Raw genomic sequence first — 56563 nt, forward strand, 5'->3', positions numbered from 1 at the left:
CGGCGCGTGAGTCGTGCTGAGCGCGTGCCGGGCGGCACGATCGGTCGCTGTACGTTGCTGTCCGGGGTTTGACGGGGCTGGTCTGGCCACGGTCGGCGGGGACTCGTTCGCCTTGGAAACGGGGTGGTGCGCGGTCGCTACGCGGACCGCGCTCGCCGCCGCGGGGTTGTGGCGGAGCGCCACGGTCGCTGCTAACACGCGGGCGATCAGCGGCGTCGCGCTCAGGGCGTGCCGGACGCTCGCCACGCGCGCCACCTTCCGATGCACGGCCGGCGCCGGCGCGCGGACCGCTGAACGGGCGACGTTCACCGTCATCGCGGCGTGGGGGGCGGTCGCCGAAGCTGCGCGGGGCGCGTTCGCCGCGATCCGCGCTACCTTCGAAACGGCGGGGGGCACGTTCGGCACGCTCGCCACCGGTCTCGCGACGCGGCGCGCGGTCACCGCGATCGGCTCCGCCTTCGAACTTGCGCGGCGCTCGTTCGCTTCGATCGGAACTGCCTTCAAACCGGCGCGGGGCGCGCTCGGTGCGGTCACCACTGCCTTCGAATTTGCGCGGGGCGCGCTCGGTGCGGTCGCCGCTGCCTTCGAATCTGCGCGGGGCACGCTCGGTGCGGTCACCGCTGCCTTCGAATTTGCGCGGGGCGCGCTCGGTGCGGTCACCGCTGCCTTCAAACCGGCGCGGGGCGCGTTCGGTGCGATCGCCGCTGCCTTCGAATTTGCGCGGGGCGCGCTCAGTGCGGTCGCCGCTGCCCTCAAACCGGCGCGGAGCACGCTCGGTGCGGTCGCCACCGCCCTCAAACCTGCGCGGCGCATCACCGGCACCCTCACGGCGCGGCGGCCGATCCGAAGGCGCGCGACGCGCACCACCCGCATCGCGCTCACGGGAAAACGACCCTTCGGCGCGTGGTGCGCGCGCGCCAGCGCCCGCCGGCTTGCCGCCGGCCGGCCGCTTGCTGCTGCCAGCCGCGGTGCCGGCACCTTCGCCCCGCGTTCCCGGGGAACCCGCCGTTGCCGGCTTGGGTCCTACCGGGCGCGTCGGCTTACGCGCCGACGGGCTGCCGGTACGGACAGGGGCGCGTTCGGACGAAGCCGGTCGCGGGTGCTTGGCAGTTAATTTGACTCGCATGAAATCTCACACTGCGATCGCGCGCAGCAGCTCGGTCTCGACCTGAATTTGCAGGCGGTTGTCCGACAGGCCGTGTCCATCCAGCAGGAACACGTCTTCGACGCGTTCGCCGAGCGTATTGATCCGCGCCGAAGCGACGCCGACCCGATGCTCGGCCAGCACGCGCGCGATCGAATAAAGAAGGCCTGGCCGGTCGTTGGCCGACACGGACAGGATGTAATATTGGCCGCGCTCGTCGGCCCGAAGATCGACGCGCGGCGTAACAGGGAAGGTTCGCGACAGCCGCGACAACCGGCCTTTCGACGGTCCCGGGAGCAAGGTGCCGTCGCCGGTGAGGCGGGCGGTCAGTTCCTGCTCGACGAGATTGGCAATATCGCGATAATGCACGTCTTCTTCGGTATGCGCGACGAGGAAATTGTCGAGCGCGTACCCATGACGGGTCGTGCTGACCCGCGCATCGAGCACCGACAGGCCGTTGCGGTCGAAATACGCACAAATGCCGGCAAACAGATCGGGTTGGTCCTTCACATACACCAGCACCTGGAGCGCCTCGCCGATCGGCGACGGACGGGCCCGCACGATCGGCACCGGCGTCTGGACATGGCGATACAGCACTCGCGTTTGCCACGCGATATCCGCCGCGTCATGACGCAGGAAATAGCCGATGTCGAGCTTCTCCCACAGCGCTTTCTGCGCGCCTTCCGGCACGGTTTCGAGGCGCAGCAGCGCGAGCGCTTCTTCCTGGCGCGACTTCAGCTCGGAATGCGCATCCGGCCGCGCGCCGCCGAGCACGGCCAGCGTGGCGCGGTACAGGTCCTCGAGCAGCTTGCCCTTCCAGGTGTTCCAGACTTTCGGGCTGGTGCCGCGAATGTCGGCCACGGTCAGCAGGTAGAGGGCGGTGAGGCGGCGCTCGGTGCCGACCAGTTCGGCGAAGCGTTTGATGACTTCCGGGTCGCTCGTGTCCTGTTTCTGGGCCACCTGGCTCATTGTCAGATGCTGCTGAACCAGCCAGACGACCAGTTGCGCGTCCTCGCCCTCGATGCCGTGCTGGCGGCAGAAGCGTCGCGCGTCGGCCATGCCGAGCGTGGAGTGGTCGCCGCCGCGGCCTTTGGCGATATCGTGAAACAGTGCCGCCACGTAAAGCATCCACGGCCGGTCGAAGTTGGCGATCAACTGGCTGCAGAACGGATATTCATGCGAGTGCTCAGCCACCGCGAAGCGGCGCAGATTGCGCAACACCATCAGGATGTGCTGGTCGACCGTGTAGACGTGATACAGATCGTGCTGCATCTGGCCGACGATGCGCCGGAAATTCAGCAGATAGCGCCCGAGCACGCTGGTCTGGTTCATCAGACGCAGCGCATGGGTGATGCCGGCCGGCTGCTTCAGGATCTCCATGAAGAGGCGGCGGTTTTCCGGATCGCGGCGCCAGTGCTGGTCCATCGCGTCGCGAGCGTTGTAAATCGCGCGCAGCGTGCGCGCCGACAGGCCCTTCACGCCGGGCGTCTGCTCATATAGCAGGAAGGCCTCGAGAATCGCGTTCGGCTCGCGCAGGAACACGTCGTCGGCGGCGATTTCCAGCATGCCCTGTTTTTCGACGAAGCGCTCCGACAGCACGCGCGTAATGCCGCTGGTGCTGGGAAAGAGTTGCGCTTCGACGTTCTGGATCAGGATCGTGGCGAGCTGCGTGACGGCCTTCGCGGACCAGTAGTAGCGGCGCATCAGCTGTTCGCTCGCGCGCTTGGTCGCGGTAGGTTTGTAGCCGAAGCTCTCGGCCACCGGCGTTTGCAGGTCGAACACCAGGATGTCCTGACGACGGCCGGCAATGACGTGCTGCCGCGCGCGCAGCGCTTCCAGGAAACCTTCGTTACGGCGCAGTTCGCGCGCTTCACGCTCGGTGATCAGGCCCCGTGCTTCGAGTTCGCGCCAGCTGCTGCCAAATCCCGCCGCCTGAGCGATCCAGAGAATGAGTTGCAGATCGCGCAGGCCGCCCGGGCTTTCCTTGATATTGGGTTCGAGCGCGTAGGGCGTGTCCTGAAACTTGGCGTGGCGTTGGCGCATTTCCAGCACTTTCGCCGTGAAGAACGCCTTCGGGTCGAGCACCTCGCGGTAGCGTTTGGCGAAGTCGTCGAACAGCGCCGCGCTGCCCGTGATGCGCCGCGCTTCGAGAAGCGAGGTGCGCACGGTCACGTCGTTGGCGGCTTCTTCGAGACATTGCGAGACGCTGCGCACGCTGCTGCCGAGTTCCAGGCCCAGATCCCACGCGAGGCTGATAAAGCGTTCGATGCGCGCTTCCAGATGCTCGACCGGCGTATCCGGCAGCAGGACCAGAATGTCGATGTCCGAGTGGGGCGCCAGTTCGCCACGCCCGTAGCCGCCGACCGCCACGAGAGCCAGCTCGGCAGGCAGTTCGCAGGTGTTCCAGGCGGCGCGCAGGGACTCGTCGGTCGCGCGCGCCAGCGAGGCCATCAGCGCGTCGACGTTGGTGGCCGTCCTGAAGCGTTCCAGCAGTTGGGTTTTGGCCACTTTGTAGTCTGCCTTGAGCGACGTGGCGTGGAATTGGGCGACGGCGGGAACACTACTCATTGGCAGGCATGCGCAAAGGTCGGAAGTCGGTCAGGCCGTGGCCGCGACCGCGGGCGGACGAGCGGGCGTGCCGGCGGAAACGGTCAGCACGTCATAGCCGGTTTCCGTGACCAGGATGGTGTGTTCCCACTGCGCCGACAGGCTGCGGTCCTTGGTCTTGACGGTCCACTGGTCCGGCATGGTGCGGATGTCGCGGCGGCCGGCGTTGATCATCGGCTCGATGGTGAAAATCATGCCGGTCTGCAGTTCGAGCCCGGTGCCGGGGCGGCCGTAGTGCAGAATCTGCGGGTCTTCGTGGAACACGGTGCCGATGCCGTGGCCGCAATATTCACGCACCACGCTGTAGCCCTGGCCTTCGGCGTGCTTCTGGATCGCATAGCCGATGTCGCCGAGATGCGCACCCGGGCGCACCTGGTCGATGCCGAGCCACATGCACTCGAAGGTGGTCTGGACGAGCCGCTTGGCCATGATCGAGCCTTCGCCGACGATGAACATGCGGCTGGTGTCGCCGAAATAACCTTCCTTGATGACCGTGACGTCGATATTCAGCGCGTCGCCGTTCTTCAGCGTCTTGTCGCCCGGAATGCCGTGGCAGATCACGTCGTTCACGGAAATGCAGGTGGCTTTCGGGTAGGGCGGATAGCCAGGCGGCTGATAATTCAGCGGCGCCGGAATCGTGCCCTGTTCCTTCAGCATGTATTCGTGGCACAGGCGGTCGAGTTCGCCGGTTGTGATGCCGGCCGTGACGAACGGCGTGATGTAGTCGAGCACTTCGCTCGCCAGCCTGCAGGCGACGCGCATCTGCGCGATATCGTGTTCGTTTTTGAGTGTAATAGCCATGAGTCGGGCCTGAAATACGATTATCACAAGATTATCGCACCATATTCCCCCCACCGCAGGCTTTTGCGACCGGGCTGGGCAGGCGCCGGACGCCCGGTGCAACCCGGCCCGCAAATGGGAGCTACCGGGCAGGTTGAGTCGCGCAATCGTCGCGTGCTATAATCATTGGCTAAGTCGGTATCTGTCTTGTTTTATTGCCACCTTATTATCCTACGGCGCACGAAAGTCGCTGCGGAGAGAGAGGGGGGCGGGGCGTAGCGGAAACGGCTTCTCATCGCACTGGTTGCCTGCGCGATGAGGATTGAGCGGTACCAGGCAGCAGACTCGCAAGCCGGCGCACCTAGGGTGTCCGTCGCGTTCCAGCCAAAGAGAAGGGCGGGCGCGGCCGATACGGCAGCCGGCTTAAGACCCAACCCTCGCGGAGATTTTCATGGCAGTTACCATGCGTCAAATGCTGGAAGCCGGTGTCCACTTCGGTCACCAAACGCGCTTCTGGAACCCGAAGATGGCCCCCTTCATTTTCGGTCATCGCAACAAGATTCACATCATCAACCTCGAAAAGACGCTGCCGATGTACAACGACGCGCTGAAGTACGCGCGTCAACTGGCAGCGAACCGCGGCACGATCCTGTTCGTCGGCACGAAGCGTCAATCGCGCGACACGATCGCTGAAGAGGCACAACGCGCTGGCATGCCGTTCGTCAACGCACGCTGGCTCGGCGGCATGCTGACCAACTTCAAGACGCTGAAGGTTTCGATCAAGCGCCTGAAGGACATGGAAGCGGCGCTGGAAGCAGGCGAAACCGAGCGCATGAGCAAGAAGGAAGCGCTGCTGTTCGAACGCGAAATGGCCAAGCTGCAGAAGTCGATCGGCGGCGTGAAGGACATGGGCGGCATTCCGGACGCGATTTTCGTGATCGACGTCGGCTACCACAAGATTGCCGTCACGGAAGCGAACAAGCTGGGCATTCCGGTCATCGCAGTGGTCGATACGAACCACTCGCCGGAAGGCATCGACTATGTGATCCCGGGTAACGACGACGCCAGCAAGGCTGTCGCTCTGTACACGGCTGGCGTGGCTGACGCGATCCTCGAAGGTCGTGCGAACGCGGTCAACGAAGTGGTGCAGGCTGCACGTGGCGACGACGGCGACGAGTTCGTCGAGGTCAACTCGGAAGCGTAAAGCTGCCCCGTGTCCGGCAAAAAAGGGGGCTTTCTACAGGCCCCCTTTTTTTAAGCCGTGACGTTGTAGTGGGGCGCTGCCGGCAGTGTCCAAGGCGGTGCCCGAAGCGTTGTTTGTAAAAATTGCGCGCAACGCTGAAACGAATTCTTGCCGCTGGTATCGAAATCCGGGCGGCGTGTGACAGACGGAACTCAAGGAGCAAATGATGGCGGCAATTACCGCAGGCATGGTTGCAGAACTGCGTGGCAAGACTGACGCGCCGATGATGGAATGCAAGAAGGCGCTGACGGAAGCCGACGGCGACATGGCACGCGCTGAAGAACTGCTGCGCGTCAAGCTGGGCAACAAGGCCAGCAAGGCAGCGTCGCGCGTGACGGCTGAAGGCGTGGTCGCATCGTTCATCGGCGGCAACGCGGGTTCGCTGGTCGAGCTGAACTGCGAAACCGACTTCGTTTCGAAGAACGACGACTTCCTGGCTTTCTCGAAGCAGATCGCTGAACTCGTCGCCACGCAAAACCCGGCTGACGTCGCTGCGCTGTCGGCACTGCCGCTGGAAGGCTCGACGGTCGACGCAGTGCGTCTGGCGCTGGTCGGCAAGATCGGTGAAAACCTGTCGATCCGCCGTTTCGAGCGTTTCGAGACCGCCAACAAGCTGGCAGCGTACCTGCACGGCACGCGCATTGGCGTGCTGGTCGAGTACACCGGCGCGGACGGGCAGGTCGGCAAGGACGTGGCAATGCACATCGCTGCCATGAAGCCGGTCTCGCTGTCGTCGGACGACGTGCCGGCGGACCTGATCGCCAAGGAGCGCAGCATCGCTGAACAGAAGGCGGCCGAATCGGGCAAGCCGGCTGAAATCGTCGCCAAGATGGTCGACGGCAGCGTGCAGAAGTACCTGAAGGAAGTGTCGCTGCTGAACCAGACGTTCGTTAAGAACGACAAGCAGACGATCGAACAGATGCTGAAGGCGGGCAACTCGAGCGTGCAGAAGTTCGCGCTGTTCGTGGTCGGCGAAGGCATCGAGAAGAAGCAGGACGACTTCGCAGCTGAAGTGGCCGCTCAAGTCGCTGCTGCAAAGCAACAATAAGCTTCACCTAAGTATTACGTAGTACCGTTGGACCCGCGGCGGGGCAAGACTTCGCCGCGGTCGGCAGCGCCGCAAGGACGCGCCCGGGTTGACCCTCGCCGCGCAGCCGCCGCGGGCGTTCCTCAGGGTTCGTCAAATTTGGCGGCGCTTGCCCGAATCAGCATTTCACCCCTACATTAGTCCCTTGTTGTTGCCCTGTTCTGCGCGATCTGGATACCCCTATGCCCACTGCCTATAAACGCGTCCTGCTCAAACTCTCCGGTGAAGCTCTGATGGGCGACGATGCCTTCGGCATCAATCGTGCGACCATCGAACGAATGGTGGCGGACATGGCCGAAGTGGTCCGTCTCGGAACGCAGCTGGCCGTGGTGATCGGCGGTGGCAATATTTTCCGCGGCGTGGCAGGCGGCGCAGCCGGTATGGACCGCGCCACGGCTGACTACATGGGCATGCTGGCCACCATGATGAACGCGCTGGCGTTGCAGGACGCCATGCGTCACGCCGGCATCGAAGCGCGTGTGCAATCGGCGCTGCGCATGGACCAGGTGGTCGAGCCGTACATCCGGCCCCGCGCGATTCGCCAGCTCGAAGAGGGCAGAGTCGTGATTTTCGCGGCCGGTACCGGCAACCCGTTCTTCACGACCGACACGGCCGCTGCGCTGCGCGGCTCGGAAGTCGGCGCGGAAGTCGTGCTGAAGGCCACCAAGGTGGACGGCGTCTATTCCGCCGACCCCAAGAAAGACCCGAGCGCGACCCGCTACGCCACGATCAGCTTCGACGAAGCGATCGGCCGCAATCTGCAGGTGATGGACGCCACCGCGTTCGCATTGTGCCGCGACCAGAAGCTGCCGATCCGGGTGTTTTCGATCGTCAAGCCGGGCGCGCTCAAACGCATCGTACTGGGCGAGGACGAGGGCACGCTCGTCCACGTGTAAACTCTCGTTCACATGACGTGGGCTTTAGCGCGAGCCCGGGCCGCCGCATATCGCGCGCATTGGCCGGCTCGCACCGTTTTGAAGGTTCGGAGGTTTAAAAATGTCTGTGGCTGATATCAGGAAGGGCGCTGAACAAAAGATGCAGCGTTCCATCGACGCGTTCAAGAACGACCTGTCGAAGATCCGCACGGGCCGTGCTCACACGGGCCTGCTCGATCACATCCAGTGCGACTACTACGGCTCGCCGGTGCCGATTTCGCAGGTCGCGAACCTCACGCTGATCGACGCGCGCACGATCGGCGTGCAGCCGTGGGAAAAGAAGATGGTGCAGGTCGTCGAAAAGGCGATCCGCGAGTCGGACCTCGGCCTGAACCCGGCCACGCAAGGCGACGTGATCCGCGTGCCGATGCCCGCGCTGACCGAAGAGCGCCGCCGCGAACTGACCAAAGTGGTCAAGAGCGAAGCGGAAACGGCCAAGGTCGCCGTGCGCAACCTGCGCCGCGACGCCAACGAGCAACTCAAGAAGCTCGTTAAAGACAAGGAAATTTCGGAAGACGACGAGCGCCGTGCCGGTGACGACGTTCAGAAGCTGACGGACAAGTTCGTCGCCGAAATCGACAAGCTCGTCGTGACGAAAGAAGCCGAGATCATGACGGTCTGAGGCCGGTTGGCTCAGCCCGTACACGATTTCCACTTCTTTACTTGTAGTCACTGTCCCGACGGCCATGACCTATACCAGCTCAACCGTGCGCGTGCCTGATGTCGCCGCGGTGCCGCGACATATCGCGATCATCATGGACGGCAACGGCCGTTGGGCCACCCAGCGGCGTCTGCCACGCGTGGCGGGGCATACGCGCGGCGTCGACGCGGTGCGTGCGGCGGTCGAGGCGTGCGCTCGCCAGGGCGTCGAATATCTGACGCTGTTCGCCTTCAGCTCGGAAAACTGGCGCCGTCCGAACGACGAAGTGTCGTTCCTGATGCGTCTGTTCGTGACCGCGCTGGAGCGCGAAATCGGCAAGCTGCACGCGAACGGCATCCGCCTGCGGGTGGTGGGCGATCTGTCCCGTTTCGACGCGAAGATTCGCGACCTGATCAAGCGCGCGGAAACCAAGACCGCGCGCAATACCCGTCTTACGCTCACGATCGCCGCGAATTACGGCGGGCGCTGGGACATCATGCAGGCCACCCGCAAGCTCGCCGAGCAGTCGGCGCTGGCCGGCAAGGCGGTCGAGGTGAACGAGGATTCGTTCGCCGAGCACCTGTCCATGGCTTATGCGCCGGAGCCGGACCTCTTCATCCGCACCGGCGGCGAGCGCCGCGTCAGCAACTTCCTGCTGTGGCAGCTCGCGTACACCGAGTTCTACTTCACCGACACGTTCTGGCCGGATTTCGACGCCGACGCGCTCGGGCACGCCATTGCTTCCTACGCGGAGCGTGAACGCCGCTTCGGCCGCACCAGTGCTCAACTCGAGCCGCAATCGCAAAACGTCGATTCGCTTCCATGCTAAAAACCCGTGTCATCACGGCGATCGTCCTGCTGGCAGTGCTTCTGCCGGTCACGCTGTTCGCGCCGGTGGGCGCGTTCGGCGCGCTGATCGCGTTCGTCGTCGTGTTCGCCGCATGGGAGTGGGCACGCCTGCTCAAGCTGGGCGGCGCGGGTCCGGTGATCTACGCGCTGGTGGCCGCCGTGGCGCTGGTCGCCAGCACGCGCCTTGGCACCGGCATCGAGCAGGCGCGGCCGCTCTTTCAGGCGGCTGCTATCTTCTGGGTGATCGCCGGGCCGTTCGTGCTGTTGCGTAAGCCGACGCTCGCGCAGGGCGCCTGGCGTTCCTTTCTGTTTCTTGCCGGCATTGTGGGATTCGTTGCGTGCTGGCATGCTCTCGTCGCCGCGCGCATGCAAGGTGTGCCGTTCGTCCTGTCGCTGCTGCTGTTGGTCTGGCTGGCCGATATCGGCGCATACTTCTCGGGAAAGGCATTCGGAAAGCATAAGCTGGCGCCTGCCATCAGTCCGGGCAAGACCTGGGAGGGCGCGATCGGCGGCTGGCTGGTGGTGATGATCGCCGCGGCGGCGGCGGTCTTTTTGCATGCGTTCGAGCCGACCCTGTATTCTGCGCTGCTGGCGCATTGGGGGGCTGTGCGCACGCTGCTCGCGCTGACCTTGCTGGTCGCATTCAGCGTGGTGGGCGACCTGTTCGAATCCATGATGAAACGCCAGGCCGGTGTGAAAGACTCAAGCGGTCTGTTGCCGGGGCACGGTGGGGTGCTCGACCGCATCGACGCATTATTGCCGGTGCTGCCGCTTGCCATGCTGCTGCTCGGCTAGAGAAAGAGATATGCAAAAACGTCTGACATTGCTCGGTTCCACGGGCTCGATTGGAGACAGCACGCTCGACGTCGTCGCGCGGCATCCCGAGCGTTTTTCGGTTTATGCGCTCACCGCGCATCGCAACGGCGACAAGCTCGTTGAGCAATGCCTGCGCTTCAAACCCGAGGTCGCGGTGGTGGGCGACGCCGACACGGCCGGACAAGTCGCCGCGAAACTGCGTGAAGCAGGCTGCAAGACCGAGGTCATGCACGGGCCGCAGGCGCTCGTCGACGTATCGAAAAGCGACGGCTGCGATACGGTCGTGGCAGCGATCGTCGGCGCGCCCGGTCTCGCGCCGAGCCTTGCCGCCGCGCGCGCCGGCAAGCGCATCCTGCTCGCCAACAAGGAAGCGCTGGTCATGTCCGGCGCGATCTTCATGGACGCGGTGCGCGACAACGATGCCGTGCTGCTGCCAGTCGACAGCGAACACAATGCGATTTTCCAATGCCTGCCGCGCGACGGCGCGCAGCATGGCGGCGTCTCCAAGATCATCCTGACCGCTTCGGGCGGCCCGTTCCGCACCCGCGAACCGGCCACGCTCGTCGATGTCACGCCGGACGAGGCCTGCAAGCATCCGAACTGGGTCATGGGCCGCAAGATTTCGGTGGACTCGGCCACGATGATGAACAAGGGTCTCGAAGTAATCGAGGCTCATTGGCTGTTCGGTTTGCCGGGCGAGCGGATCGACGTGCTGATCCACCCGCAAAGCGTGATTCATTCGATGGTCTCGTATGCCGACGGTTCGGTGCTCGCGCAACTCGGCAACCCCGACATGCGCACGCCGATCGCGCACGCGCTGGCGTTTCCGGAGCGTGTCGATTCGGGCGTCGCGCAACTCGATCTGCTGCAGGTCGCGTCGCTGTCGTTCGAAAAGCCGGACTACGCGCGCTTCCCATGCCTCGCGCTTGCCATGAAGGCGCTGGCCGAAGGCGGCATTGCGAGCGCGGCCCTGAACGCTGCCAACGAGATCGCGGTGGAGGCGTTCCTGTCGCGCCAGATTGGTTTCATGGCGATTGCCCAGGTGGTCGACGCGGTGCTCAACGCGTTGCCGAATCGCAGCGCGCATGCGCTCGAAGACGTGATCGAAGCGGATGCCGCCGCGCGTCGCGCCGCTGCCGAATTCATCGCGCGTCTGCCCGACGGCGCTCGTCGCACGGAACGCGCCGTCCAGTGAGGCGCATATGAACCTGCTGATCGAACTGCTTGCCTTCGCGGTCGCGATTGGCGTGCTCGTGGTGGTCCACGAATACGGGCATTACAGCGTGGCGCGCCTGTGCGGCGTCAAGGTGCTGCGCTTTTCGATCGGCTTCGGCAAGCCGCTGTTCCAATGGGTGAGCCCGAAGACGGGCACCGAATGGACGATTGCCGCGCTGCCGCTCGGCGGCTATGTGAAGATGCTCGACGAGCGCGAAACCGGCGGCGAGGCCATTGACGCCGAAGCGTTGCCGCATGCGTTCAACCGCCAGTCGGTGTGGCGCCGTTTCGCGATTGTCTCGGCTGGTCCGGTTGCGAACTTCCTGCTGGCTATCGTGCTCTTCGCGTTGGTGTTCGCCACGGGTGTCACCGAGCCGGCGGCCATAGTCGCGGCGCCCGCGGCGAATACGCCGGCGGCCGTGGCCGGCTTCGACGGCGGCGAAACAATCGTGGCCGTGCGCACCGGAAACGCCGGCGAATCCGAGCCGGTGCGTTCATGGTCGGACCTGCGCTGGAAGCTGTTGGGCGCGGCATTCGATCACAAGCGCGTGGTGCTGAGCGCCAAAGATGCGCATGGCACGTCGGATTTTCAGCTCGATTTGCGCGGCATCAAGGAAAAAGACGTCGACGACGACTTCATGTCGCGTCTTGGTTTCGAGCCGGGCGGCGGCAAGCTGACGGTCGCGGGCGTGCAGCCGGGGAGCGCGGCACAGGCGGCTGGACTGGCCGCGGGTGATCGCCTGCTTGCCGTCGACGGCGTGCCGACCGACAACGCCACAGCCTTCATCGCCTTCGTGAAATCGCACGCGGGCAAGGCGGTGACGCTGCAAGTGGAGCGTGGCGGCCAGCAGGGCCGGGTAGCAGGCCCGCTCGAGAACATCAGCATCGTGCCGCAGTTGCAGCGCGATGACGCGACGGGTCAGCAGATCGGCCGTATCGGCGCAGAACTGGCTACCCAGGTGCCGTCGATCAACGTGCGCTACGGGCCGCTCGAAAGCCTGCAACTGGGCGCGCGCCGCACCTGGGATCTCGCGGTGTATTCGGTGCGTATGTTCGGCCGGATGGTGGTCGGCGAGGCTTCGCTGAAAAATCTTTCCGGCCCGGTGACGATCGCCGATTACGCAGGAAAGAGCGCACGTCTAGGTCCTTCTGCATTCCTGTCGTTCCTGGCCCTTGTCAGTATTAGCCTCGGTGTACTGAACCTGTTACCAATTCCGGTATTGGACGGGGGTCATCTGTTATATTATTTGGTTGAAGCTGTGACCGGTAAAGTTGTCTCCGATCGCTGGCAACTCGTTTTTCAGAGGGCGGGTCTCGCCTGCATCGTCGCATTGTCGGCGATCGCGCTGTTCAACGATCTGGCTCGTTTAATCCATTTTTAAAGTGTCTGGCGGCGTTCACGATGGCGACCGTCTGACCTGATGCAGCTATACACACTGGGGAAGCACGTTGTTTAAACCTCATCGCTCTGTTCCAAAGACGGTTATAGCCGCGGCATTCGCCGCGCATGGGCTGGTTGCTCACGCAACGACGCCCTTCGTGGTGCAAGACATCCGGATCGAGGGATTGCAACGCGTCGAACCTGGTACCGTGTTCGCGTACCTGCCCATCAAGCAAGGCGACACCTTCAGCGACGACAAGGCCTCCGAAGCCATCCGCGCGCTGTACGCCACGGGCTTCTTCAACGACGTCAAGATCGCCACCGAAGGCAATGTCGTCATCGTTCAGGTGCTGGAACGTCCGGCTATCGGCACGATCGACTTCTCCGGCATTCATGAATTCGACAAGGAAAACCTGACCAAGGCGCTGCGCGCCGTGGGTCTGTCGCAAGGTCGCTACTACGACAAGGCGCTGGTCGACAAGGCCGAGCAGGAACTGAAGCGCCAGTATCTGACGCGCGGCTACTACGCCGCCGAAGTCACCACCACGATCACGCCGATCGACCGCAACCGCGTGGCGGTGCTGTTCTCGGTGGCCGAAGGTCCGAGCGCGAAGATCCGCCAGATCAACTTTATCGGCAACAAGGCCTTCAGCACGGGCACGCTGCGCGATGAAATGCAGTTGTCCACGCCGAACTGGTTCTCGTGGTACACGAAGAACGACCTGTACGCGAAAGACAAGCTCACCGGCGACCTCGAAAATGTCCGCTCGTATTATCTGAATCGCGGCTACCTCGAGTTCAACATCGAGTCGACCCAGGTGTCGATCTCGCCGGACAAGAAGGACATGTACCTGACGGTCGCGCTGCATGAAGGCGAGCCGTACACGATTTCGAGCATCAAGTTGGCCGGTAATCTGCTCGATCGCGAGCCGGAGCTGGCCAAGCTCATCAAGATCAAACCGGGTGACCGCTTCTCGGCAGAGAAGCTGCAGGCCACCACCAAGGCGATTGTCGACAAGCTAGGCGAGTACGGTTACGCGTTCGCCACCGTCAATGCACAGCCGCAGATCGATCAGGAACACCACAAGGTCGACCTGACGCTGCAAGTGGATCCGAGCCGCCGCGTCTACGTGCGCCGCATCAACGTGGTCGGCAATACGCGCACGCGCGACGAAGTGGTGCGCCGCGAAATGCGTCAGCTCGAAAGCTCGTGGTTCGACTCGAACCGCCTCGCGCTGTCGAAGGACCGTATCAACCGTCTGGGCTACTTCACCGACGTCGACGTGACCACGATTCCGGTTGAGGGTACACCGGACCAGGTGGATATCGACGTCAAGGTGGCCGAGAAGCCGACCGGCGCGATCACGCTGGGTGCAGGTTTCTCGTCGACCGACAAGGTGGTGCTCTCGGCCGGTGTCTCGCAAGACAACGTGTTCGGTTCCGGCACGAGCCTCTCGGTGAACATCAACACCGCGAAGACGTACCGCACGCTGACCGTCACGCAGGTCGACCCGTACTTCACGGTCGACGGCATCAAGCGTATTACCGACGTCTACTACCGCACGTACCAGCCGTTGTACTACTCGACGGATTCGAGCTTCAAGATCGTCACGGTGGGTGGCGACCTCAAGTTCGGCATTCCGTTCTCGGAAGTGGACACGGTGTACTTCGGCGCCGGCCTCGAGCAGAACCAGCTGGACATCGACGCGAATACGCCGGCGTCCTATAAGCAATACGTTGCCGACTTCGGGCGCGTCTCGAACAACGTGCCGATTACCATCGGCTGGTCACGCGACGCGCGTGACAGTGCTCTGGTGCCGAGCCGCGGTTACTTCACGCAGGCCAATGCCGAATACGGCACGCCAATTGGCGGGACGCAGTACTACAAGGCCGACATCAACGCGCAGTACTATTATTCGTTTGCGCGCGGCTTCGTGCTGGGCTTCAACTTCCAGGGCGGCTACGGTAACGGCCTTGGCGGCAAGCCTTACCCGATTTTCAAGAACTACTACGCCGGCGGTATCGGCTCGGTGCGGGGCTACGAGCCGAGCTCGCTGGGTCCGCGCGACGCAACCACCAACGATCCGATCGGCGGCTCGAAGCTGCTGGTGGGCAATATCGAGTTGACGTTCCCGTTGCCTGGCACGGGCTACGACCGAACCCTGCGTGTCTTTACGTTCCTGGACGCGGGTAACGTCTGGGCGGATGCGAGCACGGCCGCGACCTCGACCGGCGCGAACGGCCTGCGTTACGGCTACGGTGTCGGTCTGGCGTGGATCTCGCCGATCGGCCCGCTCAAGCTCAGCCTGGGCTTCCCGCTTGTCAAGCATACGGGCGACCAGTATCAGAAGTTCCAGTTCCAGATCGGGACGGCATTCTGATCCGGCGGCGGGCCAGGCCAAACTACACTATCGAGAGGATGACTTTGCTAACCGGTATGTTTTCGAAACGTGTGGCGTGCGCGTTCGCGCTGGCAATGACCTTGGGCGTCGGGGTAGCGCAGGCGCAGGAGGCCCGCATCGCTGCGGTGAATTCCGACCGTATCCTGCGCGAGTCCGCGGCCGCGAAGGTCGCGCAGGTCAAGCTCGAGGCTGAATTCGCCAAGCGTGACAAGGACCTTGCCGACATGGCGCAGAAACTGAAGTCGATGTCCGATTCGCTCGACAAGAACGGTCCGTCGATGTCGCCGGGCGACCGGGCGCAGAAGCAGCGCGACCTGTCGCAACTGGACACCGACTTTCAGCGTAAGCAACGCGAGTTTCGTGAAGATCTGAACCAGCGTCGCAATGAGGAACTGGCGGCGGTGCTCGACCGCGCCAACAAAGTGATCAAGCAGATCGCCGAGCAGCAGCATTACGACCTGATCGTTCAGGAAGCGGTTTATGTGAGCCCGCGTATCGATATTACGGATCAGGTGCTCAAGGCATTGGCGGCGTCGGGCAACTAAGCCCGCCGGCGGGGCTGGTGTGGCGGCTCATCGACAGCGTTGCATGGGACCGGAGTAAGTGCTTTGCATGGGACCGGAGTAAGCGCTAAAGCGCCAACTCCGGTCGGCAGCTAAAGCGCCAACTCGGGCCGACGGCGTTGCATGGGACCAGAGTAAGCGCTAAAGCGCTAACTCCGGTCGACAAAAAAGAAGGAACAGGCATGGGATTTACGCTCGAGGACATCGTCAAGCAGTTCGGCGGTGAAGTAGTGGGAGACGGTTCGCAGCGCGTCGGCAGTCTGGCGCCGCTCGACCAGGCAGGTCCGGACCAGCTCGCGTTCCTTGCCAATCCGAAATACCTGTCGCAGGTCGAGACGACGCGCGCAGGCGCGGTGCTGATTAACGCCGGCGACCTCGCGAAGCTCGCGTCCCGCGAGAATCGTAATTTCATCGTCACGCCGAATCCGTACGCTTACTTCGCGCGCATCGCGCAAACCTTCATCGACCTCGCTACGCCGAAGGCATCGCCCGGCGTGCATCCGAGTGCAACCATCGATCCCTCGGCCCAGGTGGCCGCAAGCGCGGTGATCGGCCCGCACGTCACGGTGGAAGCCGGCGTGGTGATCGGCGAAAACGTGCGGCTCGACGCCAATGTCGTGATCGGCCGCGGCACGCGCATCGGTGCGAACTCGCATCTTTATCCGAATGTCGCGGTGTACCACGGCTGCAAGCTCGGCGAGCGCGTGATCGTGCACGCGGGCGCGGTGATCGGCTCGGACGGCTTCGGCTTCGCGCCGGATTTCGTCGGCGAGGGCGATGCGCGCACCGGCAGCTGGGTGAAGATTCCGCAGGTCGGAGGGGTGTCAATTGCGGATGACGTCGAAATCGGTGCGAACACCACGATCGACCGTGGCGCGATGGCCGACACGACCATCGAAGAGTGCGTGAAGATCGACAATCTCGTGCAGATCGGCCATAACTGCAAGGTGGGCGCCTATACGGTGATCGCCGGCTGTGCGGGCATTGCGGGCAGCACGACGATTGGCCGCCACTGCATGATCGGCGGCGCGGTCGGGATTGCCGGCCACGTCACGCTGGGTGATTACGTGATTATCACGGCGCAGTCGGGTGTCTCCAAGTCGCTGCTCAAGCCTGGTATGTACACCAGTGCCTTCCCGGCGGTGAACCATGCAGACTGGAACCGGAGTGCGGCGTTGCTGCGCAATATCGACAAGCTTCGCGACCGTATCAGGGCGCTCGAAAGCGCCGCGGCTGGAAAGCCCGGTGATTCGGCGGCTGACGTCGCAAGCCAGGCGACAGGCCATGCCCCAGGCGACAAATCCTGAGGTATCGGCGAAACTCGCAGAGCAATTCGCAAGGCAACCCGCCGGTACCGCGTAAAATACCGGCTGGGATCAGGAATCAAACTCAGGAAGCAAACGCGGTTGCCGTGACCGGGTGGCATGGCCGCCGGGACACGGCGAGCGCCGGCAGCATGCGTTATCAACCCACCTGCACCAGCATCCGCAGTCATCATCGCGCAGTCAATGCGTGAGTAGAAACACCATGAGCACCGAAAAAATCAATCTCGACATTCATAAGATTCTCACGCTGCTGCCGCATCGATATCCGATCCTGCTGGTCGACCGGGTGCTCGAACTTGAGCCGCACAAGAGCATCAAAGCGTTGAAGAACGTGTCGATCAACGAGCCGTATTTTCAGGGCCACTTTCCGACCCGTCCGGTGATGCCGGGCGTGCTGATTCTCGAAGCACTCGCACAAACGGCGGCTCTGCTGACGTTTTCGGAAGAGCCGAGCGACCCGTCGAACACCCTGTATCTGTTCGTCGGCATCGACAATGCACGCTTCAAGCGCGTGGTGGAACCGGGCGACCAGTTGATCCTGAACTGCACGTTCGAGCGGCATATGCGCGGCATCTGGAAGTTCAAGGCGCGCGCCGAAGTGGATGGCGTGGTGGCGGCGGAAGCCGACCTGATGTGCGCGGTGCGGCACACGGATAAGGACGCTTAAGGGACGCCTATAAGCCGGCGTCCGGGCGGTCAGCGACCCAAGGCGGGCGCTGCCGGCCCCCGCAAGATGCCCATCCAGACAACGCAACAGAATCAGAAGCGAGGACGCATGAGCAGGATTCATCCCACTGCGATCATCGAACCGGGCGCACAACTCGACGAATCCGTCGAAATCGGCCCGTATGCCGTCATCGGCGCGCATGTCACGATCGGCGCACGGACCACGGTCGGTTCGCACAGCGTGATCGAAGGCCACACCACGATCGGCGAAGACAACCGCATCGGCCACTATGCATCGGTCGGCGGCCGTCCGCAGGACATGAAGTACAAGGACGAGCCGACCCGGCTCGTGATCGGCAACCGCAACACCATCCGCGAGTTCACCACGATCCACACCGGCACGGTGCAGGACGCGGGCGTCACCACGCTGGGCGACGACAACTGGATCATGGCCTACGTGCACATCGGGCACGACTGCCACGTCGGCAGCAACGTCATTCTGTCGAGCAACGCGCAGATGGCCGGCCACGTCACGATCGGCGACCATGCGATCGTCGGCGGCATGTCGGGCGTGCATCAGTTCGTGCGCATCGGCGAGCATTCCATGCTGGGCGGGGCTTCGGCGCTGGTGCAGGATATCCCGCCGTTCGTGATCGCCGCCGGCAACAAGGCCGAACCGCATGGCATCAACGTCGAAGGGTTGCGCCGCCGCGGTTTCTCGGCAGACGCGATCTCGGCGCTGCGCGCGGCGTATCGCGTGTTGTACAAGAACGGCCTGTCGCTGGAAGAGGCGAAGGTGCAACTGCGCGAGCTCGCGTCCGCGGGCGGCGACGGCGACGCCCCGGTGGAGACGCTGCTCGCGTTTGTCGAAGCGTCGCAACGCGGCATTATCCGCTAACCGATGGCCTTGCAACCCAGTCCGCTACGCGTCGCGATGGTGGCCGGCGAGCCGTCCGGCGACCTGCTGGCGTCGTCGCTGCTCGACGGCCTCGTGAACCGTCTGCCCGCCGGCACCCAGTACTACGGAATCGGCGGCCCGCGCATGATCGCCACGGGCTTCGACGCACACTTTCCGATGGAAAAGCTCACGGTGCGCGGCTATGTCGAAGCGCTGAAGCACATTCCCGGCATTCTCGGCATTCGCAACGAACTCAAGCGCCAGCTGCTGGCTGAGCCGCCGTCAGTGTTCGTCGGCGTGGATGCGCCCGATTTCAACTTCGGACTCGAGCATCCGTTGCGGGAAGCGGGGATTCCAACGGTTCACTTCGTGTGTCCGTCCATCTGGGCGTGGCGCGGCGGCCGCATCAAGAAGATCGCCAAGGCGGTCGACCACATGCTGTGCGTGTTCCCGTTCGAAACGGCGCTGCTGGAAAAAGCGGGCGTCGCGGCGTCTTACGTGGGCCATCCGCTTGCCGACGAGATTCCGCTCGTGCCGGACACGCTCGGTGCGCGCCGCACGCTGGGACTCGCGCAAGACGGACCGATCATCGCGGTGCTGCCGGGCAGCCGGCGCTCGGAGATCGATCTGATCGGCCCGACGTTCTTTGCCGCGATGGAGATGATGCAGCATCAGGAGCCGAGTGTGCGGTTCGTGATGCCGGCGGCCACGCCGGCACTGCGCGAGATGCTGCAGCCGCTGGTCGAATCCCACCCGGGTCTCGCCCTGACGATTACGGACGGCCAGTCGCAGCTCGCCATGACGGCAGCCGACGCGATTCTGGTCAAGAGTGGCACGGTCACGCTCGAAGCGGCGCTGCTCAAGAAGCCGATGGTGATCTCGTACAAGGTGCCCTGGCTGACCGGCCAGATCATGCGCCGTCAGGGCTATCTGCCGTACGTCGGCCTGCCTAACATTCTGGCGGGACGCTTCGTGGTGCCGGAAATTCTGCAGCATTTCGCCACGCCGCAGGCGCTGGCCGAAGCCACGCTGAAACAGTTGCGCGACGAGGCCAACCGGCGCACGCTGACGGAAATCTTCACGGAGATGCATCACGTGCTGAAGCAGAACACCGCGCAGCGTGCCGCGGAAGTCGTGGCGAGCGTCATCGAGAAGCGGAAGGCGCGGCCGTGACCGGTGCACGCGCACCCCGTCGCAAGACCGCTGCCGGAATGACAGCGCAGCAGGCGGGCCTGAGCTTCGAAACGCCGGACGACATTGTCTGCGGCGTCGACGAAGCAGGGCGCGGGCCGCTGGCCGGCCCCGTGGTGGCCGCGGCGGTGATTTTCGATCCGACGAAACCGCTGATTCGCGGCCTCGACGATTCCAAAGCATTGACGGCGAAAAAGCGCGACGAGCTGTACGACAAGATCGTCGAGCGGGCTCTGGCTTATTGCATCGCATCAGCGTCGGTCGAAGAAATCGATTCGTTGAACATCCTGCACGCCACCATGCTGGCGATGAAGCGCGCCGTGGAAGGTCTGTCGGTCGTGCCGACGCTCGTGAAAGTCGACGGCAACCGCTGCCCGACGCTGAGCGTTCGCAGTGAAGCGGTGATCGGTGGCGATGCGCTCGTCAAAAGCATTTCAGCGGCGTCGATTCTTGCCAAGGTGACGCGCGACCGGATGCTGCTCGAATTGCATCAGGCCTATCCTGTCTATGGCTTTGACGCACATGCCGGTTACGGTACGCCGCAGCATCTCGCCGCATTGCGCGAGCATGGACCGTGCGAGCACCATAGGCGCTCGTTCGCGCCGGTGCGCGAGGCGTATCTGCGTTTCGGCAAGAGTGCGTGGGCATAGCGGGCCGTCGCCGCATTCCATTCCTCGCATTCCATTTCTTATTCTCACTGTCTTCGCTGCCTGTGAAAGCCATCACCTCGCGGGACAATCCGCTCTACAAGCGCCTGAAAGCATTGGCCGGTTCGACGCATCAGCAGCGTCGCAGCGGCCACGCGCTGCTCGAAGGCTTCCATCTGGCCAGCGCGTATCTCGACGTCGCCGGGCAGCCGGAAATGTGCGTCGTGACCGAAGGCGCGCTTCGTCCCGAGGAAGCGCAGGCGATCGTGTCGCGGATCGAAGATCATCGCCTCGTGACGCGGCCGGATGCGTTGTTCGGGCAATTGTCGAATGTGGTGCACGGTGTTGGCCTGCTGCTGCTGGTCGAGAAGCTCGATACGCCGCTGCCCGGGAAGGTCGCGCAAACTTGCCTCGTGCTCGATGGCGTGCAGGACGCGGGCAACGTCGGCTCGATTCTGCGCAGCGCGGCCGCGGCGGGGATTCAGCAGGTGTTCTGCGCGCCAGGAACAGCGTACGCGTGGTCGTCGAAAGTCTTGCGCTCGGGTATGGGTGCGCACTTCCTGCTGCAGATTCACGAAGATGTGGATGCACAAACCTTGATCGAGCGTCTTGCCGTGCCGGTCGTCATTACGGATTCGCACGGCGCCGAGGCGATCTATGACAGCGATCTGAGCGGGCCGCTCGCGTGGGTGTTCGGCAACGAAGGGGCGGGCGTCTCGCAGATCTGGCGTGACGCGGACGCGTTGCGGGTGACGATTCCCCAGCCGGGCGGCATGGAGTCGCTGAATGTGGCGGCGGCAGCGGCCGTTTGCGTATTCGAGCAGTGCCGCCAGCAGCGCAGGCGTGGTTAACTAACGCCCTGGACAGCAGAGGCACGCGCGGTGCCGCGCGTGCCATACCTTTACCTTTACGACGGGGCCGCCTTCAATAGGACGGCCGGTCCAGCTTGATTTCCTGCAGGATCGTCGTCGCGATCTCTTCGATCGACTTGTGCGTCGACGACAGCCACTTGATCCCTTCACGCCGCATCATCGCTTCCGCTTCGTTGATCTCGTAGCGGCAATTCTCCGGCGCGGCGTACTTGCTGCCGGGCCGGCGCTCATTGCGGATCTCCGAGAGCCGCTGCGGATCGATCGACAAACCGAACATCTTCTGCCGATGCGCCAATAGCGGGGTCGGCAATTTGCCTCGCTCGAAATCTTCCGGAATCAGTGGATAGTTGGCGGCCTTCACGCCGTACTGCATGGCCAGATACAGGCTCGTCGGCGTCTTGCCGCTGCGCGACACGCCCACCAGAATCACGTCGGCATCCGCAAGATTGCGGTTCGACTGGCCGTCGTCGTGGGCGAGCGAGAAATTGATCGCCTCGATCCGGTTCTTGTATTCCTCGGTGTCGGCGTTCTGGTGCCCGCGACCCATCGCGTGGGTCGATTTCAGCTCCAGTTCCTGTTCGAGCGGCTCGACGAAGGTCTGAAACATGTCCAGCACGAGCGCATTCGAGCCTTTGACGATCTGATTCGACGCGCTGTCCACCAGCGTCGTGAACACGATCGCGCGGCGGCCGTCCTGCTCAACCGCTTCATTGATTTTTTCGAGCGTGGCGTAGGCTTTGTCCGTCGAGTCGACGAAGGGCACGCGAACCAGGCGGAATTTCTGGTCGAACTGGGAGAGGATCGAATGCGCGAAGGTTTCGGCAGTGATCCCGGTACCGTCGGAGACGATGAATACGGTGGGCGGCATCAATGGAGCTGGGGAACGTGAGCGGCAATAAGCGCTCGAATGAAACATCGCTGTGTCGACGCCGCTGCACGGTGGCTAACCGTAAGACTGCAGCAGCGTGCAACCAGCGCGCCGTGGGCAGCGCAATCGTGCCCGACTGGCGGCTAGGCCTCGCAAAAGCCCGCCGGCCGGTTCGGGGCGCGATTCGAGGCGCAATTCTCGTCCGACAGACACATTTCCAGAGTCGGCACGGTAGAATAGCGGCAACCTGTTGGATAAGCAATTGCAGGCGATTGGCGTTTAAATCACCGCGAACGGTCGCTCAACGCCTCGCTTTCAGCCTGTAACTTGCGTTGAACGTGATGAATTGGCCGGCAAATTCGTCCATTCGCCTTCTTCGTCCCGCATCTGGCAATTTTTGCTGCGATTGCTTCTCCAACAGGTTGTGCAAGACGCGAGGTCACGCTTCCAATGGGCGTCTCGCGTCCGAGCCCACTTGCACAGCCGTGAATTTCTTTCACACTTAGGGGCTTGTATGACTAACGCAGTTACCGTCGCAAAGGATAAGGCGTATGTAGTTCCGTTCGAGCAGTTGCGGATGACCGATGTGGAGATTGTCGGCGGCAAGAACGCGTCGCTTGGCGAGATGATCAGTCAGCTCGCCGAAGCCGGCGTGCGCGTGCCGACCGGTTTCGCCACGACGGCGCTGGCTTTCCGTGACTTCCTGCAGCACAACAATCTGACCGAACGCATCGCCAAACGTCTCGAAACGCTCGACGTCGACGACGTGAAGGCGCTCGCCGAAGCCGGCAAGGAAATCCGTCAATGGATCGTCGAGGCGCCGCTGCAGTCGCAACTCGAGGCTGACATTCGCGCGGGTTTCGAGACCCTGAAAAGCAGCTCGCCTGAAGAACTGTCGTTTGCCGTGCGCTCCTCGGCCACGGCGGAAGACTTGCCGGACGCGTCGTTCGCGGGCCAGCAGGAAAGCTACCTCAACGTGGTCGGCATCGACGACGTGCTCGATCGCATGAAGCACGTGTTCGCGTCGCTGTACAACGACCGCGCTATCTCCTATCGCGTCCACAAGGGCTTCACGCACGCTGAAGTCGCGTTGTCGGCCGGTGTGCAGCGCATGGTGCGCTCGGACGTCGGCGCGGCCGGCGTGATGTTCACGCTGGACACCGAGTCGGGCTTCAAGGACGCCGTGTTCATCACGTCGAGCTACGGCCTGGGCGAAACGGTCGTGCAGGGCGCCGTGAATCCGGACGAGTTCTACGTCTTCAAGACCACGCTCGCGCAAGGCAAGTACCCGATCATTCGCCGCTCGATCGGCTCGAAGCTGATCAAGATGGAATTCACCAAGGCGGGTGAGGAAGGCCGTGTGAAGACGGTCGACGTCGCGCACGAGCAGCGCAACCGCTTCTCGATCACGGACGAAGACGTGATCGAACTGGCCAAATACGCCGTCATTATCGAAAAGCACTACGAGCGTCCGATGGACATCGAGTGGGGCAAGGACGGCCGAGACGGCAAGATCTTCATTCTGCAGGCGCGTCCGGAAACGGTGAAGAGCCAGGCCACGGGCAAGGCCGAGCAGCGCTTCAAGCTGAAGGGCCAGTCGAACGTGATGGCTACCGGCCGTGCGATCGGTCAGAAGATCGGCGCGGGTCCGGTGCGCGTGATTCATGACCCTTCGGAAATGGACCGCGTGCAGCCCGGCGACGTGCTGGTCGCCGACATGACCGACCCGAACTGGGAGCCGGTCATGAAGCGTGCGTCGGCCATCGTCACGAATCGTGGCGGCCGTACCTGCCACGCGGCGATCATCGCGCGTGAGCTGGGCGTGCCCGCCGTGGTGGGCTGCGGCGACGCGACCGACGTGCTGAAGGAAGGCGCGCTCGTGACCGTGTCGTGTGCCGAAGGCGACGAAGGCAAGATTTACGACGGCCTGCTCGAAACCGAAGTCACCGAGGTGCAGCGCGGCGAACTGCCGCCGGTTCCGGTGAAGATCATGATGAACGTCGGCAACCCGCAACTGGCCTTCGACTTCTCGCAACTGCCGAACGCAGGCGTGGGTCTGGCGCGGCTGGAATTCATCATCAACAACAACATCGGCGTTCACCCGAAGGCGATCCTCGAGTACCCGAACATCGACCAGGACCTGAAGAAGGCCGTGGAAAGCGTCGCTCGCGGTCACGCATCGCCGCGCGCGTTCTACGTCGACAAGCTGACCGAAGGTATCGCCACCATCGCCGCGGCGTTCTATCCGAAGCCCGTGATCGTGCGCATGTCCGACTTCAAGTCGAACGAGTACAAGAAGCTGATCGGTGGTTCGCGCTACGAGCCGGATGAAGAAAACCCGATGCTGGGTTTCCGTGGCGCCTCGCGCTACATCGCCGACGAGTTCGCGGAAGCGTTCCAGATGGAATGCGTCGCGCTGAAGAAGGTGCGTGAGGAAATGGGCCTCGACAACGTCGAGATCATGGTGCCGTTCGTGCGTACGCTGAAGCAGGCGGAGCGCGTGGTCGGACTGCTCGAGAAGTTCGGCCTGAAGCGTGGCGAAAAGGGTCTGCGCCTGATCATGATGTGCGAAGTGCCGTCGAACGCGATTCTGGCCGAGGAATTCCTGCAATTCTTCGACGGTTTCTCGATCGGCTCGAACGACCTGACCCAGCTCACGCTCGGCCTCGACCGCGACTCCGGCATGGAACTGCTGGCGGTCGATTTCGACGAACGCGATCCGGCGGTCAAGTTCCTGCTCAAACGCGCGATTGAAACCTGCCTGCGTCTGGACAAGTACGTCGGGATTTGCGGGCAGGGTCCGTCGGATCATCCGGACTTCGCTCAGTGGCTGACCGACGAAGGCATCAAGTCGATCTCGCTGAACCCGGATTCGATCATCGATACGTGGCAGCAACTGGCGCAATCGTCGAAGAAGTAATGCGACGGGCATGCCGCTTCCCAGGCGGCATGCATCACGCGCGGTGCGGTAGGTCAAACGCACGTTAAATGCACGTCAAAGCGTGCTGTACCGCCCGTTGCAATGCCCCCGCTTCGTGCTATAAACACCTCGGTAGATCCGGGGTGTTTTGCTTTGTGGAGGTCGACGTGGCGCCAGGTGGATTGTTCTGGTGGATCGGGGCGGGGGTGCTGATCGTGCTGGAGTTGATCAGCGGCAGTTTCTATTTGCTGATGATCGCGTTTGGCTTTGTGGCGGCCGCGCTGGCGCACCTCGCGGGGGCCGCTGCCGACGTGCAGTTCGTTGTCGCCGCGGCGGTGGCGCTAGTGGCGGTTCTGCTGCTCAGGCGCTCGCGATTTGGCCGCCGGGTGCGCAAGGAGGCGTCGAGCAACCCGGACGTCAATCTCGACATCGGTCAGAAGGTGGCCGTCCCCGCATGGCGCGAGCGCCGGGCGCGAGCCGACTATCGCGGCGCCGCGTGGGACGTGGAGCTGGCGGCAGGCGAGCCGGAAGATGCGCGGATATACGAAATCACGGAGTTGCGCGGCAGTTGCCTCGTTGTGGTGGCGGCGCGCCAATAAAAGACCTGGGCGATCCCGCACCGGGTGCCCGGGCACTGCATAGAACTATTCAAACAAGGACCGGAGGGCAGTATGGATTCGACCATCGTCGGGGCGGTGTTTCTGCTTATCGTGATCGTGCTGGCCGCGCAGACCATCAAGATCGTGCCGCAGCAACATGCGTGGGTGCTGGAGCGGCTCGGCCGTTATCACCGCACGCTCACACCAGGTTTGAGCTTCGCGTTTCCGTTCGTCGACCGGATCGCCTACAAGCATATCCTCAAGGAAATTCCGCTCGAAGTGCCGAGCCAGGTGTGTATTACGCGCGACAACACGCAGTTGCAGGTGGACGGCGTGCTGTACTTTCAGGTCACCGATCCCATGAAGGCCTCGTATGGGTCGAGCAATTTCGTGTTCGCGATTACGCAGTTGTCGCAGACCACGCTGCGCTCGGTGATCGGCAAGCTGGAGCTCGACAAGACCTTCGAGGAGCGCGATTTCATCAATCACAGCATCGTCTCGTCGCTCGACGAAGCAGCATCGAACTGGGGTGTGAAGGTTCTGCGCTACGAGATCAAGGATCTGACGCCGCCCAAGGAAATTCTGCACGCCATGCAGGCGCAGATCACCGCCGAACGGGAGAAGCGCGCGCTGATCGCGGCATCGGAAGGACGCAAGCAGGAGCAGATCAATATCGCGTCCGGTGGCCGTGAGGCGGCGATCCAGAAGTCTGAAGGCGAGCGGCAGGCGGCTATCAACCAGGCGCAGGGTCAGGCGGCGGCGATTCTTGCCGTGGCCGAAGCCAACTCGCAGGCGATTCAGAAGATCGCCGCCGCGATTCAGTCGAACGGCGGGATGGAAGCGGTGAATCTCAAGGTGGCCGAACAATATGTGAACGCATTCGGCAATCTGGCGAAGCAGGGCACGACGCTGATCGTGCCGGGCAACCTGGCGGATATGAGTTCGATGATCGCTTCGGCGCTGACCATTGTGAACAAAGGGAAGGGCACAGCCGAGGCGCGGTAAGCGCGTTTCGCCTGCTGAAAACGAAATGGCCCGCGGACTTTGCGGGCCATTTTTTTTGCGGGGTGGCGGGTCGGTTGGCAGTGGGTTGTGACGCGCTGGCGCAGCGCAAGGCGCGTCATAACCGCGCGGCGCCCGGCGTGGATCAGTTCAGGACGCCGCTCAGCCCGGCGAACGCATCAGGCGCGCTTTCTCGCGTTCCCAATCGCGCTTCTTCTCGCTCTCGCGTTTGTCGTGCTGCTTCTTGCCCTTGGCGAGGCCGATCTCGCATTTAACGCGACCGCCCTTGTAGTGGAAGTTCAGCGGCACGAGCGTATAGCCGCGCTGCTCGACCTTGCCGATCAGCTTGCTGATCTGCTCTGCGTGCAGAAGCAGCTTGCGCGTGCGCACCGGGTCGGGATTGATATGGGTCGAGGCCTCGGGCAACGGGCTGATGTGCGTGCCGATCAGGAACAGTTCGTTGTTTTTGATCACAACGTAGCCTTCCTTGATCTGGCCGCGCCCGGCGCGCAGCGCCTTGACCTCCCATCCTTCGAGCACGAGCCCTGCTTCATAGCGTTCTTCGACCGAGTAGTCGTAGAAGGCTTTTCTGTTGTCGATAATGCTCATGAATGGAAAGTGCCCAACTCGTTTAAAATCACGATTTTAGCAAAGCGGGGCAAGGAAAGCCCGCCGCGCTCGTCCACCCTTGCCGCGCGCTGTTCAATTTATGGCAGATGTCCAGAAAACCGTGTTGATCCGTCATTCGGCGGAACAGATGTTCGACCTCGTCACCGACGTCGCCGATTACCCCAACTTCCTGCCCTGGTGCGGCGGCGTCGAAATCCGCAGCCGGGACGAGACTAGCATGGAAGCCAAGATCGATATCAACTTCAAGGGCATCAAGCAGCACTTTGCCACGCATAACAGCATGGAGCGGCCCACGCGCATCGATATGGAGTTCGCGGACGGCCCGTTTCGCAAGTTCACCGGGTTCTGGCGCTTCACGCCGCTGCGCGCGGACGCCTGCAAGATCGAATTCGCGCTGCACTACGAATTCACCAACATCATTCTCGAGAAGATCATTGGGCCGGTGTTCAGCCACATCGCCAATACCTTCGTCGAATCGTTCGTGAAGCGCGCCGATGCGCGCTACGGCAAGGCATGAGCGCGCGCCTGTCGATTGAAGTCTGCTACGCCTCGGCCAAAGAGCAGACCGTGATTGCCGTGGAAATGCCTGAAGGCGCCACGCTGCAGCAGGCGCTCGAGGCGAGCGGCATCCTGCGGCGTTATCCGCAGATCGATCTGGGTACGCAGAGGGTGGGGGTGTACGGCAAGCTCAAACCGCTCGACACCGTGCTGGCCGACCACGACCGTGTGGAGATTTACCGGCCGCTGCTGGTCGACCCGAAGGTCTCGCGGCAGCGCCGCGTCGAGAAGACCCGCAAGGCGGGCTCGATCGAAGGGCGCCGCTGGCTGAACAAGGATTCGCGGTAAGCGCGGTTCCTTGAAAGGGGGCTGCTGAGCGCAGCCCGTCGGCTTCAATGCGCCGAAACAGGCGTCTTTTCCTTGATCGCGGCGCCGCCTGACGAATCGTCGTCCGCATGCTGGCGCACCGACCAGCACACACCCGCCACCAGCAGCAGAATGGCCGCCAGTTCCAGCGGGCGGGGCAGGCGCTGGTCGTAGATGAACGCGTAGAGCAGCGCGAAAAGAGTTTCGAACACGATCATCTGACCGGAGAGCGTCAGCGGCAGCCGCTTCGAAGCAGCGTTCCACAGCCCGTTGCCGAGCCACGATGCGCCGATCGCGAGCACCAGATTGAGCATCCAGAAGGTGTGCCAGCGCCCGTCCGCCAGCTCGCCTTGCGGACCGCCCGGCGGCAGCGCGGCGATCACGAGCCACATGGCCGCGCCGAGCGCGCCCGTCACCACGCCCCACAGCACCGACCATTCGTTGCCGCTGAAATGCGTCTGCCGCTGCAGGTAACGGGTGTTTTCGACCGCGAACCACGTCCAGCATGCGAGCGCGCCGACTGCGCAGGCAAGACCGATCAGCTTGGTGGCGATGCTGACCGGCGTGCTGCCGGCCGCCGTAAACACGTCGATATTGATGCAGGCGATGCCCGCCATCACCGTCGCCAGCGGCCACGCGAGTCGGGCGAGCGGCACCGCGCCGTGATCGCGCCGGCCCATCAGCGTCACGGTGACGGGCAGCACGCCGACGATCAGCGATGCCGGCGCGATGCCGATCAGATGGACGGCCGCCGTCAGCAGAAGGTAGTAGAGGAGGTTGCCGGCCAGCGCCAGCTTCACGAGAGCGGCCAGATCCTCGCGGCTCAGGCGTTTTGCGAGCGAGCGCGCCGTCGGCAGCGCCGCGGCAAGCGAGACGATGCCGTACATCGTATAGCGGCCGGCGCTCAGGAGCAGCGGCGAAAAGTCCGGCAGCACCCGCGGCACCAGAAAAACCATGCCCCACAGGGCCCCGGCCATTACTCCATATGCCACACCGCGCTGCATCGACTGCCCCTGCAAGAAAACTGGAATGGTCGGGAGAATAGCGGCTCGGCCGGCTGGCTGTCTTGTTCGATTCTGCATTTTGGCGCGGCACCTGCCGGCGGAGCCCGTCCGTGCCCGAACGCGCAAACGAAACCCGATCGAACCCGAGGCGAACAGCCAAGCGAAATCCAGGGGCCGGATGACGCGAAAAAAACCGCCCGAAAATCGCTAAGCTGCTGTTCGTGCAGTGAAAACCAGGGAGGTATCGCGTATAATTCGCTTTTGCGCCTATAGGATTTGCCATGCGTCTGATCCAAACAGCACTCACGTTCGATGACGTGCTCCTCGTCCCGGCTTTCTCCGATGTTCTGCCGCGCGACACCAGCCTCAAGACCCGGCTGACCCGCAACATCTCCCTGAATATGCCGCTCGTGTCCGCCGCCATGGACACCGTCACCGAAGCCCGTCTCGCCATCGCGATGGCGCAAATGGGTGGCGTGGGCATCATCCACAAAAATCTGACGCCGGCCGAGCAGGCGCGTGAAGTGGCCAAGGTCAAGCGCTTCGAATCGGGCGTCGTGCGCGATCCGATCACCGTGCCGCCGCAAATGAAGGTGCGCGACGTGATCGCGCTGTCGCGGCAGCATGGCATTTCGGGCTTTCCGGTCGTGGAAGGCGCGCAACTGATCGGCATCGTCACGAACCGCGACCTGCGCTTCGAAGAGCGCCTGGATGAGCCGGTGCGCGCCATCATGACGCCGCGCGAGCGCCTCGTCACCGTCAAGGAAGGCACGCCGCTCGCCGAGGCGAAGGCGCTGATGCATAGCCATCGTCTCGAGCGCGTGCTGGTCATCAACGACGCATTCGAACTGCGCGGCCTGATGACGGTGAAAGACATCACCAAGCAGACCGAACACCCGGACGCCTGCAAGGACGAACACGGCAAGTTGCGCGCGGGCGCGGCAGTCGGCGTCGGCGAGGACAATGAGGAGCGCGTGGAGCTGCTGGTGCAGGCGGGCGTCGACGTGATCGTCGTCGATACCGCGCACGGCCACAGCAAGGGCGTGCTCGAGCGCGTCCAGTGGGTCAAGAAGAACTTCCCGCATGTCGAAGTGATCGGCGGCAACATCGCCACCGCGGCGGCCGCCAAGGCGCTCGTCGAATACGGCGCGGACGGTGTGAAGGTCGGCATCGGCCCGGGCTCGATCTGCACGACGCGGATCGTCGCCGGCGTGGGCGTGCCGCAGGTCACCGCGATTGCCGACGTGTCCGAAGCGCTGAAGGGCACCGGCGTGCCGGTGATCGCCGACGGCGGCGTGCGTTTCTCGGGCGACATCAGCAAGGCGCTGGCAGCGGGTGCGAACGCCGTGATGATGGGCAGCATGTTTGCGGGCACCGAAGAAGCGCCGGGCGACGTGTTCCTGTATCAGGGCCGCCAGTACAAGTCGTACCGTGGCATGGGCTCGGTCGGCGCGATGAAGGACGGCGCGGCGGACCGCTACTTCCAGGACAACTCCGCGAACATCGACAAGCTGGTGCCGGAAGGTATCGAAGGCCGTGTCGCCTACAAGGGTTCGGTCAACGCGATCCTGTTCCAGCTGATCGGCGGCGTGCGCGCCAGCATGGGCTATTGCGGCTGCCGCACCATCGCCGAGATGAACGACAAGGCCGAGTTCGTGCAGATCACGGGCGCGGGCTTGCGCGAGTCGCACGTGCATGACGTGCAGATCACCAAGGAAGCGCCCAACTACCACGTGGACTAATCGCCAATGAAGCCATTGCTGCGCGCTGTACTGATCCTCGATGCCTTGCTGCTGCTTGCGTTCGGCCTGCTGTTTCTGCTGACGCCCTGGACTTCGTTGTACAACGCGCTGCTGCTGGTGCAAACCCAGCCGGCTCTGGCCGGCCAGGGGTTTGGCGTGGCTTTGATCGGGCTCGCGTGGCTGGCCATGCACGCGTCGATCGACGGGGCACTCACCTCCACGGTCGCCAAGGTCGTCGGTCACGTGAACTGGCTGACCGGTGTGCTGATGCTGGTCTGGCTGGTTGGTCTGCATACGCCGGCGCTCACCGGCTTCGGCCAGATCGCTGGAGTGCTGACCGGGGTGGTGTTGCTGGTGGTTGGCCTTGGCGGCGTGCGTTTGTCCGGTGCGGTAAGGCGGCGTGAAAAGGCGAAGCTGGCCGAGACCGCCGCGGCGGAACGTGCCGAAAAGCAGGCTGCCAAAGACGCCGCGAAAAACGCCGCCAACCGGCGCGAGCCGGTCCGTGTGACAGCCGAGTCAGTTGACTACCGCACGCAGCCTCTCGTCGAACCCGTTATGCCGGACTCGCGGCCTGTCAGCGCTGCGACTCCCGGTTCGACGGCACCGCTGCGTTCGGTAGGCGACGAAGCCGCGGTCGCGCGTGAGAGCACCAGCAGCGCTACCAGCGAAGCAGCCGGCGCGCCCCGGCCGCCGCTTCATGGCTGAGGCGCTGCGCGCCGCGCCGTCCGCAGAGACTACCGGATTTCGCTCGCGCGCCGCAGGCAGGTGGCTGCCGCGCCAGATGCGCCAGCACGCTTCATCGTTGCATTTGCTGCTCGATCGTCCCCACCTGGACCGCTTTGAATTCAACGCCGCGCCCCGTGCGCGGCATTCCGTATCCGTTCACTTTTGACTCCGTCCGCTGCCATGCACGACAAGATCCTGATCCTCGACTTCGGTTCGCAAGTCACCCAACTGATTGCACGTCGCGTTCGCGAGGCGCACGTGCTGTCGGAAATCCATCCGCACGACGTTAGCGACGAGTTCATCCGCGAATTCAAGCCGAAGGGCATCATCCTGTCCGGCGGCCCGAGCTCCGTCACCGAAAGCGACACGCCGCGCGCGCCGCAAGCGGTGTTCGAAGCCGGCGTGCCCGTGCTGGGCATTTGCTACGGCATGCAGACGATGGCCGAACAACTCGGCGGCAAGGTCGACAATGGCCACCTGCGCGAATTCGGCTACGCGGAAGTGCGCGCGCGCAACCATACGAGCTTCCTTGACGGCATCCAGGACTTCGCGACGCCGGAAGGTCACGGCATGCTGAAGGTGTGGATGAGCCACGGCGACAAGGTGCTGGAAATGCCGTCGGGCTTCCAGCTGATGGCCTCGACCGAATCGTGCCCGATCGCCGCGATGGCCGATGAGACGCGCCACTATTACGGCGTGCAATGGCATCCGGAAGTCACCCACACGGTCCAGGGCCGCGCGATGCTCGAACGCTTCGTGCTGAAGATTTGCGGCGCGAAGCCGGACTGGGAAATGGGCAACTACATCGACGAGGCCGTCGAGAACATCCGCAAGCAGGTCGGCAACGAACAGGTGATTCTCGGTCTGTCGGGCGGCGTGGATTCGTCGGTGGCGGCGGCGCTGCTGCATCGTGCGATCGGCGATCAGCTGACCTGCGTGTTCGTCGATCACGGTCTGCTGCGCCTGAACGAAGCCGAGCAGGTGATGGCGATGTTCGCCGACAATCTCGGCGTGAAGGTGATCCACGTCGACGCGAGCGAGGCATTCATGTCCAAGCTCAAGGGCGTGACGGATCCGGAGGCCAAGCGCAAGATCATCGGCGCGGAGTTCGTCGAGGTGTTCCAGACCGAAGCGGGCAAACTGACGGACGCGAAGTGGCTCGCGCAGGGCACGATCTATCCTGACGTGATCGAATCGGCAGGCAAGGGCAAGAAGGCCGCGCATACGATCAAGAGCCACCACAACGTCGGCGGTTTGCCGGAAACGCTGAACCTGAAGCTGCTTGAGCCGCTGCGCGAACTGTTCAAGGACGAAGTGCGTGAGTTGGGCGTGAAGCTGGGCCTGCCGCCGTCGATGGTGTATCGCCACCCGTTCCCGGGCCCGGGCCTGGGCGTGCGGATTCTCGGCGAAGTGAAGCGCGATTTCGCGGACCTGCTGCGCCGCGCGGACGCGATTTTCATCGAGACGCTGCGCACCTTCGTCGACAAGGAAACCGGCAAGTCCTGGTACGACCTGACGAGCCAGGCGTTCGCGGTGTTCCTGCCGGTGAAGAGCGTCGGCGTGATGGGCGACGGGCGGACCTATGAGTACGTTGTCGCGCTGCGCGCCGTGCAGACGCTGGACTTCATGACCGCGCACTGGGCCCATTTGCCGCATGAGCTGCTGGGCCATGTGTCGAACCGGATCATCAATGAAGTGCGGGGGATTAACCGGGTGGTGTATGACATCTCGGGGAAGCCGCCGGCGACGATTGAGTGGGAGTGATTGGACGTCAAGCACGTGCCGGCACGACTTGGCAGTAAAGCACACCTAAGCCCGCGTAATTGCGGGCTTTTTTCGTTTTTAACCTGGCATGGCCTTGCAGTACGAGATGCCTCGCCATATCCACGCGCCGTTGGACCAGATAGGCATGGGGGGCGACGCCGATTGCTTTCTTGAAGGCCCTGAGCAGATGAAAGGAGCTCATTCCCGCAGCCTGCGCGATGATGTCGAGGGACGGGTTGGCGGCGACATGCGCGTCGATATAGTCCCGGGCACGTTTGACTGCACCCGGCATTGATGGTGTCGCGCTTCGTAGCGGGCGGGAAAGCTGTCCGTGGCGCTGTACCAACTGAAATATGGCTGCCGTCAGGCGCGAAGTCTTTTCGAGTTGTGTCGCATCACGTAGTTCTGATGAGACGTGCGCTTCATGTAACAGTTGCATAGTCTGCGGGTCATCGATGACCGTCTGCGGGAAATGCAAGGTCGCCCCGACATCCTCGCTTTCTTTGGCAAGCAGGCTTGTGAGGCCAGCGACGGGCAAGTAGATCATCCTGTAGTCCCATCCGTCTCCGGATACGGGGCGACCTTCGTGTAAGGTGTGAGGATTGATCGCGCAGATTGTGCCTTCCGGCATGATCACCCGACGCCCGCGGCCATCCAGCCAGGCCTGCGCACCGCGTTCGATTACGCCGAGTGCAAATTCATCATGCGCATGGGGAGGAAAGCGGTGTGTACGGTACGTCGCTTTCAGCAGTTCCGCGCCCGCGAACGCCGGTTCGCACCAGAACTTCACCTGATTCGGACGCGAGGAAGTGCGGGAGGAGCTCATGTATGACGATTTCCAAACGACCCGAACGCGGTCGAATTGATCCGACAAACGCCGCGGTACTCAGTTGAGCGCCGCACGCGTCCGCGACGCGCCGGCAACCCTTGCGCGCGGCCGGCTCTGAAGCAGGTAGACGCCCGCAAGAATGGCCGCCATCGCAAGCAGATGGAGTGGTCGCATAGGTTCGTGGCCGATCGACAATCCCAGCAGCAATGCAATGACCGGCGGGATATACGTCACGCTGGAAGCCGCGACCGCGCCGAGCCGCCCGACGATGAAGTAATACAGAATGTAGGCGGCTCCGGTTCCGGTCAGACCGAGTCCCAGGACAAGCCCAAGCGCTGCACGCGGGTCACCCGTTACTCGCGCCATACCATGGAAGTCGGTGACGCAGCTGACCACAACGAGCGCGAAGCCGATTTGCCACGTAGCCAGCGCGAGCGGTGAAAGGTCGAGGTTGGAGAGAAAGCGGCGCGCGTAGACGAACGAGCACCCGACGCTCAGCGAGCCGGCGACCATGTAGGACACGCCGAGCAGATTGACGCCCGCCCCATGCGCATTCCACGGCTGCGCGATCAGCAGCACGCCGACGAAGCCACTCGCGATGCCGATGATCATCCGCGGGGTCGGGCGTTCCTGCCGCAGTAACGCCCATGCGACGACGAAGGAAAACAGCGGGATCGCGCCGCTCAGCATGCCGGCCACGCTAGAAAGAAGCAGGGCTGCACCCTTCGCGAACGCGTAGTAGTAGACCACCGTGGCAAGCAAGGACATCACGATGAAATGATGCGCGTGGCGCAGATGGCGCCATTTCAGTTCCCCTCTGAACAGCGCCAGGGCGAGGATTGGCAGGAAACCGAGCAGCGTGCGTAGAAACACGATCTGGGAAGCCGATATGTCAACGCTAGCCCATTTCATGAACATGAAGTTGGTGCCCCAGATGAGGCCGAGCGCAGCGAAGGCGAGGTAGGCGGGGTTCATGGCGATGATCTCGATGGAGAGTTTCGAGTCTTGATTGTCTTCACGCCATCCATGCGCTACAACTGATTTAATTTCTTCTATGCAATAGAAAAACTACGCCATGCAACCCATTCCTCCAATGAAAGCCTTGGTAGCTCTGGAAGCTGCGATGCGACTTGGCAGTTTTACTCTGGCTGCGCAGGAGCTGAGCGTGACGCCCGGCGCGGTAGGCCAGCAGATCCAGAAGCTCGAAGACTGGCTCGGTGTCGCCCTGTTCGTACGGCAGATACGGCAGGTAACGCCGACTGCCGCTGGTCGTGCGTATTTCGCCCGCATCCAGCCGGCGCTGCGGGAAATCATCCATGCCAGTCGCCTCCTGCGGGAACGGCACAGCAAGGGCGTTCGGCTATCGATGCCGCCGAGCTTCGCCGCGAAGTGGTTCGCCCCTCGAATGGCCGACTTTCTGCAGGTTCACCCGGGTATCGCGTTGAGCTTGAGTACGACCACCACGCTTGTTGATTTCGAATATGACGCGGTCGATCTCGCGGTCCGATATTTCGATGGCATCGATCCACACCTCGCGGTGCAGCTGCTTTGCACCGACGAAGTGCGCGCATACTGCAGCCCGGCTTACGCGAAGAAGCGGAAATTGAAACGGCCCGAAGATCTTCAGTCTGCGACGCTGCTTCACAATACGCTGCATCCTCACTGGAGGTCGTGGCTTACGCGCTTCAGCAGTCTTGCCGATGCGCAGATCGAGGCGATCAACGGGATTCAATTCGATCAGTCCTTGATGGCAATCGAGGCAGCCGTGCGTGCGCAAGGGATGGTCCTGACAAGTCCCATCCTGGTGGAGGCGGAGCTGGCCGAAGGGGCGCTTGTCGAACTGTTCGGCAAGGCGCTGCAGTTGGCGAACGGATACTATCTGGTACACCCCGATACTGACGAGCTTCAACCGGCGATGAAATCGCTGAAAGCGTGGATGGCCGAGAGAATGACTGGCAGAAGCGCACCCTTGGATTCCAGCCGAGGAACACATCGATGAATCGAAGACCTGTCGGGCGGGCGAGTGCGCATTCTCACGCAGGAAACGCTAAAGGTTAAGCCCGCCGATGACCTCGCCAAGGCACGTCCGAATCCGATGATCAATGGTTATCGGGAGTGCCTGGGTTGCCTTGTCGACGCTGCGTGCAAAGCCAGCCAGTAGTCGGCGCAACGCGCACGCCACCTTCCTATTGAGGGACCTGACATGCGAAATCTGTCTGGAAGCGACTGTCGGATATCAAGATGCGCCTTGCCTCATGCAACGAGGAAGCTGCCGCGCTCAGTCGGCGTTCCCCTGCTGTCCGTCGTAGTCGGCCGCCAGCGGTCGAGACTTTGCAGCTGTTTTCGTCAGCTCCGCTCACGCGTGATTGAACGTCGTCTGGGAAAGAGCGGATCACGGACAAGTGGTGCGGATCGCCGCTAACGGCACGGTATAGCTTGCGCATGAAGTCATCGGTAGCCGCATCGTGCTCACGTGAGGGCACAGTAATCTTCAGGGTTTGGCTATATTGCGCACGACGAGTTGCGCGAACGGTAGCTTCAAGGGCCATCGCGTCGTCGTTCGTCATGAACCGGGAATCCTCGCCGCGCCGCTTCTTGGCGCTCAAATCGACCCCCTAACCTTCGCACGTTCTCCTCTACGGTTGCGTCCTGAAACAGGTCACACTAATCTGCCATATCCGATTGCAGTATTCGTGGGCCTATAGCGCTTCAAGCTGCCGTCCACCTATGTTGGTTGGAAGGACACTGGTTCTCTGACCGCGCGTCCAAATACACCTGAACATTTCGCGGTACAAAACAATACGAAATCGTACGCGTGCCGTGCCTATGTTTGACCGCCAGTAGCCTTGCGCCCCTTCCTTTGTAATTTGCGGCAAACATCCGTTAGCAGCCAGCGCGCAACGACGTCGGGTAGGTTCATCCCGTGCGACGCGAACTTGATCTCATCCTTGTAGTACACGATGACCGAGCCACCGATGACGCGGAACATCCCCGTGTACTTCACACCGTCAAGCTCGACTTCGACGGGTTTCGTTGTTTCGTAGTCTTCTGCTGGCACGTTTGGTGAAATGAAGTCAAAAGGAAAACTTAGCCCGTAAGCACTCGAACGTCAATGCGATATGCACTCATGCGGCAACATTGGGCAAATCGTGTCGCGCTTGGTATGCAACCACATTCGCGCCCACTCGCGAACAGGATGCGTTATTTGTGAGAAGACAGTGGGTTTCCACGACGGAGGGTCCGCAAGCGGGGTGGGTGCAGCCGATCATGGACAGGCAGTGACTGCGTGCATGAAAACGCATGCTGATTGCAGCGTTCTAAAAAACAACGATTCAGATCGCGGCGTATCGGCTTGGCAGTGTTTCGGGCGATATCTATTTCCATCCCGGTCGACTTGAGCCGATCATCGTCGAACCGGGATGGGCTATTAGAATTCGCCTCCCGGATTCCCGAGAATCAGTCGATGGGTGCGATGTCAGACCGAGGCGAGCATTGCCTCTCGAAGTGTTACCGGAGCGCAAGGTTCGACCTTGCTCGGATCGGACTAGGCGCTGATTGGATTCCTACAACAATTTCAGGGAATCCCTACACAATCCTCACTGCAGAGATAGCAGCACAGTGCCGTATACCGATGTAGCAGCCGTGATTATTTGCGTGCTACCTCTGACATTGCGATATCTCCAGGGCGTGACTCGAATACTATGGGCGCAACGAGGACAACGTTGCGCAAACAATAACATTCGAGATCATCCGCGCGCCTGCACCGAAATCTTGCTGGAAAAATTGAGTGAATCTGGTCCCGAGATGAACTGACTTGCTGAATATTCATTTCGAATAGGATTGCTTATTATATTACGAATATGCTTGATAAGCTGCCGCTATCTTCGGATGAATCTGGGTAACGGGGTGCCGATTTTTCTTTCCTGGAACTGCGCACAAAATTGTGCGTATCCAGAGCAATGACCTGCAAAGGCAAAGGTTCTTCGACTTCACGGGGTGGCAGTATGAAATTCGGCAACATGAGACTTGGCACTAAACTGATCAGTGCTTTTGTACTGGTTTGCCTGATCGGTGCAGTTGTAAGCGGAATCGGAATCCGCAATATGGCCAGGATCAACGATGCGGGCGACCGAATATACCGGCTTGACCTGATTGGGTTGTCTCTGGCACAGAAGGGAGACGTCGGACTGCTCGAGGCGGCACGCTCGCTGCGCAACGCCATTCTGTCTTCCGCCTCCGAACAGCGAGCCGGGTTCCTCGGCCAAAGCGAGCAAAGCCTTGCTGCGGCGCGCGAATCGCTCGACAAAGCCAGGCCGCTATTTCAAAGCGAGGAAGGTAAGGCGGTGTTCGCCAATCTCGATCAGGCCTGGCATGACTACGACCAGGCCTTCAAGGAGATGGCAAAGAAAATCAGCGCTGCCCCTTTACAGGATCGCACGGAACTCGCCGAGCACCTGTTCGGAGATTTCCGTGAGAAGGCCAACAAGATTGACGAGTTGGTGAACACCCTGGTGAGCAGGAAGCAGGAGAACGCAAAGGTTGCCGCCGCATCCAATCAGGACCTGTACGTGGAAAGTCGGAATTTGATGATCGCCCTGGTGATCTTCTCTACGTTGGCGGGAATCGGAATCGGCATGTGGCTCACGCATAGCCTGACGCGGCAACTCGGAACGGAGCCCGCGATTGCTGCTGACCTGGCGAAAAGCGTCGCGCAAGGCGATCTCAGCGTGAACATCGACTTGCGGCCTGGCGACACGAGTAGCCTGATGGCCTCGCTGAAGAACATGCGCGACAGCCTGTTGCGGGTTGTGTCGAATGTACGTCAGAACGCCGACGGTGTCGCTACCGCAAGCGCACAGATCGCCCAGGGCAATCTGGATCTGTCAAGTCGCACCGAGGAGCAGGCGAGTGCGCTGGAAGAAACCGCTGCTTCAATGGAGCAACTCACCGCTACCGTCAAACAGAATGCAGAAAATGCCGCTGTGGCCAGCGAGCTGTCGCGCACCGCGAGTAGGATCGCAGTAAAAGGCGGGGAGGTTGTCGATGAGGTCGTCGAAACGATGACTGGGATCAACGACAGCTCGAAGAAGATTGCCGAGATTATCAGCGTGATCGACGGTATCGCGTTCCAGACCAATATCCTGGCGCTGAACGCTGCGGTGGAAGCGGCGCGTGCCGGTGATCAGGGGCGTGGCTTCGCTGTAGTCGCTGGGGAAGTGCGCAATCTGGCACAGCGCAGCGCTGCTGCGGCGAAGGAAATCAAGACCCTGATCTCGACCAGCGTCGAGCGTGTACACCAGGGCACTGCCCTGGTAAATCAAGCTGGCACGACGATGTCCGAGATCGTGGTCGCGATCAAACGTGTGACCGATGTCGTCGGTGAGATCAGTGTTGCCAGCAACGAGCAGAGCGTCGGCGTGGGGCAAGTGGGGGAGGCAGTAAGCCAGATGGACCAGGTTACGCAGCAGAACGCTGCGTTGGTAGAAGAGAGCGCTGCGGCGGCAGAAAGCCTGAAATCGCAGGCCCAGCAACTGGTGCATGCGGTAGCGGTGTTCAAACTGTCGGACGGGGCCACATCTGCCATTGATGGCACGACAGCATCGGTGAGAATTCCAGCCAAAGTACCCGGCGGTAGGAATCGGGTTGAAAGTTTGGGTGCTTCCGCAATCCAGGGGCAGTTTCAAGGTTAACGCGGAGCGGCTTCTATGTAGTGAAATCAGGAATCTGCAGGACGGTCGGCCATGAGGCATCATTCGCCCGACTTGCGGTTCGGACATTCAGACTTCGGTGCCACTCAGAAACCGGCCATTCGATTGATGAGGACAAACGATGCCCCGGCGGGAGGCAACCGGTTTCGATGGCTCGCATGCGGGTTCTGCGCTCCCAATCATGGGACTTGCCTTCTTTCCAGATATTGTTCGACGAAACTGAGGAGTGCCTTGGATTGGTAATTCTTCGCTAGCTGGCAAAGGTGGTCGGCGAAAGGGCGATAGCGTTCGTCGAGCTCGGTCAGGTGCACGGCGCGTTGCACGATGGTACGCATGTCGCCGAGTCGCGCCAGGTAGTGCAGCGCTTCAATTTCCTCATGCGGCGGCACGATCAAGGTCCCTGTGGAGGGATCCGTGGCACGTACAGCCGCGTGGCCCGCTACGGTGCCTTGCGTCTGCGGAACTTCGTCGCCCCACTCGATATTCAGTAACGCCGCGATCTGTAACAACAGCCCGCTGAAGTCAATCGGTTTTGACAGGAATGCGTTTGCACCGGCTGCCAGGCTTTTCGCCGTATCACTCCCCGAGGCGCCGGCGGAAACTGCAATGATGGGCAGATCCCCGAACTCCGGCATTTCGCGTAGGCGCCGTGTGGCTTCGAGTCCGTCCATTCCAGGCATGACGACATCCATCAGGATGAGCGCCGGCCGCAGCGCTTTGGCTTTCTCCAATGCTTCCAGTCCGTCGCCGGCCTCCACCATGTCGAATCCGAGCTGCTCGAGCATATCGACCGCCACAGCACGGTTTGCTGCAATGTCATCTACTACGAGGACGGTCTTGCGCGCCCCCTTGTAGCCGCTTGCCGTCCATTCGGGCGGAACGGCAGTAGCCTGAGGCGCCACCACCGGGACGTTCAGCTCGAACGAGAAGATGCTTCCCGCACCGCGGCGGCTCTCGACGTGGATCTCGCCACCCATCAGGCGCACGAGCTGCCGGCTAATGGCGAGACCCAACCCCGTGCCTCCAACCCGATGCTGAGCATCGCTCACTTGCTCGAAAGGCCGGAAGATCGTCTCAAGATGCGCTTCTTCTATGCCGATGCCGGTGTCCTGCACTTCGAAACGCAGCCGATTGGGCGGCAGGCAACCGACGCGCAAGCGCACGCCACCCGCCTCGGTAAACTTGATTGCGTTGGAGAGCAGGTTGAGCAGCACCTGGCGCAGCCGTTGTTCGTCGAGCCGCACCCCCGCGGGCAGATCAGGTGCCATCTCGCAAGCGAAGGCCAAGCCCTTTTCCGCTGCCTTCACCCGAATCGTCTCGGCGATGAAGTCGATGAATCGGTCGAGCAGAATGTCGGAGAGGCTAAGCTCCACCCTTCCGGCCTCGATTTTGGCCATATCCAGGATGTCGTTGATGATCGCAAGCAGGTGTTCGCCGCTGCGCTGGATCACCGTGATCCCGTCGACCTGGCGTTGGTCGAGGCTCTTATCGCGCTTGAGAATCTGTGCGTAGCCCAGAATTCCGTTCAACGGTGTGCGCACCTCGTGGCTCATGTGCGCAAGAAAATCGCTCTTGGCCTGGTTGGCCGCATCGGCGTATTCCTTGGCGACGGCCAGTTCAGCGGTTCGCTCGCGGATCATGTCTTCGAGGTGCTCGCGATAGCGCCGCAGTTCCTCTTCGGCACGCTTTTGCTCCGTGATGTCGCGTGAGATGCCGAGCAGGAATTGCGGATCGCCGCGCACGTCGAGGATCGGGATCTTCATCGTGTGTACCAGGCGCGGCCCGTGACGCGTGTGAACCGGCTCCTCTGGCACGTCGACCATCAGCCGCGACTCCAGCACGTCACGATCCTTGAGCGCGAAGAAATCGGCCTCCTGCGTTGGAAACAGGTCATGGACGGACTTGCCGATGAGTTCCTCGCGCCGGGCGCCGAGCAGCTGCTCTCCTGCCTTGTTAAAACGCACGAAGCGCAGCGTCGCCGCATCCTTGACGAAGATCATGTCGGGAATGTTCTCGATGATGCTGTCCAGGAAGTGCTCGCTCGCTCGCGCAGCTTCTTCCGCGTGCTGTCGTTCGACGATCTCGGCCGTCTGACCCGCAAGCGCCGTGCTGAGTTCGGCTGTGCGCTGTGTGACGCGTGCCTCGAGTTCGGCGTTGAGTTCCTTCAGCGCATCCTCGGCCTGCCTGCGCTGGCGCCGGTCTTCGAGGAACTGCTCGACTGCGCGCGCCATATCGGCAATCTCGTCGCCGCCGTGAACGGGGACGCCGACGTGCGTGCCGTCGACATCACCATGCCGCAGGAAGTGGCTGACCCGGCGCAGCCGTGCCACGACGTGGCGACCGAGGAATGCGCGGGCGATCAGCCAGGCTAGCAGCAGGCTCACCGCAACTTCGCCGCCCACCCATTTGCGTGTGCGGTCCACGTCGTCGGCCAGATCCTGGACCGCTTTACGGTAGTCGCGCGTGAAATAATCCGACTGCTGGTGTGCCGCGGCCGCCAATGCGTCGGCCTGGCGGCGCAGATCGTCGTCCAGGCTGGCCAATGACGCTCCGGGCCGCGGCGCGGACGCCGGCGCCGACGCCGACGCCGACGCCGACGCTGTTGCGCTGCCCAGCGCGGTCTCGCGCACCTGCGCCTCGATGTTGATCGTGTTGCGGAAGCGCTGACTGGATCGATGCAGCGCCAGCGCATCGACACCTACATCGTCGCTCGTGGTCGCGGAGGCGAGGCGATCCACCAGGCGGTCGAAGAATGCCAATTGTTCGATGACATGCCGGTGCGTCTCGCGTACAGCGTCCGCCGTATCGTCACTGGACAACTGCAATGCCAGGCGTTCGATCATCACGGTGCGCTGCGCCAGATCCTGTGCCTCCTCCTGGCGCGCCAGCCGCTCTTCGGCCAACTGGCGGATCGCGTGGGCCGAACCGGCCAACGAGTAAATGGTCGTGGCACTGACCGCGACTACCAGGGCGGCCAGGCACGAAACTACCAGCGTGAACTGGGCGGTGAGCGATTGTGGGAGCGGAAGTTTCACGGGCGTTGCCAGATGCGGCGATAGATGTCGCGATAGCCGTCGGCCGGGTCGTAGAGTAGACGATCGCCGCCGTCTGCGGCGATGTTCTCCGCTGTCACGAGATGCACCGGAACCATGTAATCCGTGACGCCTCTCCCGGCGAAGAGCCGGTTCATCTCGTCGACCAACTGCCAGCCGTGCAGATTCAGGGGTTCGGCCACGGTGCCCGTCTGGAAGGTGCCCGCCCGGATACGCAGGAAGGCGGACTCGCTGCCGTCACCAGCCGACAGCATGGCCATGGCGGCGCTCGGCATTCCGGCCTGGGTCAGCACCGGGGCGGCGTAGTCGAAGTAGATGTCGTTGACGGCCAGCGCATGCGTCCAGCGCTTGCCATACCGTGCGAGCAAGGTGCGTGTCGCGCCCGGCATCAGTTCCTGGCTGCGTGAGATCGCCACGTCGTGCACTTCGAGCAAGGTGCAGCCGCTGCACTCGCGTACGACCGCAGCCATTTCATCCGCCTTGGTTTGCGCAATCCGGAAATTGGAGTCGGTAAAGATGACGACTCCCGCATGCCCGCCGGACTGCACGATAGCCGCCAGCGCGGTCACGCGCGCGACCTCAAGCGGATCTGTCTCCACGTTCATCGCCACGGGCGTGCCAGGTACCGGTCCGGGTTGGGCCGCGACATGCCAGCCGACGATGGGAATGCTCCGCTCGGCAAACGGCCGCAGCCCGGGCAACAGGGCGCGCGCATCGCCACCGACGATGATCAGACCGTCTGGATGACTTGCCAGTGCATTCGCAAGCATCTTCAGCCGCAGGTCCGGCGTGCCGCCAGAATCGAATATCCTTACGCTCCAGCCGATGACTTTGGCCGCCTCCAGCACACCGTCGACAACGCCGACGATGCCGCCATTGCGCAAATCCTCGGCGACGATAGCGACGCGTTTCCCGGGTTGTGCGCGCGGCCCATTGCGCGGGCCGTTCCAGGGTGCAGCGGGTTGCGCCGCGACATCGACGACACGCTTCGCTTCGGCCAGATAGTCCTTCGCCGCGACTGTGGTCCCGGGCAGCGGGGCAGTCGGCATACCCTGCGCCGCGGCAACCGAAAGCACGCACACGCAACTCCATGCCAGAAGCAAGCCCCTCATGCTGTTCCCCAAGGGCCCCATCGGGGTTAAATGACCGCATTGACGACGCACCTGAATGCCTCGCGCTGGGTGACCCTGCGAATAAAGATAGTACACCCCGATGGCAGCGAGTTATCGGTCATGCGCTGCCGCCGCGCGCGAGCAGAGCGATGACCGTTCGCTAGTTCGTCGAGAGGTGTGGTCCGCCGAGCGCAACGTGCGAAGTCTGATTGGTGTCCGGCGGTGCTGTGTTCCGCTATCTGTCATCGCGCGACGCGATGGCAAGCTCGTGAAACGATGATTCGCAAGCGTCGACCGTCGGAGGATTATTGTCTGGGCGCGACAGGCGTGAAGCTGTTGAGGCACGTCTGGGAAGGGCAGGGACGCCCGTTGAATGGCGTCTTGGCGAGCGCGCTTAAGGATCGCATCGAAAGCCATCCGGACATACCTATTTTCACGGAGACAGCATGCAACCCCTCATCGCGGGAAACCTTGACTCGCGCGCTTCCGCCCGTGGCATCACGCGCGCAGAGAGGCGTGTGATCATCGCCGCTTCGCTCGGAACGGTACTCGAACTGTACGATTTCTTTGTCGTCGGGCTTCTGGCGAACGAGCTGGCAAAGGCCTTCTTTTCGGGAATCAATCCCGCAGCCGCCTACATTTTCACGTTACTCGGCTTTGCCGCCGGCTTCGTGCTGAGACCGTTCGGCGCATTGGCGTTCGGACGCATCGGAGACCTCTTCGGCCGAAAGCGAACCTTTCTCGTGACGATCGTCATGATGGGCGCATGCACGTTCGGAATAGGCCTGATACCGGGCTACCCGATCGTCGGCATTGCGGCTCCGATGCTGTTCATCGGCATGCGTCTGCTGCAGGGGCTGGCGCTAGGTGGCGAGTTCAGCGGTGCGGTGATTTATGTCGCGGAGCACGCGCCCGCCCGCGCTCGCGGCGCGTGGACATCGTGGATCATTCTGACTGCGGCGCTCGGTCTGCTGCTATCGTTTGCCGTCGTGCTTCCGCTGCGCGTCCTCGTCGGCAAGGACGCGTTCGTGGACTGGGGCTGGCGTATCCCGTTTCTCGTTTCGAGCATCCTGCTTGCGATCTCGGTCTGGGTTCGACTGAAGCTGGATGAGTCGCCAGAGTTTGCGCGGATGAAAGCGGCGGGGACGTTGTCGAAGGCGCCGATCGCGGAAACGTTCGGCCAGTGGAAACATCTGAAGCTGGTGCTGATCGCTTTCTTTGGCATGGTGGCCGGCCAGGCAGTGGTCTGGTACACGGGCCAGTTCTACACGATGTTCTTCCTGACGAAGGTACTGAAGGTGGATGACGCGAGCGCCAACCTGCTTGTCATTGGCGCGACAGTGGCGACTGCTCCGCTGTACTTCTTCTTCGGATGGCTGTCCGACCGCATCGGGCGCAAGCCGGTCTTTCTCTCGGGCTTGCTGCTCGCCGCGCTCTGTTTCCTTCCGCTTTTCCGGATGATGAGCCATTACGCCAATCCCGCGCTGGAACGGGCGCAGCAGCAGGCGCCGGTTGTCGTGGTGGCGGACATCAGCCAATGCGCGCTGCAATTCAATCCCACCGGGACCGCGACCTACAGCAGCAGTTGCGACGTGGTGAAGGCAACCCTCGGGAAGGCAGGCCTCAGCTACACGACGGTGCCTGGTCCGTCGGGTGCGGTGGCGCAGGTCAGGATCGGTGCGGACCGGATCATCGGGTACGACGCACGTGTGTCCGACGCACACGTGCAATCCCGTCTCTTCGATAACGCGCTACGCGCGGCGTTGTCGCGCAACGGCTACCCGGAGGGGACAGCGGACCTTGCTGCGATGAACATGCCCATGCTGTTCCTGCTGCTCGTCATCAGCTTGAGCTTCGGGACGATGACGTTCGCACCGTCGTCCGCGATGCTGGTCGAGCATTTTCCGTCGCGCATTCGCTACACAGCGATGTCGTTTCCGTATCACCTCGGGTCCGCCATTTTCGGTGGATTCCTGCCTGCCGCCGCATTTGCAATCGTTGCTGCCACAGGCGACATATTTTCCGGTCTGCGATATCCCGTCACGGTGGCGAGCATGGCCTTCGTCGTCACGTTGTTTCTCGCGAAGGAGTCGCGGGGCAAACCCATTGCGGACGCTTCGCCAGTCCAGGCATCCCAGTCGAGGTAAACGACTTGCACAATAAGTTGCTGACGCACTGGGCGTGCGCGGGGCCGCGTCGTTGGCGGACAGCGATACGACAATCGTCTGCCCGGCGCCGCGCAAGATGAGCGTGCGGGACGCCGAAGGCATTCACGCCGCGTGTCTAGCCTGATCGCTTGCGATCTGTGCCGTCGTTCTCCGCTTCACCCGTCTGCTGTAAATGATCGACCAGCAGACGGGCCGCCACCGGCAAGCTGTCATACGAACGAATGCAGATATTCAGTTTGCGCGTGGTCCACGACGCGTGCAGCGGAATGAGCCGGATGCCGAAGGTTTTCGCATAGCGTTGGGCCAGCCTTCTCGGCATGATTCCCAACCCCATGTTCGCTTCCACCATCAGGCAAACGGCATCGAAGCTGTTCACCTGCATCCGGAACTTCACCGGAAGGCCCAGTTCGCTGCTCGCCTTGATCAATTGCAGGTTGATAAAGCTGCCTGTCTGAAGGCCGACCAGGTGGTGTTCGAGCAGGTCCGCGGTTGTGAGCGATGCGCGACGGCCCAGCGTATGCCGCTGGGGTGCAACGACGACCAGATGATCCTCCCGGTATGGCAGGACCGTCACGCCCTCGGGCTGACTGCCGAGGTCGGCGTAAAAGCCTATATCGGCGGCATTCTGGGCCACGCCGCGCAGCGTCACCGTGCTGATCTGCTCTTCGAGTTGCAGTTGCACCAGCGGATACTTCTCGATGAAGGTTTGCAGATCGTGCGGGAGGAACTGCGCGATAGTCGACACGTTGGCGAAGATGCGAACGAGGCCACGCGTGCCGCTCGAATAGTCGCGCATCGACGCGTACACGTTGTCGAGATTGTTGATCACGCCGCGCGCCAGGTTCTGCAACGCGGCGCCGGCGATGGTCAGCTCGATGCCCTTGTTGCTCCGGGCAAAAAGCTCAGTCGCAAGAATGGCCTCGAGATCGGAGATCCGCTTGCTGATTGCGGAGGCGGCAATGTGCTCCCGTTCGGCCGCCGCCGCGATCGTGCCCAGTTCGGCAACCGTCAGAAAAAGTTTCAGCGATACCGGATCGATTCGCATCGATAGCCCCCGCGTTCTCCGTATGAGAGCCCCGATTGAAGCATATTTACCTGGACAACACGAATGGGTTCGCAATCCCCGGAACAGGATTGATGAACACGCTCCTGGCTTCGAGGTATTCGTGGATGGCACGCACCCCGTTCTCACGACCCATCCCGGACGCCTTGACACCGCCGAAAGGTGCCATATAGCTGACCACGCGATATGCGTTGACCCATACGGTACCCACGTGCAATCGACGTGGAAGGGTGATCGCTCGTTGCAGGTTCTGTGTCCAGACGCCTGCTGCGAGGCCATAAGGACTGTCGTTGGCGATCGCAACGGCTTCGTCCTCGGTGTCGAACGGAATGACTGCCAGCACGGGACCGAACACCTCTTCGCGCGCTATGCGCATGTCGTTGCGCACGCCGGTAAAGATGGTTGGCTCGACAAAAAGTCCCTGTTCGCAACCTGGGCGACGCGAGCGCTCGCCGCCCAGAACGCAACGTGCGCCTTCGGCTTTCGCGATGGCGATATAGCTGAGGGTCTTGTCGAGTTGAGGCAGCGTCGACACGGGGCCGATGTGGGTCGCCGGATCGCTGGGATCGCCGAGGCGCGCCGTCTTCACGAATTGCGTGAATCGAGGACTGCACAAGGAGCCGCGAGCCGGCCATGCAGGTCTGTCCCGTCGCCGCGAAGATGCCTGAAACCACGCCCTTGACCGCATCGTCAAGGTGTGCGTCTTCGAAAACGACGTTGGCCGATTTGCCACCCAGTTCCAGCGACACACGCTTGAACGTTTCCGCTGCGCTCAACGCCACCGCGCGCCCGCCGCTGTCACTGCCGGTAAAGGCGACGCGCGCCACCAGCGGATGAACGACCAGCGGTTGACCGACCTCGCTGCCGAATCCCGTGACGACATTGACGACGCCAGGCGGAAAACCCACTTCCTCGCAGAGCCTGGCGAACTCGAGCGTCGACGCCGACGAGAACTCCGACGGTTTGATCACAACGGTGTTGCCGGCTGCAAGGGCCGGCGCTATCTTCCACGCAGCGAGCAGCAGCGGCGAGTTCCACGGCGCGATGGCCGCGACCACGCCTAACGGCTCATAGGTCACGTAATGCATCATGCCGGGCCGGTCGATCGGCGTGACAGCGCCTTCGACCTTGTCGGCGAGGCCGGCGTAGTAATAGAACCACTGCGGCAGATACTCCATCTGCGCGAGCATCTCCGCTTTCAGCTTGCCGTTGTCCTTGACCTCCATATCGGCGAGATGCGCGGCGTTGGCCGCGATTGCGTCGCCGAGACGGTGCAGCAGCAGGCCACGCGCGCTTGCTGTCGTGCGCGCCCATGGGCCGCTCTCGAAGGCCGCGTGCGCGGCCTTGACCGCGGCGTCGACGTCTTGCGCGGTCCCACGCGGGAAGCGGGCCCACGGCTGGGCGGTGTAGGGATCCGTGCTCTCGAAGGTCTCGCCGTTCGACGCGCCGCGCCATGTGGCGCCGATGCGCATTTCAAATGACTTCATCTGTCTCATCCTGTCGGTTTATGGACTATGCCCCGCGACACGCGCCGCGTCAGGTGCCGAGTGTGCGCGGGGCGCTCGACAGCGCAAAGTGTCCTTTTGCGAACGCGCCATCGCCATCCGCGATGGCGGGGAAACGATCGGATCGTGCGCCCGATTCCGACGCCGGATAAGGTGCGATACGGATAACTAACCGCTGATTGCGGGTGTCATTCGAGCCGTCGTTTTTGGAGATGGCAGACTCGCAAAGCAATGGTTTTCAGCCGATCGCGACGCAGACATGATTCGAACTCACCACCTGTCGAACCCTGTGTCAGCACCGGACGAATCCAATTGGAAAACTTCACCCTTCGAGAACCGCGCTATCGCTTCACCGGACACGAACGTGTCCTGCACGACGTATCTGCAGCGAATGCGCTTCCCGGCCTCCTGTCCCTGTTCGGCTACGAACGCGTATTCCTGGTTTGCTCCAGATCGATCAACACAAAGACGACGATCGTCGAGGAACTCAGCGCATGTCTTGGCAGCCGGCTGGTGGGTTTGACCGATGAGGTCGGCGAGCATTCTCCGTTGTCGAATGTGCTGAAGGCCGCACGTCATGCGCGGGACGTCCGCGCGGATGTCATCGTGGCGGTGGGAGGCGGTTCGGTCATGGACATGTGCAAGGCGATGCAGCTTTGCATATCAGAGGACGCATACGACCGGGACGCACTGCTCAAGCTGCAGTTCGTGCTCTCAGAAGACGGAACCGAGATGCTGACCACGTCGCGAGCCGCGCCGCGCATCCGGCAGATTGCCATTCCGACCACGCTGGCAACTTCCGAGTGGACGCCGGTCAGTACCCCGATCGATGACGAGACGCGTCTGAAGGCGCGCTTCGTCGTTCCAGACGGCTCGCCGCGCGCTGTCATTTACGACCCTGCGATTCTCGGTCAAACGCCGTCCCGTCTGCTGCTGTCGACGGGGATCCGGGGTCTCGATCATGCGATCAACACCGCGTGTTCTTCGTCCCCGCACCCGTTTGCAAGCCTGCTCGCCGAAAAGGCCATTCAGCTTTACATGGAGAACCTGCCGCTCCTGAGGGGCAGGGCGAGCCGCGAAGCATTGATGAACTGCCAGCTCGCCACCTGGTACACGGGAATGGGACAGATGTCGGTGCCGCATGGTTTCAGCCACTGGATGGTTCACATCGTCGGCCCCTATGGCGGGATCGCGCACAGCGACGCAGCGTGTGTGCTGATGCTCGCGCAAGCCAGGTGGCTCGACGGGTGGGCCGAGCCCCAGCACAGCCGGCTTCGCGCTGCGCTGGGCCAGCCAGACCGGCCGTTTCATGAAATCCTGCGCGAACTTCTGATACGGCTGGAGATGCCGATGACCCTAGACGACCTCGGACTGAGCCGCCAGCGGGTGGAAGCGATGATGCGTCCGGCGCTGGAGCATCCGATGGTCACGCTCAACAACCTTCGGCCAATCCGCACGGAGGAGGACCTGCGCGCCATTCTGGAGCTCGCGTGGAAAGCGTGACGTCGCGCGGATCGATTCCCCCAATCCTTGAATCCCGTTTTGAACGCAGTGGAGATATAAATGCGTAACGTCCTGATAGGCGGCATCGGAATGACGCCGTTTGGCAAGTTTCTCGACCGCAGCCTGAAGTCGCTTTCGGAAGAGGCCGTGGGTCACGCGCTGCGCGACGCGCGCGTGACAGCGGACGACGTCGAACGCGTTTTCTTCGCGAATGCAGCAGCTGGCGTTGTTACCGGACAGGAGATGATTCGTGGTCAATCGTCGCTGCGCAACACGGGCCTGGACGGCAAGCCGATTTACAACATCGAGAATGCTTGCGCATCCGGTAGTTCGGCCTTGAACCTCGCGTGGCTATCGGTGGCATCGGGGCAGGCCGAGACCGCGCTAGTGGTCGGGGTTGAAAAACTCTCGCATGAGGACAAGGCGGTCTCGTTCGGCGCGTTTGCGAAAGCAGTGGATATCGACGAACCGCTGGCGGGCGACGTCAAGGCTGGCAGCGGCTCGCTCTTCATGGACCTCTACGCAGCCAAGGCCCGCAAGTGGATGGTCAAGACCGGCGCCGACGCGAGCGATTTCGCGAGAGTGGTAGTCAAGAGCCGACGCGCGGGCTCCCTGAACGTCGCCGCCCAGTTCCGGAAAGAGACCACGATCGATGAAGTGCTGATGAGCCGCATGATCAGCGATCCGTTGACGCTCTTCATGTGCTCGTCGATTGGAGATGGCGCGGCCGCGGTGTTCGTCTGCTCCGAAGCGTACGCGGCGAAGCGCGATATCCGTCCGGTGTTCATCCGCGCGAGCGCGATCGTGTCCGCGAAGGCCGATGGCAGCGGGGATCTGGTTGCCGTCAGGGCTGCCCATGTGGCCTACGAAGAAGCGGGCATTGGACCGTCGGATGTGCATGTCGTCGAACTCCATGACGCGTCGGCCCCGGCCGAGCTGATTCACTACGAAAATCTGGGTCTTTGCGCGCCCGGTGAAGGTCCCGCGCTGATCCGCTCGGGCGACACGGACATCGGCGGGCGCATCTCGGTGAACCCGAGTGGCGGGCTGCTCTCGCGCGGTCATCCGCTCGGCGCCACGGGCGTCGCCCAGATCGTCGAGCTGACGCAACAGCTGCGGGGCACAGCGGGCGCGCGCCAGCGTCCGGGTGCAAAGGTCGCGCTCGCCGAAAACAACGGTGGTCAACTGGCGGGCGACTCCGCCGTGGCAGTGGTCACCATTCTCTCGACCTGACGCCGTCCACGGGCCGTTCAGCCGGTCGCGCATGACAAAGCGGATCCACCATTTCCACACGGACAGCACCATGAATTCTGCAGAGAGAAGCAGCGACGCCGAAGTCGCAATCGTCACCGGTGGCGCCAGGGGCATTGGGCTCGGCATCGCCACCGTCCTCGCGCGTTACGGCCGTCGCGTGGTCCTCTTCGATCGCGATCGCGACAGCCTGAATGAGGCGACGGCGTCGCTGTTGGCTGCGGGGGCCGACGTGTGCGGCATGGCCGTCGATGTAACGAGCAGCGAATCCGTCAATCACGCGATCGATGAAGTCGCGCAACGTTTCGGCGCGATCCACGTTCTGGTGAACAACGCCGGTATCGTGCGCGACAAGCGCATCACCAGAATGAGCGACGACGACTGGGACACGGTGGTCGACGTGAACCTGAAGTCCCAGTTTCTCTGCTGCCGCGCGGTGTTGCAGCATATGGCGCGGGCGGGCTACGGACGCATCGTCAATATGTCCTCGCGGGCGTGGCTGGGCGGTGTCGGGCAGGCGAACTACGCCGCGGCAAAAGGCGGCGTGGTGAGCCTGACCCGCAGTCTGGCGCTGGAGTGGGCGAGCGCTGGCGTGACGGTGAATGCGATTGCGCCGGGTATCGTCGACACACCGCTTTTCCGGGGATACGACGTGGATTTGCAGGAGAGGCTGCAACGATCCGTCCCGGTTCAACGGATCGGAACGCCCGAGGATATTGCGCAGGCAGTGCTCTTCTTTACGCAGAAGGAAGCCTCTTATGTCACGGGGCAGGTCCTCTATGTGTGCGGCGGCCGGTCGCTTTCGTCGCCGGGCGTGTGAGGGGAACGACCATGGCGATTCACTACGCAGTAAGGGACCATATCGCAACGGTGACCCTTGACCGTCCGGATGCGCTCAACGCGCTCGACCTCGCAAGCCTGGGCGACCTGAGAGATGCACTCAGTCGCGCGCGTGATGATGACGCTGTGCGCGTGATTGTTCTTACGGGTGCCGGCCAGAAATCGTTTTGTGTGGGTGCGGATCTGAAAAAGACACTTCCGCCTTCGACCGGCTTCGGTACGTCGTTCGTTAAATCGATCGATCGCTCGGCGGCCGAAGGCGTCTATGTCCGCCTGATGGACTTGACCTCGTTACGGATCTTCAAGCCGATCATCGCGGCTATCAACGGCTATTGCCTGGGCGGCGGCCTCGAGCTCGCGCTTCAGTGTGACCTGCGCGTCGCGTCGACCCATGCTGTTTTCGGTTTGCCGGAAGCCGTTGTTGGCAGCATCCCCGCAGTCTGCGGCATTCAGTTGCTCCAGAAAGCGGTGCCGCCTGCCGTCGCGATGAAGATGCTGCTCACCGGATGCAGGATCGATGCGTCGTACGCAGAGCGAATCGGCCTGGTGTCCGACCTCACGGCTCCTGAGTCGCTGATGGACACGGTGCGGGAACTCGCCAGGGCAATCGCGGACAACGGTCCGCTCGCGCTCCAGATGATCAAGAAGGTGGCGGAAACCAGCAGCAATGTGCCGCTGACTCAGGCTATCGAATTCACCGAACTGGCATGGGGCGTGATCCGGGATTCGGAGGATCGGATCGAAGGGCGAAAGGCGTTCGCCGAAAGAAGAAAACCCCGGTTTCGTGGCCGGTAAAGAGCAAGGAGACAACCATGCTGAACGGAGCAAGGATTCTCGCCTGCGGCTCACGGAGTGCGGTCCGCATGAGTGCGAGACTCCTGGAGAGTGCTGGGGCGTCGGTCGATGTCATCGATCCGGAGTGCGTTGCGGAAGAACAAGGCCTTCAGCAATTCCAGGCCTATGACGCGGTCATTGTCTCGACAGATACGTGTGCGGCGACACTAAAGCGCGCAATCGGCGAGCTTCTGGCGTCCGGCTCCATTATTGTGTGCAACATCACCGCGACCGGTCCGCAAAGCGCCCGTCAGGGCATGCGCTGGTCGGATGGCCAGATTCAGGCGATAACCGGTTTGATGGATACAACTGGCTTTGCAGACGGCGAGCCTGTCAGGATCGGCATTCCGCTCACGGAAGTCTCCGCGGCCATGTACGCTGCGTCGTCGATCTCAGCAGCACTTCGGGTCAGGCAACTTCGCGGGTTCGCACAGAACGTCGATGTCACGTTGTTCGGTTGCGCGGTCAGCGCGCTGACAACGTTCCTGCCGAACGCGTTCGTCGGTCGGATGGCTGGGCGCGTCGGCAATCGTCATCCCTCGTGCGCGCCGTGGAACGCCTACCGGACGAGGGACGGCTGGGTGCTCATCTGCACAAGCTCCGAAGACCAGTGGCACAAACTTAAGCATGCCGCGCGTATCGACGGATGCGACGATGAGCGGTGCAGTTCGCTTGCGGCGCGGGTGAAGAACGCCGACTACCTCGACCGGATCATCGAAGCATGGACGACTACCTTGACGACCGATGAATGTTCGACGCTCTGCGAGCAAGCAGGCATAGCAGCCGGTCCGATCGTATCCATCGACGAGTTGGCGCACGAGGCCAACTTCGGCCTGCGCCATCCGGTAGCGTCGCAGCGGATGCAAAGCGCGGGCATTGATAGCGAAACGTATCGGGACGTGTCTGCGTTCCGTGCGACTTCGCTCGTTTCCAGCCGTCATCCAGTGCAAACGGTATGTCGCACCGAAGAACGAACGTCTGCTACGCCGCGCGAGCGCGATGCGGACCATCCGGCGCCGGAGAGCACAGGGCCGCTCGCTGGCATAAAGGTCATAGAGATCGGTCAATACACGACCGCACCGCTGGTGGGCAAGCACCTTGCGGCCATGGGCGCGCAGGTGACCAAGGTCGAACCTCCCAACGGAGAGACCGCCCGGGAATGGGCGCCAGGTCAGGGCGGCACGAGTTACTTTTTTGCGTTGAACAACACGGACAAGCACACAATCTCAGCCGACCTCAAGCAGGCGGCCGGGCGCGACTATCTGGAACGGCTGCTCGCCACCGCCGATGTGCTGGTGGAGAACCTGCGGCCGGGCGCATTGGCGAAACTGGGTTTCGACAGGGACGCGCTTGCGAGGATCAACCCACGGCTGATCTACTGCTCGATTTCGGGGTTCGGAATCGAGTCGGCCTATCCTTCGCGACCGGCCTTCGACACCGTGATTCAGGCGACGGGCGGGCTAATGGATCTGAATCGTACCGGGGGCGCGCCTGTGAAAATGGGCGTTTCGGGTGCGGACATTCTGGGCGGCCAGGTGGCACTCTTCGCGGTGGTTTCCGCACTCGCCGACGAGAACCGGAAAGAGGGCGTGTTCCTGGAAATCGCCATGCAGGATGTCGCCGCATGGTGCTCGCTGTTTTCCGCTGGGAACCCCGTGCCGGATGGCATGGCTATTCGCTGCGCCGACGGCTACGTCTGGCTCGAAAGCAGTGGTCGCCATGATCTGGAGTCGCTTGAAATTTTCACTCGCCGTCTACAGTGGAGCAAAGCAACGCGAAAGCGCGCGGTCTCGGAAATAGAGGCGCTCGGGATTCATGCGGTATTCGTCACCCGAGTGGATGAGTTGATCGACGACAGCGATTTTCTGTCCGACATGCTGACTGTTGGTCGCGATCCCGACGGTGCCTTCTGGCCAATACTCAAAGTGCCGTACCGGTTCTCGCGCACTCCGGCAAAGGTCCGGACTGTGCCGGGTCCGCCGGAGTCGGTCGCGGTCGACGACGCGTCGGGCATGAAATCTATCGCCGGCTTGCCGGTTTCGACGGACGGTCCTTCTTCCTGAACGGATCGTCGGCCGTCGAGTAAAGATGTGTGAGGAGATCGGCTTCGGGCAGCGATCACGCGCTCGCACCGATGCGTCCGGCTGGCGGCGTACCTGGCAGGCACTTCCTCGTTAGCCGCAAGGAACGCATTGCAGCTTGCGGCTGTGGGTTTGTTGGAGTCGTTCGAATCCTGCGTTCACGTTCGAGCAAAACCTTCGCTATTGACGTCCGCGTTCGCATGAGGAGCGGACAGTCGAGCCTTTGCTTCAATCGGCGGCTCAGTGTCGACAAGGGAAATTCGCGGCGAGGCCGAGCGGGTGACTGACGGGCGCTGGCCGAACTTCCGGGTTCGGCCATGAAGCGTCATTCGCTCGCCGTGTCGCTCGGATGTCCAGACGTCGGCTCAGCACCCAATAACGGCCGTTGAGTTTCATCGCACATGTTTCTGGCGTTCACGCATCCTCGGTGACGCCGCGCGTAAGCGCCGGTTGACCCACTGGTGCAAAAGTCTCACGGACATACCAAGGCATGACGACTACGTTGACGAGCCTTCTCGGCCCCGTCGAAGACTATTGTGAAATCGGACAACTTGATGATTTGCTGAGAGGTCGTGGTGCAGTCAATGCCGACATTGACGTCCTGCACCACATCCCCCCCTTGGTCGCGGCGGAAATGGCGGTGGTATTTCGGATCGGATGACCCGTACATTTTCGGATGGCTTGCCGCGCTTCCTGCGCGTGAAAAACGCGGTGGCTTGTACCTGGCACGTTATCGTGGCAGCGGCAGGAAAGTGCGCGCGGCCGCTGACGGCTTCCCGGGACAGCCAAGGCGATCGTCGCACTTCGCAACAATCGCATCGAGTCGGTGCAGCACCAGGAATGAGGGGTGTCGGACGCCCCCGAACGATGCCATGCGCGCACGCGCCGCGCCTCATCCGAAAATCCGAAATGAGGCGCAGCGCGTTTTTTATTCGAGCTGGTACTTCTCGCGCACCAGATGCCCGATCCCCGTGCGGTCGAGGATCGCGAGCGGGCAAAGGAAGGTCACGCGCACCGTGCCGGGCAGCCGACTGATATCGATCGAGCCCGTGATCGTCGCGCGGTTCAGGACCTCTTCGTACGCGAGCCCCGGCACGGCCGCGGCGCGCCGCAGGCCGTGACGGGGCTCGCGTACGAAAACCGGCTCTTCTACACATCTCCGAGCCCACGAGACAAGAGGGCAACTCGTAATCCGTCGGTGGTCAGAAAAAAAACAAAAAGAGAGAACGAGTACAA

At 62.5% G+C, this 56563-nt stretch carries 45 protein-coding genes and 2 pseudogenes; 34 read left to right on the forward strand and 13 right to left on the reverse strand.

Translation table 11 applies throughout. The features are described 5' to 3' along the window. The first annotated feature begins 112 nt into the window (after positions 1–112). On the forward strand, positions 113–1114 hold the full coding sequence (locus tag A6V37_RS40965) for a hypothetical protein (RefSeq protein WP_064286465.1): 1002 nt from the start codon (positions 113–115) through the stop codon (positions 1112–1114). An 18-nt stretch (positions 1115–1132) separates the two neighbouring features. On the opposite strand, the gene A6V37_RS26275 is transcribed toward A6V37_RS40965, so the two are convergent. Together A6V37_RS26275 and map are read right to left on the reverse strand one after the other, a co-directional pair. Continuing rightward, positions 1133–3712 (reverse strand): [protein-PII] uridylyltransferase, encoded by a 2580-nt coding sequence (locus A6V37_RS26275; protein ID WP_064286466.1) that lies wholly within the window; start codon positions 3710–3712, stop codon positions 1133–1135. A gap of 30 nt (positions 3713–3742) precedes the next feature. Further along, the gene (gene map / locus A6V37_RS26280) at positions 3743–4552 is read right to left on the reverse strand and encodes a type I methionyl aminopeptidase (protein WP_064266000.1); all 810 of its coding nucleotides are present in this window, start codon (positions 4550–4552) and stop codon (positions 3743–3745) included. A gap of 430 nt (positions 4553–4982) precedes the next feature. On the opposite strand from map, the gene rpsB reads away from it, so the two are divergent. The 16 genes from rpsB (at position 4983) to A6V37_RS26360 (ending at position 21240) form a co-directional block, all read left to right on the forward strand. After that, positions 4983–5735 carry a 30S ribosomal protein S2 gene (gene rpsB, locus A6V37_RS26285; protein WP_064265999.1) on the forward strand — a complete coding sequence of 251 codons (753 nt, stop codon included), beginning with the start codon at positions 4983–4985 and terminating at the stop codon, positions 5733–5735. Between the two features lie 205 nt (positions 5736–5940). Further along, positions 5941–6822: a translation elongation factor Ts gene (tsf, locus tag A6V37_RS26290; RefSeq protein ID WP_064286467.1), complete on the forward strand. Its 882-nt coding sequence runs from the start codon at positions 5941–5943 to the stop codon at positions 6820–6822. 221 nt (positions 6823–7043) lie between these two features. After that, the gene (gene pyrH, locus A6V37_RS26295) at positions 7044–7757 is read left to right on the forward strand and encodes a UMP kinase (RefSeq protein ID WP_064265997.1); all 714 of its coding nucleotides are present in this window, start codon (positions 7044–7046) and stop codon (positions 7755–7757) included. A 100-nt stretch (positions 7758–7857) separates the two neighbouring features. Next, on the forward strand, positions 7858–8418 hold the full coding sequence (gene frr, locus A6V37_RS26300) for a ribosome recycling factor (protein WP_012433445.1): 561 nt from the start codon (positions 7858–7860) through the stop codon (positions 8416–8418). 64 nt (positions 8419–8482) lie between these two features. Further along, a complete protein-coding gene (uppS, locus tag A6V37_RS26305; protein ID WP_064265996.1) occupies positions 8483–9265 on the forward strand; it encodes a polyprenyl diphosphate synthase in 783 nt (260 codons plus the stop codon). Continuing rightward, positions 9259–10080, forward strand: coding sequence for a phosphatidate cytidylyltransferase (locus A6V37_RS26310; RefSeq protein ID WP_064265995.1), 822 nt, complete (start codon positions 9259–9261; stop codon positions 10078–10080). Before uppS ends, A6V37_RS26310 begins: the two co-directional genes overlap by 7 nt. Before the next feature lie 10 nt (positions 10081–10090). After that, positions 10091–11296: a 1-deoxy-D-xylulose-5-phosphate reductoisomerase gene (locus A6V37_RS26315; RefSeq protein ID WP_064286468.1), complete on the forward strand. Its 1206-nt coding sequence runs from the start codon at positions 10091–10093 to the stop codon at positions 11294–11296. A gap of 7 nt (positions 11297–11303) precedes the next feature. After that, positions 11304–12698 carry an RIP metalloprotease RseP gene (gene rseP / locus A6V37_RS26320; RefSeq protein WP_064266086.1) on the forward strand — a complete coding sequence of 465 codons (1395 nt, stop codon included), beginning with the start codon at positions 11304–11306 and terminating at the stop codon, positions 12696–12698. 67 nt (positions 12699–12765) lie between these two features. Further along, positions 12766–15078, forward strand: a complete 2313-nt coding sequence (bamA, locus tag A6V37_RS26325) for an outer membrane protein assembly factor BamA (protein WP_064265993.1) — start codon at positions 12766–12768, stop codon at positions 15076–15078. A 44-nt stretch (positions 15079–15122) separates the two neighbouring features. After that, positions 15123–15644: an OmpH/Skp family outer membrane protein gene (locus A6V37_RS26330; protein ID WP_100249348.1), complete on the forward strand. Its 522-nt coding sequence runs from the start codon at positions 15123–15125 to the stop codon at positions 15642–15644. Positions 15645–15844: 200 nt separating this feature from the next. Beyond that, positions 15845–16969 carry a UDP-3-O-(3-hydroxymyristoyl)glucosamine N-acyltransferase gene (lpxD, locus tag A6V37_RS26335; protein ID WP_064265991.1) on the forward strand — a complete coding sequence of 375 codons (1125 nt, stop codon included), beginning with the start codon at positions 15845–15847 and terminating at the stop codon, positions 16967–16969. Positions 16970–17189: 220 nt separating this feature from the next. Continuing rightward, positions 17190–17654 carry a 3-hydroxyacyl-ACP dehydratase FabZ gene (gene fabZ, locus A6V37_RS26340; protein WP_006048683.1) on the forward strand — a complete coding sequence of 155 codons (465 nt, stop codon included), beginning with the start codon at positions 17190–17192 and terminating at the stop codon, positions 17652–17654. Between the two features lie 108 nt (positions 17655–17762). After that, positions 17763–18551, forward strand: coding sequence for an acyl-ACP--UDP-N-acetylglucosamine O-acyltransferase (gene lpxA, locus A6V37_RS26345; protein WP_064266085.1), 789 nt, complete (start codon positions 17763–17765; stop codon positions 18549–18551). Between the two features lie 3 nt (positions 18552–18554). Next, complete coding sequence (gene lpxB, locus A6V37_RS26350; protein WP_064286469.1) at positions 18555–19724, forward strand: lipid-A-disaccharide synthase; 1170 nt, start codon at positions 18555–18557, stop codon at positions 19722–19724. Beyond that, complete coding sequence (gene rnhB / locus A6V37_RS26355) at positions 19721–20392, forward strand: ribonuclease HII (RefSeq protein WP_082902602.1); 672 nt, start codon at positions 19721–19723, stop codon at positions 20390–20392. The genes lpxB and rnhB overlap by 4 nt, the downstream gene beginning before the upstream one ends. Before the next feature lie 62 nt (positions 20393–20454). Then, positions 20455–21240, forward strand: coding sequence for a TrmH family RNA methyltransferase (locus A6V37_RS26360; RefSeq protein WP_064286473.1), 786 nt, complete (start codon positions 20455–20457; stop codon positions 21238–21240). A gap of 73 nt (positions 21241–21313) precedes the next feature. Here the strand turns inward: A6V37_RS26360 and ppsR are convergent, their stop codons facing one another. Then, positions 21314–22129 carry a posphoenolpyruvate synthetase regulatory kinase/phosphorylase PpsR gene (ppsR, locus tag A6V37_RS26365; RefSeq protein ID WP_064265990.1) on the reverse strand — a complete coding sequence of 272 codons (816 nt, stop codon included), beginning with the start codon at positions 22127–22129 and terminating at the stop codon, positions 21314–21316. A gap of 514 nt (positions 22130–22643) precedes the next feature. Here ppsR and ppsA point away from each other — a divergent pair. The 3 genes from ppsA (at position 22644) to A6V37_RS26380 (ending at position 26653) form a co-directional block, all read left to right on the forward strand. After that, entirely contained in the window at positions 22644–25049 is a 2406-nt protein-coding gene (gene ppsA, locus A6V37_RS26370; protein ID WP_064265989.1) for a phosphoenolpyruvate synthase, read from the forward strand. 167 nt (positions 25050–25216) lie between these two features. Further along, positions 25217–25648, forward strand: a complete 432-nt coding sequence (locus A6V37_RS26375; protein ID WP_064286470.1) for an NfeD family protein — start codon at positions 25217–25219, stop codon at positions 25646–25648. A gap of 72 nt (positions 25649–25720) precedes the next feature. Then, positions 25721–26653, forward strand: a complete 933-nt coding sequence (locus tag A6V37_RS26380) for an SPFH domain-containing protein (RefSeq protein WP_064286471.1) — start codon at positions 25721–25723, stop codon at positions 26651–26653. 159 nt (positions 26654–26812) lie between these two features. Here A6V37_RS26380 and smpB read toward each other — a convergent pair whose 3' ends face one another. Further along, complete coding sequence (smpB, locus tag A6V37_RS26385; RefSeq protein ID WP_064265986.1) at positions 26813–27259, reverse strand: SsrA-binding protein SmpB; 447 nt, start codon at positions 27257–27259, stop codon at positions 26813–26815. 100 nt (positions 27260–27359) lie between these two features. Here smpB and A6V37_RS26390 point away from each other — a divergent pair, with 100 nt between their 5' ends. Continuing rightward, on the forward strand, positions 27360–27797 hold the full coding sequence (locus A6V37_RS26390) for a type II toxin-antitoxin system RatA family toxin (RefSeq protein ID WP_064266083.1): 438 nt from the start codon (positions 27360–27362) through the stop codon (positions 27795–27797). Next, positions 27794–28126, forward strand: a complete 333-nt coding sequence (locus A6V37_RS26395) for an RnfH family protein (RefSeq protein ID WP_064265985.1) — start codon at positions 27794–27796, stop codon at positions 28124–28126. Before A6V37_RS26390 ends, A6V37_RS26395 begins: the two co-directional genes overlap by 4 nt. Before the next feature lie 44 nt (positions 28127–28170). On the opposite strand, the gene A6V37_RS26400 is transcribed toward A6V37_RS26395, so the two are convergent. Continuing rightward, complete coding sequence (locus A6V37_RS26400) at positions 28171–29148, reverse strand: DMT family transporter (RefSeq protein WP_064286472.1); 978 nt, start codon at positions 29146–29148, stop codon at positions 28171–28173. Positions 29149–29429: 281 nt separating this feature from the next. Between A6V37_RS26400 and guaB the strand changes: the two genes are divergently transcribed. From guaB to guaA, 3 genes are all read left to right on the forward strand, one after another. Continuing rightward, on the forward strand, positions 29430–30890 hold the full coding sequence (gene guaB / locus A6V37_RS26405) for an IMP dehydrogenase (RefSeq protein ID WP_064265983.1): 1461 nt from the start codon (positions 29430–29432) through the stop codon (positions 30888–30890). Between the two features lie 6 nt (positions 30891–30896). Further along, a complete protein-coding gene (locus A6V37_RS26410; protein WP_064265982.1) occupies positions 30897–31595 on the forward strand; it encodes a hypothetical protein in 699 nt (232 codons plus the stop codon). Between the two features lie 201 nt (positions 31596–31796). After that, positions 31797–33380 carry a glutamine-hydrolyzing GMP synthase gene (guaA, locus tag A6V37_RS26420; RefSeq protein ID WP_064265980.1) on the forward strand — a complete coding sequence of 528 codons (1584 nt, stop codon included), beginning with the start codon at positions 31797–31799 and terminating at the stop codon, positions 33378–33380. Positions 33381–33387: 7 nt separating this feature from the next. On the opposite strand, the gene A6V37_RS26425 is transcribed toward guaA, so the two are convergent. Together A6V37_RS26425 and A6V37_RS26430 are read right to left on the reverse strand one after the other, a co-directional pair. After that, positions 33388–34206, reverse strand: coding sequence for an AraC family transcriptional regulator (locus A6V37_RS26425; RefSeq protein WP_082902601.1), 819 nt, complete (start codon positions 34204–34206; stop codon positions 33388–33390). A 60-nt stretch (positions 34207–34266) separates the two neighbouring features. Further along, complete coding sequence (locus tag A6V37_RS26430) at positions 34267–35184, reverse strand: DMT family transporter (RefSeq protein ID WP_064265978.1); 918 nt, start codon at positions 35182–35184, stop codon at positions 34267–34269. Positions 35185–35284: 100 nt separating this feature from the next. Here A6V37_RS26430 and A6V37_RS26435 point away from each other — a divergent pair, with 100 nt between their 5' ends. Further along, a complete protein-coding gene (locus A6V37_RS26435) occupies positions 35285–36208 on the forward strand; it encodes a LysR substrate-binding domain-containing protein (RefSeq protein WP_064265977.1) in 924 nt (307 codons plus the stop codon). A gap of 825 nt (positions 36209–37033) precedes the next feature. Here the strand turns inward: A6V37_RS26435 and A6V37_RS26440 are convergent. Continuing rightward, entirely contained in the window at positions 37034–37267 is a 234-nt protein-coding gene (locus tag A6V37_RS26440) for a hypothetical protein (protein WP_242665735.1), read from the reverse strand. A gap of 946 nt (positions 37268–38213) precedes the next feature. Between A6V37_RS26440 and A6V37_RS42885 the strand changes: the two genes are divergently transcribed. After that, positions 38214–39899, forward strand: coding sequence for a methyl-accepting chemotaxis protein (locus A6V37_RS42885; RefSeq protein ID WP_064265975.1), 1686 nt, complete (start codon positions 38214–38216; stop codon positions 39897–39899). A 197-nt stretch (positions 39900–40096) separates the two neighbouring features. Here A6V37_RS42885 and A6V37_RS26450 read toward each other — a convergent pair whose 3' ends face one another. Next, entirely contained in the window at positions 40097–42952 is a 2856-nt protein-coding gene (locus A6V37_RS26450) for an ATP-binding protein (protein WP_064265974.1), read from the reverse strand. Continuing rightward, positions 42949–44082 (reverse strand): substrate-binding domain-containing protein, encoded by a 1134-nt coding sequence (locus tag A6V37_RS26455; RefSeq protein ID WP_064265973.1) that lies wholly within the window; start codon positions 44080–44082, stop codon positions 42949–42951. Before A6V37_RS26455 ends, A6V37_RS26450 begins: the two co-directional genes overlap by 4 nt. 446 nt (positions 44083–44528) lie before the next feature. Between A6V37_RS26455 and A6V37_RS26460 the strand changes: the two genes are divergently transcribed. Continuing rightward, positions 44529–46229, forward strand: coding sequence for an MFS transporter (locus tag A6V37_RS26460; RefSeq protein WP_100249347.1), 1701 nt, complete (start codon positions 44529–44531; stop codon positions 46227–46229). 136 nt (positions 46230–46365) lie between these two features. Here the strand turns inward: A6V37_RS26460 and A6V37_RS26465 are convergent, their stop codons facing one another. Both A6V37_RS26465 and A6V37_RS42555 read right to left on the reverse strand, forming a co-directional pair. Beyond that, a complete protein-coding gene (locus tag A6V37_RS26465) occupies positions 46366–47295 on the reverse strand; it encodes a LysR family transcriptional regulator (protein ID WP_064265972.1) in 930 nt (309 codons plus the stop codon). 46 nt (positions 47296–47341) lie between these two features. Beyond that, positions 47342–48809: pseudogene (locus tag A6V37_RS42555) on the reverse strand (aldehyde dehydrogenase). Positions 48810–49130: 321 nt separating this feature from the next. On the opposite strand from A6V37_RS42555, the gene A6V37_RS26475 reads away from it, so the two are divergent. The 6 genes from A6V37_RS26475 (at position 49131) to A6V37_RS40970 (ending at position 55988) form a co-directional block, all read left to right on the forward strand. Beyond that, the gene (locus A6V37_RS26475; RefSeq protein WP_064265971.1) at positions 49131–50321 is read left to right on the forward strand and encodes an iron-containing alcohol dehydrogenase; all 1191 of its coding nucleotides are present in this window, start codon (positions 49131–49133) and stop codon (positions 50319–50321) included. Between the two features lie 60 nt (positions 50322–50381). Further along, the gene (locus tag A6V37_RS26480) at positions 50382–51554 is read left to right on the forward strand and encodes a thiolase family protein (RefSeq protein ID WP_064265970.1); all 1173 of its coding nucleotides are present in this window, start codon (positions 50382–50384) and stop codon (positions 51552–51554) included. 70 nt (positions 51555–51624) lie between these two features. Further along, on the forward strand, positions 51625–52392 hold the full coding sequence (locus tag A6V37_RS26485) for an SDR family oxidoreductase (RefSeq protein WP_064265969.1): 768 nt from the start codon (positions 51625–51627) through the stop codon (positions 52390–52392). 11 nt (positions 52393–52403) lie between these two features. After that, the gene (locus A6V37_RS26490; RefSeq protein ID WP_064266081.1) at positions 52404–53207 is read left to right on the forward strand and encodes an enoyl-CoA hydratase/isomerase family protein; all 804 of its coding nucleotides are present in this window, start codon (positions 52404–52406) and stop codon (positions 53205–53207) included. Next, positions 53120–55309: a CaiB/BaiF CoA-transferase family protein gene (locus A6V37_RS26495; RefSeq protein WP_242665734.1), complete on the forward strand. Its 2190-nt coding sequence runs from the start codon at positions 53120–53122 to the stop codon at positions 55307–55309. The genes A6V37_RS26490 and A6V37_RS26495 overlap by 88 nt, the downstream gene beginning before the upstream one ends. Positions 55310–55817: 508 nt before the next feature. Then, a complete protein-coding gene (locus A6V37_RS40970) occupies positions 55818–55988 on the forward strand; it encodes a hypothetical protein (protein ID WP_157447905.1) in 171 nt (56 codons plus the stop codon). 267 nt (positions 55989–56255) lie between these two features. On the opposite strand, the pseudogene A6V37_RS42560 reads toward A6V37_RS40970, so the two are convergent. Then, positions 56256–56563, reverse strand: a pseudogene (locus A6V37_RS42560) (hypothetical protein); the annotation flags it as partial.

It is taken from the genome of Paraburkholderia ginsengiterrae (assembly GCF_001645125.1).
GTDB lineage: Bacteria > Pseudomonadota > Gammaproteobacteria > Burkholderiales > Burkholderiaceae > Paraburkholderia > Paraburkholderia ginsengiterrae.

What these genes read in the sequence shown, in the direction of transcription:
- A6V37_RS26275 (WP_064286466.1), bottom strand. Translation starts at nt 3,712, where the DNA reads ATGAGTAGTGTTCCCGCCGTCGCCCAATTCCACGCCACGTCGCTCAAG.
- map (WP_064266000.1), bottom strand. Translation starts at nt 4,552, where the DNA reads ATGGCTATTACACTCAAAAACGAACACGATATCGCGCAGATGCGCGTC.
- rpsB (WP_064265999.1), top strand. Translation starts at nt 4,983, where the DNA reads ATGGCAGTTACCATGCGTCAAATGCTGGAAGCCGGTGTCCACTTCGGT.
- tsf (WP_064286467.1), top strand. Translation starts at nt 5,941, where the DNA reads ATGGCGGCAATTACCGCAGGCATGGTTGCAGAACTGCGTGGCAAGACT.
- pyrH (WP_064265997.1), top strand. Translation starts at nt 7,044, where the DNA reads ATGCCCACTGCCTATAAACGCGTCCTGCTCAAACTCTCCGGTGAAGCT.
- frr (WP_012433445.1), top strand. Translation starts at nt 7,858, where the DNA reads ATGTCTGTGGCTGATATCAGGAAGGGCGCTGAACAAAAGATGCAGCGT.
- uppS (WP_064265996.1), top strand. Translation starts at nt 8,483, where the DNA reads ATGACCTATACCAGCTCAACCGTGCGCGTGCCTGATGTCGCCGCGGTG.
- A6V37_RS26310 (WP_064265995.1), top strand. Translation starts at nt 9,259, where the DNA reads ATGCTAAAAACCCGTGTCATCACGGCGATCGTCCTGCTGGCAGTGCTT.
- A6V37_RS26315 (WP_064286468.1), top strand. Translation starts at nt 10,091, where the DNA reads ATGCAAAAACGTCTGACATTGCTCGGTTCCACGGGCTCGATTGGAGAC.
- rseP (WP_064266086.1), top strand. Translation starts at nt 11,304, where the DNA reads ATGAACCTGCTGATCGAACTGCTTGCCTTCGCGGTCGCGATTGGCGTG.
- lpxD (WP_064265991.1), top strand. Translation starts at nt 15,845, where the DNA reads ATGGGATTTACGCTCGAGGACATCGTCAAGCAGTTCGGCGGTGAAGTA.
- fabZ (WP_006048683.1), top strand. Translation starts at nt 17,190, where the DNA reads ATGAGCACCGAAAAAATCAATCTCGACATTCATAAGATTCTCACGCTG.
- lpxA (WP_064266085.1), top strand. Translation starts at nt 17,763, where the DNA reads ATGAGCAGGATTCATCCCACTGCGATCATCGAACCGGGCGCACAACTC.
- lpxB (WP_064286469.1), top strand. Translation starts at nt 18,555, where the DNA reads ATGGCCTTGCAACCCAGTCCGCTACGCGTCGCGATGGTGGCCGGCGAG.
- ppsR (WP_064265990.1), bottom strand. Translation starts at nt 22,129, where the DNA reads ATGCCGCCCACCGTATTCATCGTCTCCGACGGTACCGGGATCACTGCC.
- ppsA (WP_064265989.1), top strand. Translation starts at nt 22,644, where the DNA reads ATGACTAACGCAGTTACCGTCGCAAAGGATAAGGCGTATGTAGTTCCG.
- A6V37_RS26380 (WP_064286471.1), top strand. Translation starts at nt 25,721, where the DNA reads ATGGATTCGACCATCGTCGGGGCGGTGTTTCTGCTTATCGTGATCGTG.
- smpB (WP_064265986.1), bottom strand. Translation starts at nt 27,259, where the DNA reads ATGAGCATTATCGACAACAGAAAAGCCTTCTACGACTACTCGGTCGAA.
- A6V37_RS26390 (WP_064266083.1), top strand. Translation starts at nt 27,360, where the DNA reads ATGGCAGATGTCCAGAAAACCGTGTTGATCCGTCATTCGGCGGAACAG.
- A6V37_RS26395 (WP_064265985.1), top strand. Translation starts at nt 27,794, where the DNA reads ATGAGCGCGCGCCTGTCGATTGAAGTCTGCTACGCCTCGGCCAAAGAG.
- A6V37_RS26400 (WP_064286472.1), bottom strand. Translation starts at nt 29,148, where the DNA reads ATGCAGCGCGGTGTGGCATATGGAGTAATGGCCGGGGCCCTGTGGGGC.
- guaB (WP_064265983.1), top strand. Translation starts at nt 29,430, where the DNA reads ATGCGTCTGATCCAAACAGCACTCACGTTCGATGACGTGCTCCTCGTC.
- A6V37_RS26410 (WP_064265982.1), top strand. Translation starts at nt 30,897, where the DNA reads ATGAAGCCATTGCTGCGCGCTGTACTGATCCTCGATGCCTTGCTGCTG.
- guaA (WP_064265980.1), top strand. Translation starts at nt 31,797, where the DNA reads ATGCACGACAAGATCCTGATCCTCGACTTCGGTTCGCAAGTCACCCAA.
- A6V37_RS26425 (WP_082902601.1), bottom strand. Translation starts at nt 34,206, where the DNA reads ATGAGCTCCTCCCGCACTTCCTCGCGTCCGAATCAGGTGAAGTTCTGG.
- A6V37_RS26430 (WP_064265978.1), bottom strand. Translation starts at nt 35,184, where the DNA reads ATGAACCCCGCCTACCTCGCCTTCGCTGCGCTCGGCCTCATCTGGGGC.
- A6V37_RS26435 (WP_064265977.1), top strand. Translation starts at nt 35,285, where the DNA reads ATGCAACCCATTCCTCCAATGAAAGCCTTGGTAGCTCTGGAAGCTGCG.
- A6V37_RS42885 (WP_064265975.1), top strand. Translation starts at nt 38,214, where the DNA reads ATGAAATTCGGCAACATGAGACTTGGCACTAAACTGATCAGTGCTTTT.
- A6V37_RS26455 (WP_064265973.1), bottom strand. Translation starts at nt 44,082, where the DNA reads ATGAGGGGCTTGCTTCTGGCATGGAGTTGCGTGTGCGTGCTTTCGGTT.
- A6V37_RS26460 (WP_100249347.1), top strand. Translation starts at nt 44,529, where the DNA reads ATGCAACCCCTCATCGCGGGAAACCTTGACTCGCGCGCTTCCGCCCGT.
- A6V37_RS26465 (WP_064265972.1), bottom strand. Translation starts at nt 47,295, where the DNA reads ATGCGAATCGATCCGGTATCGCTGAAACTTTTTCTGACGGTTGCCGAA.
- A6V37_RS26480 (WP_064265970.1), top strand. Translation starts at nt 50,382, where the DNA reads ATGCGTAACGTCCTGATAGGCGGCATCGGAATGACGCCGTTTGGCAAG.
- A6V37_RS26485 (WP_064265969.1), top strand. Translation starts at nt 51,625, where the DNA reads ATGAATTCTGCAGAGAGAAGCAGCGACGCCGAAGTCGCAATCGTCACC.
- A6V37_RS26490 (WP_064266081.1), top strand. Translation starts at nt 52,404, where the DNA reads ATGGCGATTCACTACGCAGTAAGGGACCATATCGCAACGGTGACCCTT.
- A6V37_RS26495 (WP_242665734.1), top strand. Translation starts at nt 53,120, where the DNA reads ATGGGGCGTGATCCGGGATTCGGAGGATCGGATCGAAGGGCGAAAGGC.
- A6V37_RS40970 (WP_157447905.1), top strand. Translation starts at nt 55,818, where the DNA reads ATGACGACTACGTTGACGAGCCTTCTCGGCCCCGTCGAAGACTATTGT.